Source organism: Lacinutrix sp. MedPE-SW (assembly GCF_001874145.1).
Taxonomy (GTDB): Bacteria; Bacteroidota; Bacteroidia; order Flavobacteriales; family Flavobacteriaceae; genus Lacinutrix.
The window spans coordinates 230,686-288,356 of record NZ_MPCX01000003.1; the positions used below are offsets into that span (position 1 = coordinate 230,686).

At 30.9% G+C, this 57,671-nt stretch carries 49 protein-coding genes (1 of these 49 running past the window's edge); 26 read left to right on the top strand and 23 right to left on the bottom strand.

The window, feature by feature from the left end; translation table 11 throughout:
- Positions 1 to 51 precede the first annotated feature (51 nt).
- The 11 genes from serS (at position 52) to BM549_RS04630 (ending at position 9,546) form a co-directional block, all read left to right on the top strand.
- Complete coding sequence (serS, locus tag BM549_RS04580) at positions 52 to 1,323, top strand: serine--tRNA ligase (protein ID WP_290469188.1); 1,272 nt, start codon at positions 52 to 54, stop codon at positions 1,321 to 1,323.
- A gap of 425 nt (positions 1,324 to 1,748) precedes the next feature.
- Positions 1,749 to 3,524 (top strand): tetratricopeptide repeat protein, encoded by a 1,776-nt coding sequence (locus BM549_RS04585; protein WP_290469189.1) that lies wholly within the window; start codon positions 1,749 to 1,751, stop codon positions 3,522 to 3,524.
- An 88-nt stretch (positions 3,525 to 3,612) separates the two neighbouring features.
- Positions 3,613 to 3,936 (top strand): DUF4286 family protein, encoded by a 324-nt coding sequence (locus tag BM549_RS04590; RefSeq protein WP_290469190.1) that lies wholly within the window; start codon positions 3,613 to 3,615, stop codon positions 3,934 to 3,936.
- A 54-nt stretch (positions 3,937 to 3,990) separates the two neighbouring features.
- Entirely contained in the window at positions 3,991 to 4,803 is an 813-nt protein-coding gene (gene rsmA, locus BM549_RS04595) for a 16S rRNA (adenine(1518)-N(6)/adenine(1519)-N(6))-dimethyltransferase RsmA (RefSeq protein WP_290469191.1), read from the top strand.
- On the top strand, positions 4,803 to 6,176 hold the full coding sequence (gene mgtE / locus BM549_RS04600) for a magnesium transporter (RefSeq protein WP_013869400.1): 1,374 nt from the start codon (positions 4,803 to 4,805) through the stop codon (positions 6,174 to 6,176). Before rsmA ends, mgtE begins: the two co-directional genes overlap by 1 nt.
- Before the next feature lie 161 nt (positions 6,177 to 6,337).
- Complete coding sequence (locus BM549_RS04605) at positions 6,338 to 6,703, top strand: cupin domain-containing protein (protein WP_290469192.1); 366 nt, start codon at positions 6,338 to 6,340, stop codon at positions 6,701 to 6,703.
- Between the two features lie 22 nt (positions 6,704 to 6,725).
- Positions 6,726 to 7,664 (top strand): 2-hydroxyacid dehydrogenase, encoded by a 939-nt coding sequence (locus tag BM549_RS04610; protein WP_290469193.1) that lies wholly within the window; start codon positions 6,726 to 6,728, stop codon positions 7,662 to 7,664.
- 27 nt (positions 7,665 to 7,691) lie between these two features.
- Positions 7,692 to 8,147, top strand: a complete 456-nt coding sequence (locus BM549_RS04615) for a DUF1801 domain-containing protein (RefSeq protein WP_290469194.1) — start codon at positions 7,692 to 7,694, stop codon at positions 8,145 to 8,147.
- Positions 8,148 to 8,177: 30 nt separating this feature from the next.
- A complete protein-coding gene (locus BM549_RS04620) occupies positions 8,178 to 8,564 on the top strand; it encodes a VOC family protein (RefSeq protein WP_290469195.1) in 387 nt (128 codons plus the stop codon).
- Positions 8,565 to 8,612: 48 nt separating this feature from the next.
- Positions 8,613 to 9,131: a hypothetical protein gene (locus tag BM549_RS04625; protein ID WP_290469196.1), complete on the top strand. Its 519-nt coding sequence runs from the start codon at positions 8,613 to 8,615 to the stop codon at positions 9,129 to 9,131.
- An 88-nt stretch (positions 9,132 to 9,219) separates the two neighbouring features.
- The gene (locus tag BM549_RS04630) at positions 9,220 to 9,546 is read left to right on the top strand and encodes a helix-turn-helix transcriptional regulator (RefSeq protein WP_290469197.1); all 327 of its coding nucleotides are present in this window, start codon (positions 9,220 to 9,222) and stop codon (positions 9,544 to 9,546) included.
- An 8-nt stretch (positions 9,547 to 9,554) separates the two neighbouring features.
- On the opposite strand, the gene BM549_RS04635 is transcribed toward BM549_RS04630, so the two are convergent.
- The 4 genes from BM549_RS04635 to BM549_RS04650 are packed head-to-tail and all read right to left on the bottom strand — an operon-like array spanning position 9,555 to position 14,175.
- Complete coding sequence (locus BM549_RS04635; protein ID WP_290469198.1) at positions 9,555 to 10,571, bottom strand: carboxypeptidase-like regulatory domain-containing protein; 1,017 nt, start codon at positions 10,569 to 10,571, stop codon at positions 9,555 to 9,557.
- 10 nt (positions 10,572 to 10,581) lie between these two features.
- A complete protein-coding gene (locus tag BM549_RS04640; RefSeq protein WP_290469199.1) occupies positions 10,582 to 12,405 on the bottom strand; it encodes a lysophospholipid acyltransferase family protein in 1,824 nt (607 codons plus the stop codon).
- A gap of 40 nt (positions 12,406 to 12,445) precedes the next feature.
- On the bottom strand, positions 12,446 to 13,696 hold the full coding sequence (locus BM549_RS04645) for an aspartate kinase (RefSeq protein WP_290469200.1): 1,251 nt from the start codon (positions 13,694 to 13,696) through the stop codon (positions 12,446 to 12,448).
- A complete protein-coding gene (locus BM549_RS04650; protein ID WP_290469201.1) occupies positions 13,696 to 14,175 on the bottom strand; it encodes a GNAT family N-acetyltransferase in 480 nt (159 codons plus the stop codon). The genes BM549_RS04645 and BM549_RS04650 overlap by 1 nt, the downstream gene beginning before the upstream one ends.
- A gap of 122 nt (positions 14,176 to 14,297) precedes the next feature.
- Between BM549_RS04650 and fbp the strand changes: the two genes are divergently transcribed.
- From fbp to BM549_RS04680, 6 genes are all read left to right on the top strand, one after another.
- Positions 14,298 to 15,305 (top strand): class 1 fructose-bisphosphatase, encoded by a 1,008-nt coding sequence (gene fbp, locus BM549_RS04655; RefSeq protein ID WP_290469202.1) that lies wholly within the window; start codon positions 14,298 to 14,300, stop codon positions 15,303 to 15,305.
- A gap of 56 nt (positions 15,306 to 15,361) precedes the next feature.
- The gene (locus BM549_RS04660) at positions 15,362 to 15,715 is read left to right on the top strand and encodes a fructose 1,6-bisphosphatase (RefSeq protein ID WP_290469203.1); all 354 of its coding nucleotides are present in this window, start codon (positions 15,362 to 15,364) and stop codon (positions 15,713 to 15,715) included.
- A 15-nt stretch (positions 15,716 to 15,730) separates the two neighbouring features.
- Positions 15,731 to 16,549, top strand: coding sequence for a cell envelope biogenesis protein OmpA (locus tag BM549_RS04665; RefSeq protein WP_290469204.1), 819 nt, complete (start codon positions 15,731 to 15,733; stop codon positions 16,547 to 16,549).
- On the top strand, positions 16,536 to 17,027 hold the full coding sequence (locus BM549_RS04670; RefSeq protein WP_290469205.1) for a Rab family GTPase: 492 nt from the start codon (positions 16,536 to 16,538) through the stop codon (positions 17,025 to 17,027). Before BM549_RS04665 ends, BM549_RS04670 begins: the two co-directional genes overlap by 14 nt.
- A gap of 23 nt (positions 17,028 to 17,050) precedes the next feature.
- The gene (locus tag BM549_RS04675) at positions 17,051 to 18,574 is read left to right on the top strand and encodes an ATP-binding protein (RefSeq protein ID WP_290469206.1); all 1,524 of its coding nucleotides are present in this window, start codon (positions 17,051 to 17,053) and stop codon (positions 18,572 to 18,574) included.
- Between the two features lie 96 nt (positions 18,575 to 18,670).
- On the top strand, positions 18,671 to 20,197 hold the full coding sequence (locus BM549_RS04680) for an ATP-binding protein (RefSeq protein ID WP_290469207.1): 1,527 nt from the start codon (positions 18,671 to 18,673) through the stop codon (positions 20,195 to 20,197).
- Positions 20,198 to 20,230: 33 nt separating this feature from the next.
- On the opposite strand, the gene BM549_RS04685 is transcribed toward BM549_RS04680, so the two are convergent.
- Entirely contained in the window at positions 20,231 to 20,662 is a 432-nt protein-coding gene (locus BM549_RS04685; protein ID WP_013869417.1) for a TerB family tellurite resistance protein, read from the bottom strand.
- Between the two features lie 294 nt (positions 20,663 to 20,956).
- On the opposite strand from BM549_RS04685, the gene mfd reads away from it, so the two are divergent.
- Both mfd and BM549_RS04695 read left to right on the top strand, forming a co-directional pair.
- A complete protein-coding gene (gene mfd, locus BM549_RS04690) occupies positions 20,957 to 24,319 on the top strand; it encodes a transcription-repair coupling factor (RefSeq protein WP_290469208.1) in 3,363 nt (1,120 codons plus the stop codon).
- A gap of 29 nt (positions 24,320 to 24,348) precedes the next feature.
- Positions 24,349 to 25,695: a TlpA disulfide reductase family protein gene (locus BM549_RS04695; RefSeq protein ID WP_290469209.1), complete on the top strand. Its 1,347-nt coding sequence runs from the start codon at positions 24,349 to 24,351 to the stop codon at positions 25,693 to 25,695.
- Positions 25,696 to 25,756: 61 nt separating this feature from the next.
- Here the strand turns inward: BM549_RS04695 and BM549_RS04700 are convergent, their stop codons facing one another.
- Together BM549_RS04700 and BM549_RS04705 are read right to left on the bottom strand one after the other, a co-directional pair.
- Entirely contained in the window at positions 25,757 to 26,116 is a 360-nt protein-coding gene (locus tag BM549_RS04700; protein ID WP_290469210.1) for a YraN family protein, read from the bottom strand.
- Between the two features lie 54 nt (positions 26,117 to 26,170).
- Positions 26,171 to 27,178: an LD-carboxypeptidase gene (locus tag BM549_RS04705; protein WP_290469211.1), complete on the bottom strand. Its 1,008-nt coding sequence runs from the start codon at positions 27,176 to 27,178 to the stop codon at positions 26,171 to 26,173.
- 38 nt (positions 27,179 to 27,216) lie between these two features.
- Between BM549_RS04705 and metG the strand changes: the two genes are divergently transcribed.
- From metG to BM549_RS04725, 4 genes are all read left to right on the top strand, one after another.
- Positions 27,217 to 29,310, top strand: a complete 2,094-nt coding sequence (metG, locus tag BM549_RS04710) for a methionine--tRNA ligase (RefSeq protein WP_290469212.1) — start codon at positions 27,217 to 27,219, stop codon at positions 29,308 to 29,310.
- 97 nt (positions 29,311 to 29,407) lie between these two features.
- Positions 29,408 to 29,881: a lipocalin family protein gene (locus tag BM549_RS04715; protein ID WP_013869425.1), complete on the top strand. Its 474-nt coding sequence runs from the start codon at positions 29,408 to 29,410 to the stop codon at positions 29,879 to 29,881.
- Positions 29,882 to 29,886: 5 nt separating this feature from the next.
- On the top strand, positions 29,887 to 30,594 hold the full coding sequence (locus BM549_RS04720; protein WP_290469213.1) for an OmpA family protein: 708 nt from the start codon (positions 29,887 to 29,889) through the stop codon (positions 30,592 to 30,594).
- Between the two features lie 83 nt (positions 30,595 to 30,677).
- A complete protein-coding gene (locus BM549_RS04725; protein ID WP_290469214.1) occupies positions 30,678 to 32,798 on the top strand; it encodes a Tex family protein in 2,121 nt (706 codons plus the stop codon).
- 51 nt (positions 32,799 to 32,849) lie between these two features.
- On the opposite strand, the gene BM549_RS04730 is transcribed toward BM549_RS04725, so the two are convergent.
- The 5 genes from BM549_RS04730 to BM549_RS04750 all read right to left on the bottom strand — a co-directional run bounded on the left by BM549_RS04730 (position 32,850) and on the right by BM549_RS04750 (position 38,616).
- Complete coding sequence (locus BM549_RS04730) at positions 32,850 to 33,350, bottom strand: hypothetical protein (protein ID WP_290469215.1); 501 nt, start codon at positions 33,348 to 33,350, stop codon at positions 32,850 to 32,852.
- 91 nt (positions 33,351 to 33,441) lie between these two features.
- A complete protein-coding gene (locus BM549_RS04735) occupies positions 33,442 to 33,810 on the bottom strand; it encodes a hypothetical protein (protein WP_290469216.1) in 369 nt (122 codons plus the stop codon).
- 70 nt (positions 33,811 to 33,880) lie between these two features.
- Complete coding sequence (locus BM549_RS04740; RefSeq protein ID WP_290469217.1) at positions 33,881 to 34,258, bottom strand: hypothetical protein; 378 nt, start codon at positions 34,256 to 34,258, stop codon at positions 33,881 to 33,883.
- A 63-nt stretch (positions 34,259 to 34,321) separates the two neighbouring features.
- Positions 34,322 to 35,743 (bottom strand): DUF5689 domain-containing protein, encoded by a 1,422-nt coding sequence (locus BM549_RS04745; protein WP_290469218.1) that lies wholly within the window; start codon positions 35,741 to 35,743, stop codon positions 34,322 to 34,324.
- Positions 35,744 to 35,784: 41 nt separating this feature from the next.
- A complete protein-coding gene (locus BM549_RS04750; RefSeq protein ID WP_290469219.1) occupies positions 35,785 to 38,616 on the bottom strand; it encodes a carboxypeptidase regulatory-like domain-containing protein in 2,832 nt (943 codons plus the stop codon).
- A gap of 133 nt (positions 38,617 to 38,749) precedes the next feature.
- Here BM549_RS04750 and BM549_RS04755 point away from each other — a divergent pair, with 133 nt between their 5' ends.
- Positions 38,750 to 39,805: an endonuclease/exonuclease/phosphatase family protein gene (locus BM549_RS04755; protein ID WP_290469220.1), complete on the top strand. Its 1,056-nt coding sequence runs from the start codon at positions 38,750 to 38,752 to the stop codon at positions 39,803 to 39,805.
- A 66-nt stretch (positions 39,806 to 39,871) separates the two neighbouring features.
- Here the strand turns inward: BM549_RS04755 and BM549_RS04760 are convergent, their stop codons facing one another.
- The 11 genes from BM549_RS04760 to uvrC form a co-directional block, all read right to left on the bottom strand.
- The gene (locus BM549_RS04760) at positions 39,872 to 40,303 is read right to left on the bottom strand and encodes a hypothetical protein (protein ID WP_290469221.1); all 432 of its coding nucleotides are present in this window, start codon (positions 40,301 to 40,303) and stop codon (positions 39,872 to 39,874) included.
- Between the two features lie 106 nt (positions 40,304 to 40,409).
- The gene (locus BM549_RS04765; RefSeq protein WP_290469222.1) at positions 40,410 to 42,098 is read right to left on the bottom strand and encodes a choice-of-anchor J domain-containing protein; all 1,689 of its coding nucleotides are present in this window, start codon (positions 42,096 to 42,098) and stop codon (positions 40,410 to 40,412) included.
- Positions 42,099 to 42,109: 11 nt separating this feature from the next.
- Positions 42,110 to 44,650 carry a TonB-dependent receptor gene (locus BM549_RS04770; RefSeq protein ID WP_290469223.1) on the bottom strand — a complete coding sequence of 847 codons (2,541 nt, stop codon included), beginning with the start codon at positions 44,648 to 44,650 and terminating at the stop codon, positions 42,110 to 42,112.
- A 148-nt stretch (positions 44,651 to 44,798) separates the two neighbouring features.
- Complete coding sequence (pgi, locus tag BM549_RS04775; RefSeq protein WP_290469224.1) at positions 44,799 to 46,442, bottom strand: glucose-6-phosphate isomerase; 1,644 nt, start codon at positions 46,440 to 46,442, stop codon at positions 44,799 to 44,801.
- On the bottom strand, positions 46,442 to 47,770 hold the full coding sequence (locus BM549_RS04780; RefSeq protein WP_290469225.1) for a peptidoglycan DD-metalloendopeptidase family protein: 1,329 nt from the start codon (positions 47,768 to 47,770) through the stop codon (positions 46,442 to 46,444). Before BM549_RS04780 ends, pgi begins: the two co-directional genes overlap by 1 nt.
- Positions 47,728 to 48,651, bottom strand: a complete 924-nt coding sequence (locus BM549_RS04785; RefSeq protein WP_290469226.1) for a tryptophan 2,3-dioxygenase family protein — start codon at positions 48,649 to 48,651, stop codon at positions 47,728 to 47,730. The genes BM549_RS04780 and BM549_RS04785 overlap by 43 nt, the downstream gene beginning before the upstream one ends.
- Positions 48,651 to 49,433 carry a DUF3108 domain-containing protein gene (locus BM549_RS04790; protein WP_290469227.1) on the bottom strand — a complete coding sequence of 261 codons (783 nt, stop codon included), beginning with the start codon at positions 49,431 to 49,433 and terminating at the stop codon, positions 48,651 to 48,653. Before BM549_RS04790 ends, BM549_RS04785 begins: the two co-directional genes overlap by 1 nt.
- A 144-nt stretch (positions 49,434 to 49,577) precedes the next feature.
- Complete coding sequence (gene hppD / locus BM549_RS04795; RefSeq protein ID WP_290469228.1) at positions 49,578 to 50,741, bottom strand: 4-hydroxyphenylpyruvate dioxygenase; 1,164 nt, start codon at positions 50,739 to 50,741, stop codon at positions 49,578 to 49,580.
- 175 nt (positions 50,742 to 50,916) lie between these two features.
- Positions 50,917 to 52,077 (bottom strand): homogentisate 1,2-dioxygenase, encoded by a 1,161-nt coding sequence (locus BM549_RS04800; protein ID WP_121050434.1) that lies wholly within the window; start codon positions 52,075 to 52,077, stop codon positions 50,917 to 50,919.
- A gap of 211 nt (positions 52,078 to 52,288) precedes the next feature.
- Positions 52,289 to 54,532 carry a patatin-like phospholipase family protein gene (locus BM549_RS04805; protein WP_290469229.1) on the bottom strand — a complete coding sequence of 748 codons (2,244 nt, stop codon included), beginning with the start codon at positions 54,530 to 54,532 and terminating at the stop codon, positions 52,289 to 52,291.
- On the bottom strand, positions 54,533 to 56,335 hold the full coding sequence (gene uvrC / locus BM549_RS04810; protein WP_290469230.1) for an excinuclease ABC subunit UvrC: 1,803 nt from the start codon (positions 56,333 to 56,335) through the stop codon (positions 54,533 to 54,535).
- A gap of 120 nt (positions 56,336 to 56,455) precedes the next feature.
- Here uvrC and BM549_RS04815 point away from each other — a divergent pair, with 120 nt between their 5' ends.
- Positions 56,456 to 56,878, top strand: a complete 423-nt coding sequence (locus tag BM549_RS04815; RefSeq protein ID WP_290469231.1) for a RimK/LysX family protein — start codon at positions 56,456 to 56,458, stop codon at positions 56,876 to 56,878.
- Positions 56,878 to 57,671: the 5' portion of a 30S ribosomal protein S6--L-glutamate ligase gene (gene rimK, locus BM549_RS04820; protein WP_290469232.1), read on the top strand. The gene runs 82 nt beyond the window's last position; 794 of the gene's 876 nt are visible here — the first part of the coding sequence; the start codon lies at positions 56,878 to 56,880; the stop codon falls past the right edge of the window. The genes BM549_RS04815 and rimK overlap by 1 nt, the downstream gene beginning before the upstream one ends.

Genomic DNA, 57,671 nt, shown 5'->3' on the forward strand with positions numbered 1-57,671 from the left:
CAAAAACAATGCTTTTTTAGCTTGTTTTTGGTAACGCCCAAAATAAAATTTATGTTACAAGTACCATTTATTAGAGATAACAAAGAGGCTGTAATTGCTGGTTTAGCAAAACGCCACTTTGATGCTAAAGATTTAGTTGAACAAGTTATTGTTTTAGACGAAGAACGCCGTACGTTACAATCGAAATTAGACAATACTTTAGCTGAATCTAATGTTATTTCTAAAGAAATTGGGATTTTATACAAGTCTGGTCAAGGCGAAAAAGCTAACGCATTAAAAGAAAAAACGAGTGCTTTAAAAGAAAGTTCTAAAACACTTACCGAAGACTTAAACACAACCGCAGAAAAATTACAAAATTTATTATACCAACTGCCTAATGTACCACATGAGTCGGTACCTGCAGGAAAATCTGAAGAGGAAAACGAAGAAATTTTTAATGAAGGAGAAGTACCTAAGTTATTTGATGGCGCACAACCACATTGGGAATTAGCCAAAAAATACGATATTATAGATTTTGAGTTAGGTAATAAAATTTCGGGTGCTGGTTTTCCTGTTTATAAAGGTAAAGGTGCTAGATTACAACGTGCTTTAATTTCTTATTTTCTAGATAAAAATACTGCTGCTGGTTATACAGAGTATCAATTACCGCATCTAGTAAACGAGGCATCTTGTTATGGTACTGGACAGTTACCAGATAAAGAAGGACAAATGTACCACGACTCTCGTGACGATTTATATTTAATACCAACTGCAGAAGTTCCTGGAACTAATGTATTTAGAGATGTTTTATTAAACGAAAGCGACTTACCTATTGGCATTACAGGTTATACACCTTGTTTTAGGCGTGAAGCTGGTAGTTACGGCGCACACGTGCGTGGTTTAAATAGACTGCACCAGTTTGATAAAGTAGAAATTATACGTGTTGAGCACCCAGAAAACTCTTACAATGCCTTTTTTGGTATGGTAGAACATATTAAAAGTATTTTACGTGAGCTTAAATTACCTTATAGAATTTTAAGATTGTGTGGTGGAGACACAGGTTTTCCATCTGCTATGACTTACGATTTTGAAGTATTTTCTACAGCTCAAGATCGTTGGTTAGAGATTTCTAGTGTATCTAATTTTGAAACTTACCAGGCTAATCGTTTAAAATTACGTTTTAAAAATAGTGATGGTAAAAATGAATTGGCGCACACTTTAAATGGAAGTGCGCTTGCATTACCTAGAGTTTTAGCTGGAATTTTAGAAAACTATCAAACTGAAAATGGTATCACTATTCCAGATGCTTTAGTTCCTTACACAGGATTTAAAACTATTGAATAAACTTTCAATTTTGCTGTTTTTATCGATTAAATGTTAAAAAAACACGTTGTTTAACGAAAATACTCGATAAACTTTGTGTTTTTTAATTATAATTCTCAAATTTATCTCGTTATAAAATAGTAATAAAATGAAAAACATTAAGCGTTTGTTCCTACTTGCAACCTTAGTAATAGTTGCAACAGTTGTTTTTTCTGCTGAATATGATAAATTAAAATCAAAAATAAGCACTACAGCAATTGTATCTAACAATTAAAATAATAATACAAAGATCCCCAATCGAGTATTTGAATCATTTTTAAATATATGATTAATAGCACATTTATTTAGATTGGCATGCCTGATTAATTTCAGGCATTTTTTTTACCTAAATTTTTATTATAACTACTAAAGGCATAACATTTGTTATATTTACACAAACAATTGCTATGAGACTTTTATTTATTTTCACCTTTCTTTTAAGTTTTAGTGCCTTTGCCCAAGATGACATTTTAGCCAGAGAATATTTTAAAAATGGAGATTTTGAAAAAGCTGCTACTACCTACAAAAAACTATATAAGAAAAATACTAGAAATAAAATTTACCTTTTACAACTAATAAAAGCATACCAACAATTAGAAAAATTTAAAGAAGCAGAAACACTATTAAAAAACGAATTAGCTCGTTATGAAAACCCACAATTATTAGTTGAATTGGGTAGAAATTACGCTTTGCAAAACGACACAATTAACAGTAAGTTAAATTACGATAAAGCAATACAAACTTTAGAAAAAAACCCAAATAATGCTTATGCAGTTGGTAGAAGTTTTGAGAATTTTTCGCTTTTAGAGCAAGCCATAACTACTTACAAAAAAGGCATGCAACTAAAACCTCAGCTAAACTTTAACTTAAACTTAGCACGAATTTATGGAGAGCAAGGCGATGTAGAAAAAATGTTTAATAGTTATATTAATTTTTCTGAAATTAACAAAACATATATTAATACCGCAAAACGAGAATTTAGCTCTTTTATTAGCGAAAATAAAGAGAATGAAAACAATATAATACTAAAAAAAATATTATTAAAAAAAATACAAACAGCTCCTAACCTTTTATGGAATGATATGTTAAGCTGGTTGTTTATACAGCAAAAAGAATACAATAAAGCCTTTATTCAAGAAAAAGCTATTTACAAACGAGAGCTAGAAAGTTTAGACCGTGTTGAACAATTAGCAAATATTGCCTACAACCAAAAACAGCCCGAAACTGCAAAAAATATATTTAAATTTATTATTGAAAACACACAAGAGATAGACATACAAATAAATGCACATTATAATCTTTTAAAAATAGAAACAGAATACGCTGAAAAAAAAGACTATAAATTAATAAAACAAAAATATTTAAACCTCTTAGATGTATACGGTAAAACACCAAGAACCGTAAACTTGCAAATTGCATATGCTCATTTTTTAGCTTTTTATCTAGACCAACCTAAAGATGCTATCACTTTTTTAAAAGATAGTTTAAACATAAACTTTAGTAATTACCAATTAGCGCAAATAAAATTAGAACTTGGAGACATACTTGTATTAGAAGAAAAGTTTAATGAAGCATTAATCTATTACACACAAATTCAACGTGCTTTAAAAAACACCAAAATCTCACAATTAGCAAGATTTAAAGTAGCAAAAACAAGTTATTATAAAGGTGATTTTAAATGGGCAGAATCTCAGCTTAAAATTTTAAAAAAATCTACATCTCAACTAACAGCTAATGACGCATTAGACTTAAAACTGCTTATAAGTGATAATAAACAAGGAGACTCTTTACAAACTGCATTAAAAAAATATGCTAAGGCAGATTTACTAGCTTTTCAAAACAAAAAAGAACAAGCTATTACAATATTATCAAATATTATACAAGAGCATAAAACCGAAACCATTATACCTCAAGCCTTACTTAAACAGGCACAATTATTTGAAGACAAAGCAGACTTTGAAAAAGCAAAGTCTAATTACCTTCAAATTATTTCAAATTATACAGATGGTATTTTAATAGACGATGCCATCTTTGCTCTTGCAGAGATCTATAATAACCAATTACAACTACCAGAAAAAGCTAAAGAACTTTACGAACGCATAATATTTAACCATGCAGATAGTATTTACTTTGTAGATTCACGTAAAAAATACAGAGCATTAAGAGGTGACGCTATAAATTAAGAAAAGCTTAAACATTGTAGTTTTTCTTCAATTCCTTTTTAAAATCCTACCTTTGCAAAAACTCTTTTTTCAATACAATTTTTAAGGAATGATTATATACAACGTCACAGTTAATATAGATAATAGTGTGCACGAGCAATGGTTAACTTGGATTAAAGAACATATTCCACAAGTACTTGCAACAGGTAAATTTTTAGAAGCAAAACTTACCAAGGTTTTAGTAGAAGAAGAAATGGGTGGTGAAACCTACTCTATACAATATAGAGCACATTCTCGCGAATCTCTAAACGCTTACTATAAAGAAGACGCAGATCGCTTAAGAAACGAAGGTTTAAAACTATTTGCCGACAAGATGCTTGCTTTTAGAACAGAGCTAGAAGTTATAGATGAATATGCTGTAAACTTTAAATAAAATACAGCAAACCACAACTTAGTATTTAAACTAAAAAATTTAAAACAGCTACCAATGACCAAAAAAAAACACAATCCACACCAAGTAAAAGCAAAAAAGTTTTTGGGTCAGCACTTTTTAGAAGACGAAAGTATAGCAGAACAAATAGCAGACGCTTTATCACTTGAAGGCTATAAAAAAGTATTAGAAATTGGTCCTGGAATGGGTGTTTTAACCAAGTATTTATTAAAAAAACCTGTAACAACCTATGTTATAGAAATAGATACCGAAAGTGTAGAATATCTAAAAAATAATTATCTAAACCTTGCACCAAGAATTTTAGAAAAAGATTTTTTAAAATACGATGTTAGCGAAACCTTTGGAGACGAACCTTTTGCAATTAGTGGTAACTTTCCATATAACATATCTACACAAATTGTATTTAAAACCTTAGAGCTAAGAGACCAAATACCAGAGTTTTCTGGAATGTTTCAAAAAGAAGTTGCCCAGCGCATTTGCTCTAAAGAAGGCAGCAAAGTATACGGTATACTCTCTGTATTAACACAAGCATTTTATAATGCAGAATATTTATTTACCGTACCACCAACAGTATTTAATCCACCACCAAAAGTAGACTCAGGAGTATTAAAACTTACACGTAAAAAAAACTATAGCTTACCATGCAACGAAAAACTATTTTTTAGAGTGGTAAAACAAGCATTTCAGCAACGTAGAAAAACATTACGTAACAGTTTAAAAACATTCGAATTGAGTGATAATTTAAAAGCAAATGTTATATTTGGCAAGCGACCAGAACAACTCGATGTTCAAGCCTTTATTGAGCTTACAACATTAATTGAAAACGACACCAAAAACGAGTCTATTTAGTGGAAGAGCAAGAAGAAAATATCCAATTTAAAATAAGCGATGCGCTTATAACTAGTGTAGAACAATTAGTAGATGCTAAAAATGATAACGCCATTTTAGAATTATTAAATGAATATCACCATGCGGATATAGCCGAAATTCTTGAAGACCTAAATACAGAGCAATCCAGCTACATTATTAAATTATTAGATAGTGAAAAAACATCCGAAATCCTTATGGAAATGGATGAAGATGATCGAGAGAAAATCTTAGCAACACTATCTACAAAAGAAATTGCAGAAGAAATCGAAGAGCTCGATACCGATGATGCTGCAGATATGATTGCCGAGCTTCCCGAAGAACGACAAGAACAAGTAATTGCACAAATTGAAGACCAAGAGCACAAAGCTGAAATTCAAGAACTATTAACTTACGACGAAGATACAGCTGGTGGTTTAATGGCAAAAGAATTAGTTCGAGTAAACGAAAACTGGACCGTTACAGAATGTGTACGCGAAATGCGCGCACAAGCCGAAAACGTAACAAGAGTTCACTCTATTTATGTAGTAGATGGTAATGAGAAGTTAATAGGACGTCTCTCACTAAAGGACTTACTTATGGCATCGCCAAGAGCCCACATTTCTACAGTATACATACCAAAAGTAGATTATGTAGACGTTAACGAAGAAGCCGAAGAAGTAGCTAGAATAATGCAAAAATACGATCTAGAAGCCATTCCTGTAGTAGACGAAAACAAAGTATTAATGGGTAGAATTACCATTGATGATATTGTAGACGTTATACGAGAAGAAGCAGATAAAGATTACCAACTAGCAGCAGGTATAACACACGATGTAGAGGCAGACGATAGTATTTTACAACTAACCCGAGCAAGACTACCATGGTTATTTCTAGGTTTAATAGGAGGAATTGGAGCATTTGTAATCATGTACTTTTTTGAAGGCAGACTACCAGAACAAGCCGTAATACTATTTTTATTCACACCATTAATAGCCGCAATGGCAGGAAATGTAGGAGTACAATCAAGCGCCATAATAGTGCAAGGTTTAGCAAACGACGATGTAAAAGGCAGTATAAATAATAGATTAGTAAAAGAAATGCTTCTAGCCGCGCTAAACGGTGTAGTATTATCTATATTTCTATTTCTATTTGTGTTCGCATGGGAACAAAACTTTAAGCTCGCATTAGCCATATCAGTATCACTAGTAGTAGTAATAATAATCGCCGGATTAATAGGCACATTTATACCGCTATTTCTAGACAAAAGAGGCGTAGATCCAGCCATAGCAACAGGACCATTTATCACCACAAGTAACGATATTTTTGGTATAGTAATCTATCTATTAATATCAAAATCAATATTAGGCTTTTAGTATTAAAAGTAAAATATTTGGGCGTTTCCTTTTTTCTCTTCGTACCTCAGGTAAAAACGTCAGGCTCTCGCAAGTCGCTCTCTGCGAGGAGCTCCAACAATTGCTCAATCCTTAACGCAAAACTTTGTAACTTTAAACACAATTAACTGCATTTAAAGATTATGAAACCAATAAACATAAACCAAAAACACACCCTATTTACAAAACAATGGCATCCACACCGCATTGCAACAGTAGATAATATGCAAGTACTACTAGCAAAACTAAAAGGAGAATTTGTTTGGCATAGCCATGATAATGAAGATGAGCTTTTTCAAGTAATAAAAGGCACATTATACATGCAATTTAGAGACAGAACCGAGGTTGTAAATCAAGGAGAAATAATTGTAGTACCAAAAGGAGTAGAACATAATCCTACAACAAAAAATAATGAAGAAGTACACGTGTTACTATTCGAAAAACTATGTACATCACATACCGGAAAAGTAAAACACGACAAAACACAAACCAACTACCCAGAAATTTAAAATAAAGAGCATCACTAGTAAAATGAAAATATTACATATAGATAGCAATCACCCATTATTAATAAACCAACTCAATACCTTAGGCTTTACAAATCATGAGAATTATGTAGATTCAAAAGAAAACATTCAAAAAAGCATTCATGAGTACGATGGTTTTATAATAAGAAGTAGATTTAGTATAGATAAAGCCTTTATAGATTCAGCAACAAATCTAAAATTTATAGGTCGTGTAGGTGCAGGATTAGAAAATATAGATTGTAATTATGCAGAGCAAAAAGGCATAACACTTATTGCAGCACCAGAAGGAAATAGAAATGCTGTTGGAGAACACAGTTTAGCAATGCTATTATCTTTATTTAATAAGCTAAACAAAGCAGATCGAGAAGTAAGAAACGGGCAATGGCTGCGTGAAAACAACCGAGGATTAGAGTTAGATGGTAAAACCGTAGGTATAATAGGTTATGGCAATATGGGTAAAGCCTTTGCAAGAAAGCTACGCGGTTTTGATGTTAACGTTTTATGCTACGATTTAAAAACAAACATTGGAGACAGTAACGCAACGCAAGTAAACTTAGCACAACTTCAAGAACAGGTAGATGTATTAAGCTTACACACACCAGAAAACCCATCAACCATAAACATGGTAAATACAAATTTTATAAATGCCTTTAAAAAACCGTTTTGGTTAATAAATACAGCACGCGGTAAAAGTGTAGTTACAAAAGATTTGGTAACCGCATTACAATCTGGAAAAATATTAGGTGCAGGATTAGATGTTTTAGAATACGAAAAATCATCATTCGAAAATTTATTTACTAGCAATAATATGCCAGAGCCATTTAAGTATTTAATTAAGTCTCAAAATGTTATTTTATCGCCACACGTTGCAGGCTGGACAATAGAAAGTAAAGAAAAACTTGCGCAAACAATAGTTAACAAAATTCAAGAAAAATTTTGCTAACTTTAAAGAGATTAAACATAAACTATAATGACCTCGAAAGCTAAAACACCAGAAGAGTATATAGCCCAACTACCAGAAGATAGAAAAGCACCTGTTACAAAATTACATAATCTTATAAAAAAGCATATGCCAAAAGGTCTAGAGTCTGGAATAGGCTATGGCATGTTAGCATATTATGTACCAAAAACTATTTATCCAAACGGTTATCATTGCAAACCATTTCCACCTTTACCATTTATAAATCTAGCATCACAAAAAAACTACATAGCACTTTACCACTCTGGAATTTATGCTAAAAAAGAATTGCACGATTGGTTTGTAAGCGAATACCCAAAACACAGTAAACAAAAGTTAGACATGGGAAAAAGCTGTATTAGGTTTAAAAAACCAGATGCTATACCTTACGATTTAATAGAAGAATTGTTAGGTAAAATGACTGTAAAAGAGTGGATTGAGATTTATGAGAAAACTATAAAAAAATAGATATTAATTAATAATATTTAAAAAAAGGAAATGAAAAAAAGAGTAACAGGAATTGGTGGATTATTTTTTAAAACAAAAGATCCAAAAGCCTCAAAAGATTGGTATAAAAAACACCTAGGTTTTAATACAGACGATTACGGTAGTACATTCTGGTGGAAAGACAAAGATGGTAATGACTGTTCAACACAATGGTCACCATTTAGTGAAGACACTAAATATTATGAGCCTTCTAAAAAAGACTTTATGTTTAATTACCGTGTGGAAAATTTAGTAGAGTTATTAGCGACTTTAAAAGAAGAAGGTGTCACTATTGTTGGTGAAATGGAAGAATATGAATACGGAAAATTTGGTTGGATTTTAGATAACGACGGTAATAAAATAGAATTATGGGAACCTATAGACCAAGCATTTAAATAAAAAATGTAACTTGTTTACCACAAAACTAACCCTATAACAACTAAATTAATGGCAGAAGAAAACAAAAACTTCGAAGACGAGATTAAAGAAAAAATTGAAAACGCCGAAGAAAAAACAGAAACACTCGCCGAAGAAACTAAAGACTCTTTAAAAGATTTTAAAGACAAAGCATCAACTATAGCAGACGATGCCAAAGAACAATTAAACAACTTAAAAGATAAAGCATCGCACTTTATAAACGAAGATGGTAAAGATGTTTTAGACAAAGCAAAAACGAAAGCCTCTGAAATAGCAAATGAAGCCGAAGAGAAACTTGAAGAGTTAAAAGAAGACGCTAAAGAAACCTTTGAAAAAGCAAAACAAAAAACTACCGAATTTATAAACGAAGACGGTAAAGAATTGTTAGATGATGCTAAAGAAGCTTTCGACAATGTAAAAGAAAAAGCTACAGAAATAGCTACTGAGGCAGAAGATAAACTTGAAGATTTTGCAGATGATGCTAAAGAAGTAATTGAAGAAACTACCAAAAAAACAAAAAACTTTTTTCAAAGGCTATTTGGTAAATAAAATATATAAAACCTAAGAATGATATCTTAGGTTTTATTTTTAAATTTTTTATTGTAATATTGCAATATCACGTTAAAATATTTAAACTATGGGATTTACCAAAAAACATATTTTCGATAAACAACAAAATGATATTGCTACATTTACTAAAATGATTGGGCATCCTGCAAGAGTATCTATTATACAATATATTAGTCAAAACAAAGATTGTAACTGTAATGCATTAGTTAAAGCAATTGGTTTAGCACAACCAACTATATCTCAGCACTTAGGCGAGATTAGAAAAACAGGTTTATTAAACCAAACAGTAAAAGGTAAAAGTCTATTTTATAGTATTAATCAAGATAAACTTAATGAGTGTAGAAGAGTTGTAAACGACTTTTTTGTAAAAACACAGGTTAACTGTAGTAAATAAACACGTAATTATAAACCATAGTTTACTGGTAAGAAATCTCCAATACGTTGTCTGGCCATAAAGCCTCCAAAAAGTACTTTATCTATTGGAGAATGGTTTCCGTAAGCATCAATATAAAATCGTTTTACTTCACTTTTTATAGCAGACTGTCTTCCTTTACATAATATGTTAAGTTTCATTAAAAGCTCAACTTCTGTGACATTTAAACTGTCGTTTTTAAATGTTTTAATGTATAACGATGGGTCTGTTTGGTATTGACCTTTAAACACTTTAAACTTTTCTTTTTTAATTCTATTATTTGCTATTGCGCGCATAAAATGTAAAGTAGAACCTATATATGCTTTTTCTCTATTTCTCAAAGCGCGTTTGTGCTTTTTAGATTTTATGTTTTCGAAAAAAGTTGTACCAGAATACACAACAGATGCTACTGTTTTAAAAGCTTTTTCTAAATCTAAATTAGATTCTAAATTAATATTATAGGTAATGGCAAAATCTTTAATATCATATTTAATTATATAGTCTAAAGCTTCGTTTTTTATAATAATAGGAGAATTTGCTGATGCTATAAGTTGCTTTGTTTCACGTTCAAAATTTAGTATTAGAGCGTCTTCATTTAAAATTTTACATTGCTTTGCAAATTCAGATTGACCAAGAAATTCTCTTCTAAATTGTTTGAGTTTATATTGGCGAGACCATTCGTCTTTACTATTTAAAACAACTTCTTCTAATGCATTTATATCTTCTTTTAACTTAAATTGTTTTATTGTATTAAAGTTTTTTATAGTATGGATTTGTGTTTCAAAACCAATAAACGATACTACTAAAGGCGAATTAATAGGTTGCTTTAAATTTATACTAAATTCACCATTAAAGTTTGTTATTGTTCCTATTGAAGTATTATCAAAATAAACTGACGCTCCAACAATAGGTTCGTTGTTTTTAATGTTTAATACGGTACCTTTTAATTCTTGAGCTTTGCCAATTATACCAAATAATAAAACAAATACAAGAGTTAAAATTTTCATTTATTAAATATTATTTATCTGTTTCTGTTGTAGGTGTATTTGGAAACTTACTTTCTAGTTCTGCTTGAAATTCTTCCATTACAGGCCTAACAGTACTATCTGGAAGGTCTGATATTTTAATATACATTAAACCATCTACAGCATTATTAAATAATGGATCTACATTAAAGGCTACAAGTTTTGCGTTTTGTTTAATGTACTTTTTTAATAATACTGGTAACCTTAAAGCTCCTGGTTCTATTTCGTCTATTATTTTATCAAATTTATTTAAATCTGCTTCAGTTTCTTCAAAAACAAAATCTTTATCTGCATCTTTTAACTTTACCTTAAATTCCTTTTTTGGATGCACATATTGTGCTACATAAGGATCATAATAATGAGATTTCATAAACTCAATCATTAAAGACTTTGAAAACTCAGAAAACTGATTACTAATACTTACGCCACCAATTAAGTAATTGTGCTCTGGATGACGTAATGTTGTATGTACAATACCTTTCCATAGTAAAAATAAAGGCATTGGTTTTTGTTGGTAATCTTTAATTATAAATGCGCGTCCCATTTCTATAGATTCGCTCATCATTTTATGCAATTCTGGTTCAAAACGAAATAGGTCTTGAAGATAAAAACCGTCTATACCATGAGCTTTAAATATTTGAGAACCTAGGCCCATTCTATAAGCTCCTGCAATTAATTTAGCTTCATTATCCCATAAGAACATGTGGCAATAGTAGCTATCAAATTTATCTAAATCTATAGCTTCATTTGTACCTTCTCCAACAGCTCTAAAAGTTATTTCACGAAGCCTACCTATTTCTGTTATTATATTAGGTATATCGCTTGCTGGCGTTAAGAACACTTCGTAGTTTTTACTTTCTAACAAGCGTTTATCGTTTTTTCTAAGTGCTTCTACTTCTGCTATCATTAACTCCTTACTAATTGGAGTTACAATAGTTTTTGGTGTTTTTAGCACTTTTAAACTTGACGAAATTGAACTTATAATTTTTTCTTTAGGTTCAAAAGTATTAGATAACATATATGTTTTACGACGAATAAAGGCTGTAAAACTTTCTAATGTTTTATGTTCATTTTGATCTTTAACAGAAATTGGTTTTCCTACTCTAACTTTTATTGTTCTCTTTTTTTGAGTAAGTAACTCTGATGGTAGTTTTGCTGTTCTAAAGGTATCGCTAATTTTAGATAGTTTATAAAACAATCTACTATTTTTAGCATGAAAATATATAGGTACAATAGGTACATTTGCTTTTTGAGCTAATTTCATCGCTGCTTCTTCCCAAGGTTTATCTACCATTAACTTACCGTCTTTATAGGTAGATACTTCTCCAGCAGGAAATAAACCTAATGGATGCCCTTCACGTAAATGCATAATTGCATTTTTAAAACCGGCTATACTAGACTTTACATCCTTTCTGTCTTCAAAAGGATTTACAGGCATAATATATGGCTTCATTGGCTCAATACGATGCAATAAAAAGTTTGCTATTATTTTAAAATCGTCTCGCTTTTCAAGCATTAATTTTAATAGTAAAATACCATCTATTCCTCCTAATGGATGGTTTGATACCGTTATATATGCGCCATCTTTAGGTAAACGTTTTAAGTCTTCTTCTGGAATTTCAAACTTTATTTGAAACTCGTTTAAAATAGCATCTAGAAATTCTATTTCTTTTAAATCCTTATTTCGATTATAAATTTTGTTTAAAGTAGAAATTTTTAATGCTTTCATTAATAGCCAACCAGCAAACGTGCCAAACACACCATACTTATTTAAATGGATTGCTTTTGAAACTTCTTTTGCTGTTACTAACGACATTTTTATACTTTATTAACGCCTACAAATGTAAGCAAAAAGATTATTGAGTTACTATCTGTACTGTTTGTTGAAACAACTGCTTAAGTAACACGGTTTTACCTTGCTCTAAACTAGTAATTGAAGCATTATCATAATGCCTAATTGTATAAAGTGATACATTTTCGTGACAAGTTACTTTAAATTTTGCCTTTAAATGCAATAATAATTTTTCAAGATTATTATAATTGTTGTCTATACATACTGAAAAACTAATAGCAGAATTTTGTATAACACCAACCTTCATTTTATATTGTGATAATAAGTTAAATATTTCACTAATATTCTCTTCAACTATATATGAAAAATCTAAAGTTGAAAGTGATAATAAAACTTGATTTTGTTTTAATATAAAACATGGTAATTGCGGCTCAATCCCAATAGATTTATTTACCGTAGTACCATTATTTTTAGGGTTTAAAAATGATTTTACATGTAATGGTATTTCTTTTCTTTGTAAAGGTTGAAGCGTTTTTGGGTGAATTACAGAAGCTCCATAAAAAGCAAGCTCTATAGCTTCGGTATACGATATTGTATTTAGTAGCTTTGTGTTTTTAAAATGCCTTGGATCTCCATTTAGTACACCTGGTACATCTTTCCAGACTGTAACACTTTCTGCATTTAAACAGTAAGCAAATATCGCTGCTGTATAATCACTTCCTTCTCTACCTAAGGTTGTTGTAAAATTATTAGCATCACTACCTAAAAATCCTTGAGTTATATATAATGTATCTGCGTTTACTGCTTTAGATATTATATCTTGAGTTAAATCCCAATTTACATTTGCATTACGGTAATAATCGTCGGTTTTTATGCATTGTCTTACATCTAACCAAGTATTATTATAATGCCTTTTGTTTAAATAATTACTAATTATTGTGCTAGAAACAAGCTCTCCATAACCAATAACTTGATCGTATATAAAATTATAATTTGGAGATTTATTACTGTTTAAAAACTGTAATAATTCCTTAAAAAGCTCATTAACTTCTGTAAAAACTTTGTGTTGTTCATTTTCAAACAAATCACCCATGATTTTTTCATGGTATGCTTTTACTAATTGTATTTCAGATTTAAAATGGTCTTTATTATTTAAATATTTATCGATTACAACCTCTAAAGCATTAGTTGTTTTTCCCATTGCAGAAACTACAATTAATGTGTTTTTATGACCTAATGTTTCTAAAACTTGAATAACATTTTTTACTCCATTAGCGTCTTTTACAGATGCGCCACCAAACTTAAATACTCGCACTATATATTGTTTAAATAGTTTTTAATTCCATTTTCGTTTAAATGTACAACATCCCAATCTCGTTTTACATTAGCTCCTTTCTTTTCATAAAAAGTTATCGCAGGATCATTCCAGTCTAATACCTCCCAACATATACGTTTTACACCTAATGTATTGCCGTATTTTACAACTTCGTTTAATAATATTGTACCCAATCCATGACCTCTCATTTTTTCGCTAACAATTAAATCTTCAAGGTGTAAAACTTCTCCTTTCCATGTAGAGTAGCGCATATAAACTAATGCAGCACCAACAATTTTAGAGTCTATTTCTATAACAAAACACGTGAATTTTGGTTTTGCACCAAACCCATCAATTTCTAAATCACTAACAGAAATTTCGACCTCATTAGGTTCTTTTTCAAAAACGGCAAGTTCTACAATTAAATCGTGAACTTGCTTCATGTCGCTTTTTGTTGCTAAACGCGCTATATAATTCATAATAAAAATATATTGAAAATCAAATATAACTTAAAGTTGAATATCGTACTACATTTACATTATGGAAATCGATATAGTTTGTTAAAAAAAACGATATTTGCAAAAAGCATCACAAATACAACATGTCTAGAAAAAATCAAACCTTAGGTGAATTTATTATTGAAAACCAGGCCTCTTTTAAATATACATCTGGTGAATTATCAAGACTTATTAACTCTATAAGGCTTGCTGCTAAAGTAGTAAACCATGAAGTAAATAAAGCTGGTTTAGTAGATATTACTGGAGCTGCTGGTGATGTAAATATTCAAGGTGAAGATCAACAAAAACTAGATGTTTATGCAAACGAAAAGTTTATACAAACACTAACAAATAGAAATATTGTTTGTGGTATTGCTAGTGAAGAAGAGGATGATTTTATTACTATAAACAGTCAAGATGAAAATAACCAAAATAAATATGTTGTCTTAATAGACCCATTAGATGGTTCATCTAACATAGATGTAAATGTATCTGTAGGTACAATTTTTTCGGTATATAGGCGAGTTACTCCTATAGGATCACCTGTTACAATAGAAGATTTTTTACAAAAAGGAAATCAACAAGTTGCTGCTGGATATGTTGTTTATGGTACATCTACAATGCTAGTTTATACAACTGGACATGGTGTAAATGGTTTTACATTAAACCCAGCCATAGGGACTTTGTATTTATCACATCCAAATATGCAGTTTCCTGAAAACGGAAATATATATTCTGTAAACGAAGGGAATTATAATCATTTCCCTCAAGGCGTAAAAGATTATATAAAATATTGCCAAAAAGAAGAAGATGACAGACCGTATACTGCAAGGTATATTGGCTCTTTAGTTTCAGATTTTCATAGAAATATGATAAAAGGAGGTATTTATATATATCCTAAAAGCTCAAAAAACTCAGACGGAAAATTACGTTTATTATATGAATGTAATCCTATGGCGTTTATAGCCGAACAAGCAAATGGTAAAGCTAGTGATGGTTTTACAAGAATTTTAGACATAGAACCCAAAGAGTTACACCAACGTGTACCATTTTTTTGCGGTAGCAAGAATATGGTAGAAAAGGCCGAAGAATTTATGAGCAAAAATTTGTAATACAACTTTGTTAAAATTTTGCTACATTTGTTAGAACTCAAACTATTAACAGCATAATGGCTAAAGACGCTAAAACAAATCCTGAAATAACTAACGCTCAAGACCCAACATCTAAAATTGATGCAATTAAGCAATTAATTTTTGGTGAAAATATGGTTGAATATAACCATGAATTTGAAGCTGTCAAGCAAGACATTCTAAATAAGAAAAAAGAGCTTGAGAATTTAGTAGATGAAGTAAAAGCAGAACTACTTCAAAATATAGATAATTTAAGTACAGATATTAACATTAGAATTACTGAACTTGAAAATAATCTCGAGGATAAAGCTAATAGCTTAGACGAAAAAAAATTAGACCGTAAAATCTTTGGCGATTTACTTATTAAACTTGGCGAGAAAATAAGTAACTAATTCGATTCTCACGCCATGAATCAAGAAGAAAGACTTAGTATTTTAAAAGACATCTTATTAACAGATGAGCGTGAGTATGCCAAAAAAGTTGAAGAAAAACTTCGTGTTGTCGAAGATATTGTAAACAGGCAAAACAAACTTTCTGAAAGAGTAAACCCAATAATCGATGATAAACTACACGAATTTGTTGTAGAAATCCCAAAAACATTAGGTCCAACAATAACAGAAGCTTTAAAAACTGAAATTAAAAACTCTCAAGACGCTGTAGTTGAAGCATTATTTCCAATAATTGGAAAAATGATAAAAAAATACGTGCAGCACGAAATGCAAATACTTTCTGAGCAAATTAATGCCAAAATGAATAGTGCATTTTCTTTTGAAGGCTTAAAACGCAGATTTATGTCTAAGAAAACAGGCGTGAGCGAAGGCGATTTAATTTTACAAAGCATAGCACAACCTACTGTAGAACAAATCATGGTTATAGAAAAAGGATCTGGTATAATAATATCAGAGTATTCTAAAACACAATCTATAGACGAAGATATGGTTTCAGGAATGCTAACCGCTATAAAAAGTTTTGCAGAAGATGCCTTTGAAAAAAGTGATCAAGAATTGCAATATATAGAGTATGACAGCTTTCACCTACACCTTCAAAATTTTTCTTCTTACTATATTGCAGTAGTAATATCTGGAGCTTATAATATATTATTTAAAGACAAATTAGAAGATAAGCTTTTAGACTTTGCTCAAAATTACATTAACAAAGAAGATTTAGAAGACAATGATTCATTTTCTAAGAAATTAAAAGTATATTTCGGCAATGAAAATCTCTAAAAAAATAGTTTTATTAGGCCACTTTGGAGTAGGTAAATCGTCTTTAATTAGGCGTTTTGTAGAAAATACATTTACCGAAGATTACAAAGTAACAATAGGCGTACATATATTTAAGAAAAACGTTACTGTACCAGAAAAAAACACAGATGTATCATTAATTATCTGGGATTTAGAAGGTAATGACGACATTACAAACACAAGGCTATCTTATTTATTAGGCACAAATGCCTTTATTTATGTGTACGATTTAACTAGACCTGCAACTTACCAGAATATAAAATCTGAAATAGAATTTTTGCAATCTAAGCAACCAAAAACACCTATAACAATAGTAGGAAATAAAGAAGATTTAGTTACAAAGACATTTATAAAGCAGAACAACGATAATTTTGGCGCTTTAACGGATTTGTACGTTAGTGCAAAAACCGGAAATAAAGTTGATGAACTTTTTTCTAATTTAGCTGAATCACTTATTTAATTAAGAAAATTCCAGCTAATTCTATGTTAGAAGAGTACAAAAAAAAACATACAAAACCGCTAGTACAACACCTAATACTAGAATTAAATGGTGATATATTAGAAACCGACGAAGCATTGTTTTCTATTTCAAAAAATGAAAATATTGCTAATATCCATCCATTTTTCGAAACCTTATCTACATTATTAAATACAAATAATGAAGATTTTAATTTTTCATGTATTCATTTAAACATTGGAAACTATACTGCAATTTGTGATATAATTATAAAAACATTTTCTAGCGACAAAAAACCTTTATTAATTATTCATGATTTAACAGAGCACTACAAAACATACCAAACTACTGCTCAAGTAAGAAACGAATCTGTTATAAACTCTCAAATATTAGAGCTTAAAAATAATTATCTAAAAGAAAAAGAAGCTTTTAAAAACACATTTATTGCAAACTTTAGTCATGAACTTAGAGACCCATTAACTGGGATATTAACCTTTTCAGACATTTTAAGTAAAACAAGTTTAACAGCACAACAAAAAGATTATATCCAAATCTTAAACTCATCATCAAGCTTCTTAAAACAAATGATTGATGATATTTTAGATATTTCTAAAATAGAAGCAGGAAAGTTAGAACTTACAATAGAACCTTTTAGTTTAAGTGACTTGTTAGAAGAATTAAAATTAAACTACACCTTAAAAGCAAAACAAAAAGGTATTGAGTTTAACTATAATTTTGACACTAATTTACCACAAATTGTAGGTGGAGATAGCAAAAGATTAAGACAAGTAATTACAAACTTGTTAGATAACGCAATAAAATTTACACCAGAAGGAAGTGTAACCTTAAATGTATCGCTAAATCAAATTAGAGCTCAAAAAGCAAGTATTCATTTCGAAATTATAGACACAGGAATTGGTATTAAAAAAGAGCACTATAAAGACATCTTTTCTAGTTTCACCCAAGTTAGTGAAAATGACAATTATAAAGGTACAGGTTTAGGTTTAGCAATAGTAAAATACTTGGTAGAACTAACTAATAGTAAAGTTAATGTAGAATCTGAATTAGGAAAAGGCACAACTTTCTCTACAAGTATTAATTTTTTAGCGCATTCTGGGTTAAAATTAACACAACAGAAAAAACAAACAGATATAGAATTCAACCCTAATAAAAAATATAATATTTTACTAGTTGAAGACTCAGAAATAACACAACTTTCTGTACTTAAAATCTTAGCTACAAAAGGTCAATTTTTTCTTGATATCGCATCAAATCCAGACGATGTAATTTCAAGAATTTCAACTTTTGAAAATGAAGTAGACTTAATATTAATGGATATTAAGTTAAAAGAACATAATGGAGAAGATATTGCTAAACAAATTAGAAGTTTACCAGAACGTCAACATAGAAAAATACCAATTATAGCAATGACTGCTAAAGTGTTTAAAGAAGATTTTAAACGCTATAAAAAAGCAGGAATTAACGATGTATTAAAAAAGCCTTTTAACGAAAGGCAATTTTTAAAAAAATTATCAGAACACCTAAATTAAATTAATATTAAATAAACCATCCCTCGATTTGATTATAGTATACCTTGTTTAAAAAAATTGTATCTTTAGTAATACTAAAGGTTTATACCTAAATGCATGTTAGAAAACTACGACATTACCTACAAAGACTCTGCAAATCAAATTCTTATAATAGATAAAAATGGTCTTGTAATAGAGTCTGAATCACAATTATATAAAAATGCAAAAGGTAAAACTATAGAGTCTTTACATCCGTTTTTTTTAAGTATAACAAACCTTTTAAAAATAGAAAACGAAACATTTAATTTTAAATGTGTAAACCTTATTGTAGACAATAAAAACTACACTGTAGACATTGAGCTATATACAAATAAAAAGGAAGAGTTCGCAGTACTCGTAATACAAGACTTAACAAACCAATACATTAAATATCAAAAAGTTGCACAAAATCGTAATGAGTCTGAGATAAAATCTCAAGTCTTAGATTTTAACAATAAATTATTACTAGAAAAAGAAGCTTTTAAAGATAATTTTATCGCAAATTTTAGCCATCAAGTTCGTCTTCCTATTAATAGTATAGATGGTTTTGTTGCACAACTAGAAGAAAGTAACTTAGAGCAAAGTCAACGCTACAATTTAAATATTATAAAAAACACCAATGGTAGACTAAAAGCCATGGTAAACGATATAATAGACATATCTAAAATTGAAGCAAACCATTTTAAAGCCTACAACATAAGCTATAATTTAACTGAAGAATTAAACATACTATCAAATATTTATAAAAAAAAATGCGAAGAAAAAGGACTGCAATTTAACATCGCTATAGATAGCTCATGTCCAAAATACGTAATTGCAGATAAATTTAGAATAGCTCAAATACTTAGTAATATTTTAGGTAATGCCATAAAGTTTACAAATACAGGAAGCGTAAATTTAAAAGTTAATAACATAAGTAAAAGCGATAAACAAGCTAAACTCCAATTTACAGTTAAAGACACTGGAGTTGGTATAGAGCAAACACAATTAAAAAATATTTTCCAAAGCTTTTATCAAATTAGTAATAACACCCATAATGATGGTTTTGGTTTAGGCCTAGCTATAACAAAAAACCTAGTTAAAGCCTTAAAAGGAGACATAAGTATTTCAAGCAAGCTAGATTTAGGTACAACTATAGATGTTATTTTAAACTTTAAATTAGATAATAAACAAAAAGAACAAAAACCAATAGTACCTAAAAAAACCACACTTCCTAATGCACCAACACTATTAATAGCAGAGCCATTAATTAAAGACCAAAACTATTTATTAGAAACGCTCTTACAAAAGCAAAAATACAATGTAGACTTAGTAGAAACAGGAGATCAAGTTGTAGAAGCATTGCACAAAAAACCTTACGATATCTTAATAATGAATCTAAAATTACCAACTATGGATGGTTTAGATACAGCAAGATATATTAGGCATTCAGATTTCAATCATTTCAATAAAATTCCAATTATCGTACTTTCTACAAAACCTTCTAAAGAAGAAGAACAATATTGTAAAAACCGAAAAATTAATAGCTACGTTGGTAAACCATACGACAAAGCAGAATTAATTAGAAAAATAAATTACAACATAAAAAAAAAGCAAGCTCAATAGAACTTGCTTAACTTTTATACTATAGCTGTAATATTATCTATTCATCAACTTTATTTCTTCAATAAAAGTATCTAAATCAACACCATTACTCACTAAAGTTAAAGCCTTATCAACAACATATTTTGTGTTTTCAGGATTAAAACCTAAACCAACAGCAATTTTTCTTAATAAAATTTCTTCGTGATCACCTTTAATATGGTCAACATATACCATACGCGATAAATCGTATAAACGCTCCAATCTACTATCGTAAGAATGTGGCGGATTAATTGGGTGAGACTGGTAATCTTCTAAAATCTTAGCATAATCACCTTCACCAATATCTAAATTACGTGCCAAACGGTCTAAAAACTTTTTTTCATCCTCTGTAATAACACCATCATCCATTGCTACTCTAACTATAGAAGCAAAATGGTCCTCGTTGCGCTTTTTAAAACCGCTATCAAATAAATCTGCAAATGACATATATTTCTTTTAATATTTTAAGTGCCTCAAAGATAGACAAACTAAAAATGTTTTAAAATTAAAATTTTCTTTTTTTGGGCATTCATTTTACTTCTTTTAAAGAGAAGCAAAATACCGCGCTTTCACTACTCGCTTCTGCCTAAAGGCAAGAGAGCTCAAACAAACCGTTCAATCACTAATGCAGTAACCAAATGCACTCTATATTTATAAATTTAAGTTAAAACCAGCAATTAAAAAGCCTCAATTACCAAATAATAATTCTAACACTTATATTTGTAGTATAACACAAAATAAGTGAGCAAAACATTAATCTCGCAAACCTATTTAAAGTCTTTGCAACTGCAAAAACTACAGGATTCTATTACCCAAAACGAAAATTTCGATAAAAACCAAGACAATACAAAATCTCATTTAAAAGGTTTAGTAGGTTCATCGCTATCGTTTGTAGTAAGCGAAAGTTTTAAAAACGCACAAAAACCTTTTTTATTAATATTTAACGATAAAGAAGAAGCCGCTTTTTATCTTAACGATTTCGAACAACTACTAAACTCTAAAGACGTTTTATTTTATCCTGGAAGCTACCGCAGGCCGTACCAAATTGAAGAAACAGATAATGCAAACGTATTACTTCGGGCAGAAGTTTTAAACCGCATAAACTCACAAAAAAAACCAGCGATAATAGTAACATATCCAGATGCTTTATTCGAAAAAGTAGTAACACGTAAAGAACTAGAACGCAACACACTAAAAATAAATGTTGGAGACGATTTAAACATAGACTTTGTAAACGAAGTATTATTTGAGTATAAATTTAAACGTGTAGATTTTGTTACAGAACCAGGCGAATTTTCTGTACGTGGTGGTATTGTAGATGTATTCTCATTCTCTCATGATGAGCCATACCGTATAGAATTTTTTGGAGACGAAGTAGACAGTATTAGAACCTTCGATGTAGAAACACAACTCTCTAACGAGCAAATAAAAAAAATAGGAATAATCCCTAATGTAGAAAACAAGTTTTTAGAAGAGTCACGCGCAAGTTTCTTTAAATACATTGCTCAAAAAACAGTGGTGCACACTAAAAATGTAGACTTATTATTTTCAAGAATAGACAGCTTATTTAATAAAGCCGAAGAAGCCTTTAAAAACTTATCTTCAGATTTAAAACATGCAGAACCACAAGAACTATTTTGCAACTCTACCCTATTAAAAAAACAACTATTAGAGTTTAATGTTGTAGAATTTGGTAGCGATGCTTGGTTAAACCCATCGCAAAACATAAGCTTTAATACCACACCACAACCTGCATTTAATAAACAGTTTAACTTATTAATAGAAAACCTAAATAGTAACCACAATAACGGTTACAAAAACTATATCGCTTGTATTAGCGAACAACAAGCCAAACGCTTCCATGATATTTTTGATGATGTTGAAGGCCAAGTACATTACGAGACTATAATAATTTCCTTATACCAAGGTTTTATAGATCATGAAAATAAAATAGTTTGCTATACAGACCATCAAATTTTCGAACGCTACCATAAGTTTCATCTTAAAAATGGCTATGCAAAAAAGCAAGCCATTACCTTAAAAGAACTTACAAACCTAGATATTGGCGATTATGTTACACATATAGATCATGGTATAGGAAAATTTGGCGGACTTAAAAAAATAGATGTAGAAGGCAAAAAACAAGAAGCCATAAAGCTTGTGTATGGAGAGCGAGATATTTTATATTTAAGCATTCACTCTCTACATAAAATCACCAAATTTAACGGTAAAGATGGCAAACCACCTAAAGTTTATAAACTAGGAAGCAAAGCCTGGAAAACTTTAAAACAAAAAACAAAAGCACGTGTAAAGCATATAGCTTTCAACTTAATAAAACTTTATGCAAAACGTAAGTTAGAAAAAGGCTATCAATATAATACAGATAGTTATTTGCAACATGAGCTAGAAGCCTCTTTTATATACGAAGACACGCCAGACCAAATGAAAGCCACGGCAGATATTAAAGCCGATATGGAGAGCGAACGCCCAATGGACCGTTTAATTTGTGGCGATGTAGGTTTTGGTAAAACCGAAGTTGCCATTCGTGCCGCCTTTAAAGCTGTAGATAATGGTAAACAAGTTGCTGTTTTAGTACCAACTACAATTTTAGCTTTTCAGCATCATAAAACCTTTAGCGAACGTTTAAAAGAATTTCCTGTAACTGTAGATTACCTTAACCGTTTTCGTACAGCAAAAGAGAAAAGAGAAACAATAGAAAAGCTTGAAAAAGGACATGTAGATATTATTATTGGTACACACCAACTAGTAAATAAAAAAGTAAAATTTAAAGACTTAGGCTTATTAATAGTAGACGAAGAACAAAAGTTTGGAGTTGCTGTAAAAGAAAAACTAAAAACACTAAAAGATAATGTTGATGTTTTAACTCTAACTGCTACACCTATACCAAGAACGCTTCAGTTTAGCTTAATGGCAGCAAGAGATTTATCGGTTATAACAACACCACCACCAAACCGTTTTCCTATAGAAAGTAATGTTATTCGTTTTAACGAAGAAACCATTCGCGATGCTGTAAGTTATGAGATACAACGTGGCGGACAAATATTTTTTATTCATAACCGTATAGAAAACATTAAAGAAGTTGCTGGTATGTTACAGCGTTTAGTACCAGATGCTAAAATTGGAATTGGTCATGGCCAACTAGATGGCAAAAAACTAGAAGAGCTTATGCTTGCTTTTATTAATGGTGATTTTGATGTTTTAGTAAGTACTACAATAATAGAAAGTGGTTTAGATGTACCTAATGCAAACACCATATTTATAAATAATGCCAATAATTTTGGGTTAAGTGATTTGCACCAAATGCGTGGTCGTGTTGGTAGAAGTAATAAAAAAGCCTTTTGTTACTTTATAACGCCAGGTTACGATGCTATGACTCCAGATGCCAGAAAACGTATTCAAGCATTAGAGCAATTTACAGCCTTAGGTAGTGGCTTTAATATAGCAATGAAAGATCTAGAAATTCGAGGTGCTGGAGATTTATTAGGCGGCGAACAAAGTGGTTTTATTAACGAAATTGGTTTTGATACTTACCAAAAAATATTAAACGAAGCTATAGAAGAACTTAAAGAAACAGAATTTAAAGACCTTTATAACGAAGATATAAACGATAAAGAATACGTAAAAGATATTACCATAGATACAGATTTCGAACTACTGTTTCCAGACGATTATATTAATAATATTAGTGAAAGATTAAACCTCTATACTCAATTAAACAATTTTAAAACCGAAGAAGAATTAGAAAAATTCGAAATAGATTTAATAGACCGTTTTGGAGAATTACCAACACAAGTTGTAGACTTACTAAATAGTGTAAGGCTAAAATGGTTAGCAACAAAATTAGGTTTAGAAAAAGTTATCATGAAAAAAGGAAAATTAGTTGGCTATTTTATTAACGACCAACAAAGTAGCTTCTACCAAAGTGGTAATTTTACTAAACTTTTAAAATACGTGCAACAAAATCCAATGGCAGGTAAAATGAAAGAAAAACAAACCAGAAATGGTTTACGATTATTACTTACCTTTGATAATATTAAAACTGTAGATCAAGCCCTAAAGGCTTTAAAACCAATTTTGGCTTAGTTTTTGTCTTAATAAAATAAACTAAAAAAATGACTAAAAAAATTCTTTTTGTACTCGCTTTTTTACCTGTTATGTTGTTTGCACAACATAGTGTAAAAGGAACCTTTTCTCCTGCAGAACAGTTTAAATTTGCCTTTTTATATCGTGTTACCGCACAAACTTCTCTATTTGTAGGCAATGCAGATGTTGATGAAAAAGGAAACTTTGAAATTAAATTAGACTCTACAGCTGTACCAGGAACCTATAGGTTGGTTTACGCACAACCACAAGAAGAATACAACTTCGATTTTATTGTTAACAATAAAGAAGATGTTGTTTTAACTTTCGATTTAGAGCAAGGTGTGAGTTTTATAGAATCTGCCGAAAATAAAATGTATACTTCATACAATAAAAGTATGGCTTTAGTAAACCAAAGTATACGAAAGTATTATGGCTCTGGAAAAAAAGATGAAAAAGGATATATGGAAATTTTTAAAATCCTTGAGCGTACACAAAATGAATTTGAAACAGCATCAAAAGGTATGATTGCTAATACTTTTATTAAAGCTTGCCACCCATACATTCCAACACAAGTGGAAGACGTTGCTACCTTTTCTAAAGGAGTAAAAAACAACTACTTTAAACATATAGATTTTAGTAATAAGTCACTTCAAAATTCTGGTTTTTTAATAGACAATACTATTAATTACGTTTTAGGGTTTGTAGATAGAAATAATCCTGATAAATCTTACATAGAGAATGTAGATACAGTAGTAAATGCTATTGGCAATAATCCAGAAATAAAGAAAATTTTATTAGAAATACTTTGGAGTCAATTTGCTAGTGAAAACAATGAAGTTGTTGCAAATAAAATATCAGACAAGTATTTAATGCCTATAGCAAAAGCAAGTAAAGACTACGAGTTAACACAAACACTTACCTATTTTAAAAACGCTTCAATAGGCAACATTGCACCAGATTTTAATTTAAAAATTAAAGACAAATCTAATAAAACCATTAACTCTAAATTAAGTGCTTTAAATTCTTCAAACAACTATTTAATATTCTTTTGGAGTACAACATGCTCTCATTGTCTTGATGAAATTCCTAAGTTAAAAGAATACATAACTAAACAAAATAAAGAAGATATTAAAGTAATTGCTATCGCATTAGATAATGATGAGTACCGCTGGAAAGAAATGACTTTTGAATATCCAGATTTTATTCACGTATTTGGAGAAGGTAAATGGGATAATGAAATAGGGAACCAGTATAATGTAACAAGCACGCCTTCATATTATATATTAGATAAAGACAAAAAAATAGTTTCTAAACCAGAAGATATAGATGGGTTTAAAACAAATTTTAATACCATTAAGTCTAAAACAAAAAAATAAACATTTTAATTAAAATGTTAGTAATACAAAAAGCGAAGTACATACTTCGCTTTTTGTGTTTTTAAAAGTGATAAAAAGCATTTTCAAGATGCTCAATAACAAAACGCTTATTTTCCTTAACAATAGCTATAATATCAAAACGAACCTCTACATCCAATGCGTTTTCAATAACATATTCATTAACTGCTTTTACTAAACGTTGTATTTGTTTTGGTTTTACAAAATCTTGTGGATTTCCAAAATTTGTAGTCGACCGTGTTTTAACCTCTATAATTGCTAAAGTATCTTCTATTCTGGCAATAATATCAACCTCGGCTTTATCAAAACGGTAATTGCGTTCTACAATTTCATAGTTCTTTTTTAATAAAAAATCTACGGCTAATTGCTCTCCTTTTTTGCCAAGCTCGTTATGTTTTGCCATCGATAAGTAATCTGTTTTAGTATGCTGTTAGCAGTTATTTTTCATTACTAAAAATTATTTTTCAAAAGTAATTGTAGATTGAGAACTATTAACGTCTAGTTGTATTGTTCTGCCTAAAATCATAGCTCTGTTATCATCTTCATGACCAGCAGGCATGTTAAACGCAATTGGAAAATTATAATCTTGTAAGGCATCAATAATTAATTGCTCTACACTACTTCCCCAAAGCGTTGTGTTTTTTCTCAATTTAGTCATATCTCCAACAACAACACCTTTGCAATTATCAAAATAACCAGCACGTTTCATACTTTGTAACATACGGTCTATATGGTATTTGTACTCACCTATTTCTTCAATAAATAATATTTTTCCATCCACATTAATACTCGTGTTAGAACCTAACATAGTATGCAAAATAGTTAAATTCCCACCAACAAGTTGTCCTTTAGCACTACCTGTTCTATTATATTTTGATCCTGTTAAAGTATAAGCTAAAGGTTGTCCAAAAATTACAGATTTAAAAGTTTCGATACTTTTTTCAATTTCATTTAAATCTTTTGGTAAACTCACACACATTATAGCATGAATTGTCTCTACTCCTATGGTATGTAATTGACTGTGTAAAGCTGTAATATCACTATATCCAATAATCCATTTTGGTTGTTTCAAAAATTTAGAATAATCTAGTTTATCTAAAATTCTAACCGTACCATAACCGCCACGTGCACTCCAAATCGCTTTTATACTTTTATCGTCTAATGCTTTCTGGAAATCTTCACAACGTTCTGCATCTGTTCCTGCAAAATGATTGTCTTTTTTAAAAACATTATCACCAATAACAACATTTAAATTCCAGCTTTCCAGTAATTTTTTAGCGCGGGCAACTTCATCATTTCTATTTTTTAAAATTCCTGAAGGCGCAACAATAGCAACAGTATCGCCAGCTTTTAAATAAGGTGGTTGTATCAATTTATTTTCATTTTTACTTTGTGCAGTTAAACTGGTATTTCCAAATAGAAAAATAGCACTACACAAAATCAATATTATTCTAATTTTCGACATATTGTAAATGTACATTTTTTTTCTAAATGGCTATCAAAATGTGTACTTTTACGGCTTCAAAAGAAAAGATGATGTCAAAAAGATATACAATTACCGCAGCATTACCATATACTAATGGTCCAATACATATTGGACATTTAGCAGGTGTTTATGTACCGGCAGATATTTATGCAAGATATAAGCGTTTAACGGGTAACGATGTTGCTTTTATTTGCGGAAGTGATGAACATGGTGTGCCAATTACTATTAAAGCTAAAAAAGAAGGCGTTACACCACAGCAAATTGTAGATAGATATCATAAAATAATTAAAGATTCTTTTGAAGATTTTGGTATTACTTTCGATAATTATTCTAGAACGTCTGCCAAAATTCATCACGATACAGCTTCAGAGTTTTTTAAAACATTGTACGATAAAAATGAATTTGTTGAAGAGGTATCTGAACAATTATACGATGCAGAAGCTAACCAGTTTTTAGCCGATAGGTTTGTTATTGGTACTTGCCCAAAATGTGGCAATGAAGAAAGTTATGGTGATCAATGTGAAAAGTGTGGAACCAGCCATAATGCTACAGATTTAATAAATCCTAAATCTGCAATTACAGGAAATGTTCCTACTTTAAAAGAAACAAAACACTGGTTTTTACCATTAAACAAACATGAGCAATTTTTAAAAGACTGGATTCTTGAAGGTCATAAAAAAGATTGGAAACCTAATGTATACGGTCAAGTTAAATCTTGGATAGACGATGGTTTAAGACCAAGAGCAGTAACACGTGACCTTGATTGGGGAATTCCTGTACCTGTTCCTGGTGGCGAAGGCAAAGTACTTTATGTTTGGTTTGATGCGCCAATTGGTTATATATCTGCAACTAAAGAATGGGCTGCAAGAGAAGGCAAAGATTGGGAACCGTACTGGAAAGATGAAGACACTAAATTAGTACACTTTATTGGTAAAGATAATATTGTATTTCATTGTATAATTTTTCCTGCTATGCTAAAAGCAGAAGGATCTTATATTTTACCAGATAATGTACCTGCTAATGAGTTTTTAAATTTAGAAGGCAATAAATTATCAACATCTAAAAATTGGGCTGTTTGGTTACCAGAATATTTACAAGATTTCCCAAACAAACAAGATGTTTTACGTTATGCTTTAACAGCAAATGCACCAGAAACAAAAGATAACGATTTTACCTGGAAAGATTTTCAAGCAAGAAACAACAACGAGTTAGTTGCCATATTTGGTAACTTTATAAATCGTGTAGTTGTTTTAACTAATAAATACTATAACGGCATAGTACCAAAACCAGGAGAATATTCTAGTGTTGACGAAGAAACTCTAGCTGCAATAAACGCATACCCAAGTGTAATAGAGAGTTCTTTAGAACGCTACCGTTTTAGAGAAGCATCTCAAGAGTTAATGAATTTAGCAAGACTTGGAAATAAATATTTAGCAGACGAAGAACCTTGGAAATTAGTAAAAACAGATGAAGAAAGAACAAAAACAATAATGTTTGTAGCGCTACAAATAGCATCTGCTTTAGCAATATTAAGCGAACCGTTTTTACCATTTACCTCTGCAAAATTAAAATCTATTTTAGCATTTAATAACCTTGCCGAAGCACAAAACTGGACTGATGTTTCATCAAATGAAATTTTACTTCCAATAGATCATCAAATAGGAAAAGGAGAACTTTTATTTTCTAAAATTGAAGACAAAGAAATACAAGCACAATTAGATAAATTAGAAGCTAGTAAAAAAGCTAATGAGGCTGCAAATAAAGTTGTAGAACCACAAAAGGACACCATTACTTATGATGATTTTACAAAATTAGACATGCGTGTTGGTACTATTTTAGAAGCAGAAAAAATGCCAAAAGCAAAAAAACTACTTGTTTTAAAAGTAGATACTGGTATTGATGTAAGAACAATTGTTTCTGGTATTGCAGAGAGTTTTACTGCCGAAGAAGTAGTTGGTAAAAAAGTAACAGTATTAGTAAATCTTGCACCAAGAAAATTACGAGGTGTAGAAAGCGAAGGCATGATTTTAATGACAGAAACTCCCGAAGGAAAACTAGTGTTTGTGAATCCAGACCAAGCAGGAGCTACAAATGGCTTAACTATTAGTTAGGCCTAAACACACTTAGTTAAACATTTGCTAATTGAGTTTTTTTTAATAATGTTTCATAATTGTGATTGTATTTTTATATAAATCAAAATTAGAAACCATGAAAAAACTACTATTACTACTTTTAACCACAGGATTTCTTGCCTCATGCGGAACTCCAAAAGTTGTAAGACAATCTGAAAAAACTATTAAAGGTCAATGGGTTCTTAATTCTATAAATTATAGCGAACCTGGGACATACAATGTAAAATTGTTAAACGATACATCTAAAGAATGTTTCGAGCAAAGTACTTGGCAATTTATACCTAACAACAACACAGGTATATATAGTATTGTAAATAGTACTTGCGATACAGGAGATCGTAATTTTATTTTTACTATTCAAGAAACCGACGAAACTACTGGCCTTTATCACTTTCTATTAAAACCAACCAACGCAAAAGGTAAAAGTGAATTCAATCAAGGATTTAGATTAAAGTTGTCTCAACTATCAGACCTAGCCATGCAATGGCAACAAACCGTAAATGTAGATGGCAAACCATTTACAATTAATATGAACTTTTCAAAACTATAAAAACTATGAAATCAACAATATATAAAATATCTACAGCTATACTAACCGTTATGGTAGTGCTATCTATGTCAAGCTGTAGCTCAGTAAAAAATGCAAATAACAAACAAAAAGGTGGCGTAATTGGAGCTACTGGTGGAGCCATTTTAGGAGCCATAATAGGTAATAACGTTGGTAAAGGAGGTAACGGCGAATTAGGTGCCGTTATTGGTGGCGTTGTTGGCGGTGGCGCTGGAGTACTTATTGGTAGCAAAATGGATAAACAAGCACAAAAAATTGAAGAAGAAATTCCTGGAGCGGAAGTTGAACGTGTAGACGATGGAATTGTTGTAACGTTTGATGAAAACAGTGGTGTGTATTTTGATACCGCTAAGTATAATATTAATGCTGCTTCACAAGCAACCTTAAGCAAATTAATAGGCGTATTTCGCGAATATCCAGATACTAATATTTTAGTAGTTGGTCATACAGATAGTGTTGGTAGCGAAGACAGCAACATGACACTTTCTAAAAATAGAGCTTACGCTGTTACAAACTACCTTACTAATCAAGGAATTAGTAATAGTAGAGTAACTACAAATTGGTTTGGAGAAGGACAACCTACAAATGATAATAGTACAAAAGAAGGAAGAGCAAAAAACAGACGTGTAAATATTGCCATTGTACCAAACCAAAAAATGATTGAAGACGCAAAAACTCAGTCTGGAGAAAACTAAAAACTTTTACATTTTCTTATTGAAAATTAAAAAGAGATAAATATATTACAAGACCTTATTAATAAATAATAAGGTCTTTTTTTATGCTTTTAAAATACATTACTTCTAAAACAAAAATTAACGAGAAATCTGTTAAAAACACTATAGAATTATTAAATCAAGATGCTACAATTCCTTTTATATCAAGATATAGAAAAGAAGCTACTGGAAATCTAGATGAAGTACAAATTGGCGACATTGTTAAATATAAAGAAGCATTTGAAACTTTAGAAAAACGAAAAATTGCCATATTAAAAGCAATTGAAGAACAAAATCTTTTAACCGAAGCATTAAAAGCAAAAATTCAAGCTTGTATAGATTTAACTACACTTGAAGATTTATATCTACCCTACAAAAAAAGCCGAAAAACCAAAGCTGAAAAAGCGCGTAAAAGCGGTTTAGAGCCTTTGGCAAAAATTATTATGAGTCAAAATGCAAACGACATAGAGTCTATTGCGTTTAAGTATATAAAAAACGACGTTAAAACGGCAGACCAAGCGCTTGAAGGAGCACGACATATTATTGCAGAGTGGATTAATGAACGTACCGATATTAGAAATAATTTAAGAAACCAATTGCAACGCTATGCAATGATTTCTACAAAAGTGGTAAAAGCAAAAAAAGAAGATGATAATGCGCAAAAGTTTAGAGATTATTTTGATTGGGAAGAAGCTTTAAACCGTATTCCTTCTCATAGATTATTAGCCATTTTAAGAGCTGAAAAAGAAGGTTTTATTAGAGTAAAAATTGACATTGACAAAATAAAAGCTTTAGAGAATATAGACAGAAAACTTATAAAAAGTAATAATGCCTGTGCAGACCAAATAGAATTAGCCATTAGTGATGCATACAAACGTTTACTATTTCCATCTTTAAGTAATGAAGCGCTACAAAATGCAAAAGAAAAAGCAGATGCTTCTGCAATTTCTGTGTTTGCAAAAAACTTAAAACAACTGTTACTAGGTTCTCCACTAGGCGAAAAACGCGTTCTTGCAATAGATCCAGGATTTAGAACCGGCTGCAAACTTGTATGTTTAGATGCACAAGGTACTTTATTACATAACGAAACAATATATCCACATCCACCAAAAAGTGACACCACAGGAGCAATAAAAAAAATAGCCTCTTTAACCGAGGCTTATAAAATTGAAGCTATAGCAATAGGTAATGGCACCGCATCAAGAGAAACAGAAGCTTTAGTAAAAAAAGTACATTTTAAAAATGATGTTCAAGTATTTGTGGTTAGCGAAGCTGGAGCAAGTATTTATTCTGCATCAAAAATTGCACGAGACGAGTTTCCTAATTTCGATGTAACAGTACGTGGCTCTGTTTCTATTGGGCGACGTTTACAAGATCCATTAGCAGAACTTGTAAAGATTGATGCCAAATCTATTGGTGTTGGCCAATACCAACATGATGTAGATCAAACCAAATTACAAAAACAACTTGACCTTGTTGTTGAAAATTGTGTAAACAGTGTAGGTGTTAATATTAATACTGCTAGTACTTCTTTATTAAGTTATGTCTCTGGTATTGGACCTAAATTAGCCGAAAATATTTTTAATTATCGCAATCAAAATGGTGCTTTTAAAACTAGAAACGATATAAAAAAAGTACCACGGTTAGGCGGTAAAGCTTTTGAGCAAGGCGCCGCATTTTTAAGAATTAAGAAAGGTACTAATGCATTAGATGACTCTGCAGTACATCCAGAAAGTTATAAAATTGTTGAAAAAATGGCTAAAGATTTAAAAGTTTCAATTAATGATTTAATTGGCAATAAATCACTACTTCAAAAAATAGATTTAAAAAAATATTGTACAGATACTGTTGGATTATTAACCTTAGAAGATATTATAAAAGAACTAGAAAAACCAGGACTAGATATAAGAGAGACAGCTAAAGTTTTTTCATTTAATCAAAATATTAAAACTATAAACGATTTGGTTAGTGGACAATTATTACCAGGCATTGTAAACAACATTACAAATTTTGGTTGCTTTGTAGATGTTGGTATAAAAGAAAGTGGTTTAATACACGTGTCTAACTTATCTGATAGTTTTGTTAAAGATGTAAATGAACACGTACATTTACATCAACAAGTAATTGTAAAAGTCTTAGAAGTTGATGTTTCTAGAAAACGAATACAATTAAAATTACATAAATAGAATAAAAAAAGCATCAATTTTTTAATTTGATGCTTTTTTATTTCACTACTATTATGATGCTTTTTTTACAGTATCTGTTTTATTTATTTCGGTTGTTAGCATTGTCTCCCAGTTGTCTATTCTTTGAGATTCATAATCTTCAATAAAACCTTCATTGGTGTCATAGAAACAAAGTAATAATGGCGCTTTATTATTAGATTTAAATACAATTTTTAAGTCTAAATTTTTAAGTCTTGTTACTTTATCTCTATCTGTTTTATAGTTTGATATGGACTCGCAAGATTGTATTTCTGAAACATTTATGTTTTTATATATTGTATTTTCATCTTTAAAATGAATATATGTAAACACTGTTTTATCTTTGGTTATTCCTATAAATTTGTTGTTCCAAACCTCGGTTTTTTCATATTTATAATTACTAGACTTTATAAGGTTTTCGGCTTTTTGTTTTGTTTTAGATATGCTGTTTAGTCCTTTAAAAACAAATATTAAAAAAGGAATTACCACACTTAATACTACTAGTATTGCTAGTAGTGTAAATGAAATTTTCATTGTTTTATTTTTTAGATTTAATGTATAGAAAATCAATACAAAACCTTAAAACAAGCTTTTGTATTGCAATAATTTGAGATAAATTATTGCTTTATGTAAACCAATGAAAAGGATAAATTATTTGTGTTTTAGACAAGCCAACGTTAATGTATTGACTTATGCTTTGATACACTAAATAATGCGCTTGCTGTTCTTTAAATTCAACATTTAATAAACCTAATTTTTTAAAAAAAGAGTTGTTAGTTTCTGGCTGCGAATTAATAACAATTTCAAGGTTTGAGTTTACAATTATACCTTGATATTGAGAAGCTGTGTTTGCTTGGACAGTTTGTTGCGGAAATGATTTTTTTATAGCATTGATAGGGTCACTTTCTGTAGATAAGAAAGCGAATACACTAAAAAAAAGTGCTGTTATCACATACTTAAACCTTGCCATTATAAATGCTCTAATAATGTACAAAGGTATACTATAACTTGTTAAGAAGATGCTAAAGTTTTTACAAAAAAAATTAAGCTATATCACTAATGCATTAAAGTGCCTGTAGAAAAACTATTGCTAAAACAAAACATATAAACGGAAGCGCTATTAGCAAACCAAAATTATGATTAGGAGCTTTCTTTTTTGTGAATTTTGCATTCATAATTTTTCTTGTTTTCCCATTATATTTCAACCAATTTTTTACATGTATAATTATAGCTGCTATAATAAATAATACCCAAGCTTTATCACTAGACATAGCATTATAATTCATTTGATTAAAAAATGCAGCAAAAAAACAGCCTAGTAAAAAGACTATTGCTATTTGTAATACCGAAGTGTATAGTAATGCTATAGTATTAGCCTTACGTTTATAACGTAGCTTAAAACGCATAAAAATGGTATAGAAAATTTGATCGAAAACTGTCATGCTCTAAAAGTAAAAAACCTGCTAATAACTTAGCAGGTTTTTTTATATAATAATTAACAAATATTAGTTTTGTCCTGTAACTTTAATATCGTCAATATGGTATCTAGTTTCTGCGCCACCATCTGCACCTAAATATTTAAAGGCTACGTGAACGTCTCCATTTAAACAAGAGATGTTAATGTTTGAAGCAACAAAATCTCCAAATCCACCATCACCAACTGGAATGTTAGCTTCTAACTCAATCCACTCTGTAGTTGTTGGGTCACCTGTAAAGTTTTCTGATATGAAAGCGGTTAAAATTGTACCTGTTTCAAAGTTTGCAGAAACCTCAAAAGATAATTCTTCGTTAGTTGTTGCATCTAAATTAATTGCTGGAGTCACTAACCAAGCTTCTAATGGGTTTTCACCTGTTCCAAAAGCAGAAATCTTTAAGTAAGTATCACCACTAAAAGAATCTTCTTCGTAACGTTCGCTACCACCAGAAACGTTTACGTTTGTCCAACCTAAACCATCTAATTGAGCTTCATTTGTAATGGTTTGGAAATCTTGATTAAATACTGTAAAAGCATCAGATACAGGATCTGTACACTCTAATACAATTGGATCACATCTTTCTGGATTTGAAAAATCGATATCTGCAACTTTGTTTACTACTAATACATTAGCATCATCACCAAAGTCTCTTGTAAAGATTCCTTTTATAGTACCTCTTCCTTGTGGTAATTGTGCGTTTTTAAAATCTGCAAATGTACTTGTTTGTAAAGTTATAGTTGCATTAGTCTCACAATTAGTAATTGTTCTAAAACCATCAAATTGATCTGAGTCTTCACCTGCAAAAGTTAAATCTTTTTGAGTTTTAACAATTTGTGAATCTGATAATTCTATAAATGTATTTTCATCTAATTCTGTTAAATCTCCAACTGCAACAGCCTTTGGTTCTATTGTTGCAACTTCTGTATCTCTAAGAATAAAGTCTAAGTATTCTGGATCTTCAAGCTGAGCTAAACTACTACCATTAGCTTTACCTAAAGTATACACTCCATTTTCTAAACCAATAGCTAAACCATTAAGTTTAATAAATACTTTTCTACCAAAGTTATAGTAACCTCCAAGATCTCCTTGGTTGATTTCTACTTTTAAACCACGTCTTACATCTGATGCAGGATCTGTTGCATCTGGTGTATTTTGAATAATTATTTCTTCGAAAAAGTTACCTGCACTATCGTCTGATACTACATAACCAATTGTGTAAATTGGAGCATCATTCTCTACAGAAAACACACCAACATTTTCACCATTTGCGGCAGCAGTTTCATAAGCTGCAACAATGTTAGAAAATGATGTAAATAAACCTAAAGAACTTTCGTCTACAGGTACAACTGTTAAGTCTGGAGTTGAAAAATCGTCGTCTTCAACACATGAGTTTATAAATAGCACAGAAACTAAACCTAAAGCTAGTGCTACAATTTTATTTATTTTATTCATAATAATCGTTTTTATTAAATATAAATTTTTCTTTTTAATTTTTAAAATCTTACGTAGAAGTTAACAAAATAGTTAATTCCTCTTCCGTACCAATATTTAGAGCCAAATACTCTTTCTTCGTTTGCATTATCTTCTTGTAATGCTCTATAATCTGCAGTACGACCTTGCTCGTAACCACCAGTTCTATACTCTTTATCTAGTAAGTTTCCTATACTTGCAAAGAACCCAACAAACTTATCACCAATTTTCCAAGATTTACCACCTACTAAGTTTACAACCATGTAGTCTTCAAATTCTTCTTGGCGTAATAATTCTCTGGCTTCTTCTTCGTTATAATCTGTATACGTATTACCATCGATATCTTGAGTAAAATATGTTGAACGCGCTAATGGACTTATATCTACGTAAGTATTAGAGAAAAAGTTTGCTGTTGCACCAAACCACCAATAATCTGGGTCTCTATACTCAAAACCAATAGATGCTGCACGTTGTGGTCCACCTGCTACTTTATAATCTTTTAAAGCTGTTTTATAAATTTCTCCAGAACGGTTAACTTCGTTTCCTTGATCGTCTGTATCTCTAAATTCTTCAGATGTAGAAGTTATGTATACAAATGGGTTGTTATCGTAAGTGTATTGACCTACAGAAGCAGCACCTTTTAATTTAATTGTTGGTGTTACTTGTGCTTCTATTCCTAATTCACCTCCTATGTGTCTTTTATCTGCATTAGCAACAGTTTCCTGAATAAATCCTGGTCTATTACCTTGAGTAAAGTAAAATGATACTTCGTTTGCATCTTCAATTTTAGTATAAAAACCTGTTAAACGAGCTTTAACTATTGGAGATCTAAATATATAGCTTGCATCTATAGACTTTATTTTCTCTTCTGTTAATTCTACGTTTTCTACGTTTTCTCCTAAAAACACACCTACATAGTCTTGACTTTCTCTTGAGTTAGTGTATGTATTTCTTAATGTTGGTGCTTTTGTTATATAACCACCATTAACATCAATTAAATGTTTACCTGTAATTTTATAAGTAAAACCAGCTTTACCACTAATACCTGTAAAGTCTAATTTATCTCCTTTTCCAGAAGAGTTATCTAAACGCTCTGTACCATCTGCATTTCTATAGACTTGGTTTTCGTTTTTATATAAACCTTCACGTTGGTAGTCTGTTTTAGTAAGACCTCCAGATAAATAAAAGTCTACTTTATTATATTTAAATTGTGCTTGAGCGAAACCACCAATTTCGTTAGCATATAAGTTATAGTTATATCTAAACTTGTCGCCTTCTCTAGCAATTATACCAGGATTTAATAAGTTGTAATCTGCTTGACTAAAAGCATCGATATTAGATATACCTACTGTGCTTCCTAAAAGATCTATAACTTGTGCAAAGTTTTCAGATTTTAATCTTCTATAATTAACACCTGCATTTAATAAAATGTTTTCGTTAATTTCTGTATTTAAAATTGTATTTGCAGTAAATAATTTGTCGTCTGTTCTGTCTTCATATAAAACATATGCAGCAGTATCACCAGATAAATTATTGGCTTGGTTATCTATAAATATTCTTGTCCAATCTATTTGACCATCGTTTATAAATTCCTGTTCTGCACCATATGCTGCACCATAGTTTGGTCCGTCATCATCAATTTGAGATAAGTGGTAACTTGGTAAATCTTGGTAATACGCTGGACTTGGGTTAGTACCTCCTGGGTAATCTAAACGACTATTACTAACTTTTCCAAATTGGTAACCAATATTTGTATTTAATTGCGTTCTTGGTGTAATATCCCAAGTATGATTTAACATTAAAATTGGCTCTTCAACTTCTTTAATTCGAGAATTCTTTTTCTCTCCATTCAACCAACCCCAAAATTCATTGTACTTAATTCCTTTTAAATCGTAAACTTCTTGAGTATTAGCAGAAGACTTACCTCTTCTGTTTGGCGCATAAATTGATGTAAAGTTTAAACTGTGTTTATCGTTAAACTTTTTCTCTATAGAAGCAAAAAATGAATTAGAATCGTATAATGTTGCATCTTGGAAACCTTCATTTCCCCAACGGCGACCTGCCATAATTGTATATGCCCAACCATCTTCCATTAAACCTGAAGCGTAACTTGCCATTAAACGGTTTGTGTAACTTCTATTTGAAGATGAATATGTTATACGGCCACCTTCTCTATAAGAAGAAGCTTTTGTATTGATATTCGTAGTTCCTAAAATACCTCCAAAATTATAAGCAGAAGGTTTTAAACCAGGCGTTAATTCTTGGTTACGAACAACATCGTTTAATCCACCCCAATTACTCCATTGTGGTCTACCAGTATCGAATTTATTCATTTTGATACCGTTAATTAAAACCGAGCCATTATCTGAATCTAAACCTCTTACTCTAAAGAAAGAAGAGCTAAACTCAAATGCAGCAGTTCTTTGAAAAATGTCTTGTGAAGATGATAATAAACCAGATATATTATCTGATCCACTTGTGTCATCATTTAATTCATCATCTGATAATGTAATGGTGAATAAATCTGCTTGGCTACCACGATCTACTTCAAGTGTCATATCTTGAATATCTACCGTTTTTCCTTCATTTACGATAATAGGATATCGCTTTGGTAAAAAACCTGGTTTTGAAATTTTAAGCATTTGCTCACCAAATGGAACTGGAGTAGCGAACTTAAACTGGCCAAGACCATCGGTTTTTTCTGTTTGTCCTGTTTCTTCAACAGTAATCGTTACATCTGGAATAGGTTCGTTTGTAACAGCGTCTTTAACACTTCCTTGTACAATAGTCTCTTGTGCTACTAGTGTAAAAGTTGAAAACATTCCAAATAAAAAAATAAATAAACTTTTTTTCATACTAGAAATAATAATTGTTTAAGGTTAAATTATAGTTATTTAACAGCTTGCAAACTTACATTATTTATTAGAAACATTTACCTTTGGCAAGCATTTTGTATAAATGTATAACATAAACATAACATTACACCAAATGAATAATTTAAGATTACTATTTTTAATCGCACTTTTAACTCCTTTTTTAAATGTTAATGCACAAGAGGAAAAAACGTATAAAATTCACACTGTTGCTTTTTATAATTTAGAAAACTTATTTGACACAGAAAATGACCCTGAGAAAAATGATGAGGCTAGCCCGATGATGGAAATAAAAGCTGATAGAGAAAATATTTACAAAAGAAAAGTACACAATATGGCAAGAGTAATTGCCGATATTGGTAAAGAAACAACTGGAAATGCGCCTGCTCTTTTAGGTATTTGCGAAGTTGAAAACATTAAAGTTATTGAAGATGTTGCTAATGACCCGTTACTTTTAGATAAAGATTATGGTATTGTACACTTTGAATCTCCAGATAGACGTGGTATTGATGTTGGTTTAATGTACCAAAAAGATTTATTTCAACCTATATCTAAAAGCTCTCACACTTTAAAAATTTATGATGATCAATCTAGAAAACGTGTTTATACAAGAGATCAATTATTGGTTAGTGGAGAATTAGAAGGTGACTTAGTACATATAATTGTTAATCACTGGCCTTCTAGAAGTGGTGGTGAAGCAAGAAGTAGAAGTAAAAGAATTGGTGCTGCTAAACTAAATAAACGTATTATAGATTCTTTACAATCTATAGATCCTTACGCTAAAATTATTACTATGGGAGATTTAAATGATGACCCAACTAATGCGAGTGTAAAAGATGTTTTAAAAGCTAAAAGAAAAAAGAAAGATGTTAAAGTAAAGGGTATTTACAATCCATACATTAATATGTTTAAAAAACAAGGTTTAGGCACTACAGCTTATAGAGATGCTTGGAGTTTATTTGATCAAATTATGGTTACAAAGCCTTTAATAGAAGACGATTTTTCTTCTTTTAGGTATTATAAAGCAGGTATTTATAATAAAAATTATTTAACTAATAAAAGAGGTCGTTATAAAGGATATCCTTTAAGAAGTTTTGCCGATGGCGGATTTACCGATGGATTTAGTGACCACTTTCCTGTGTATATTTACTTAGTAAAGGAAGTTAAGTAAACAAAAGAATTTATAAAAAAAGAGCGATTTCTAATTAAGAAATCGCTCTTTTTTTATACTTAAAGTTTAACTAAACCACTGTTGCCAAGGTAGTTTTACTATGACTAAAATTAGTGCTATTGTATAAAATATAGCTAAAGGCTTTAGTTTTCCAGCAGAAGTTAGTTTCTTTTTATGTTTAGAATAACCTATTGTAATTAATGCTACAGCAATTAACATAGTTAATGGATGCTCAACTGCATTAGAACGTAATGCAGAGTTACCCATAACTTCTTTCACAGTATTCTCTCCAAAATAATCTGATACAAACCAAAGTACAATACCAATTAATAATTGAATATGTGATACTATTAGAGTAAATAAAGCAATTCTAAAATCTTTAGCTTCGTACTCTTTTTTTCCAAAATGTTTTATTAAGGCATTGGCTGTTGCTATAATCATCATTACAAAGACTAAGTAAGCCCAATAGGAGTGTAAGAATTTTACTGTTGAAAGCATATTTATAATTTTTATGGTTGTTTGGCAAATGTAATAATTATTGAGCATAAAAAAACCGCTTCTAAGTAAGAAGCGGTTTTTAATTTTTATAATTTTAGATTTCTAATTACTCTTCAGTATTAAGAATCCATTCTCCATCTGTTTTAATAAGAGACATTTCTTCTTCTCCACTACCACCATCGTAAATAGCATACTTTAATACGTATTTTTGACCTTCGTCTGCACCTGGTGCTAATTGGTTTTCAAGTAAAGCTGCAAAAACAGTTAATAACATATCGTCACTCCAGTAAGCTGGATCTGTTGGTCTTCTATCAAAGTTTGAGTATTGAACCATACTAGCTACAGCACTTTCGAAATCTGGATTTTCTCCAAACTCATCTGCAATGTAACCAAACTCATCTGCTCCTAATGTAACTCTAATTGTGTTATCTGGAACCCATACTCCATTATCATAACCAAACTGTAAAGAGGTTTCAATAGTAGATTCATGAGCATTCCACATACCAGAAGTAAAAGTATAAAGGTTTCCTCTTATTTGAGCTCCAGTTGAACTAGAATAGTAATCGTAGATTACAAATAACTCTTGATCTTCTTGACCATAAGGGAAGTTTAGCTCTAAAAATGTTGGTAAATAGTTATTAGGTGAAACAGAACTACTAAAGTTGTTGTATTGACCTGGTTGTCCAGAACCTGTACCCATAGAGTCGAAATCTGCAGAACTTAAGTAATAAACATCTTCTACTAACTCCCAGTTTCCAGCTGTATATACAAAGTATTCGCCTTTAGAGTTTGTATCTCCTGTTGCTCCTAATGTTTTTATTGCTAAGTTAGAAATTCTCCAACGCGCAGCATCACCTTCATCAACTGGTGTAGCAGGATCATCACCTATAGAAGTATATTTAAATGCAATATTAATTTCTTGCCCATCGTAAGCAGAAAAATCATAATCTTCAGATGGAGCCATATCTCCTGTAGCAGGATTAGCTAATGTAATTTCATCCCAAGTAGCTGTTGCTACATCACCTGTATAATCTGTAGATACTAAAATCTTAACTAAAGAAGTATCTCCAGCAAAATCAAGCTCTTGTGTGATTTGAAATTTTAAATTTTCTTCACCGTCTAAATCAACAGTTGGTGATACTAACCACTCTACATTAGAAAATTGGTCACCAAAATATCCATTTCCTTGAACATAACCTGTTTCTGAAGTCCAAACCATATCTGCTCCAGATTCTTCAACAGATGTCCAACCTTCAAGGCTTCCTGCAAAGTTATACTCAACTATACTAGCTAAACCTACTTCTGGAGTTTCTGTATATTGCTTGTACTTTGCTAAAACAATTTGTCCTTCTGTTGGAGAAGAAATTTGAGCTGCTAATACACTTGGTATTTCAGCTGAAGCATTTACATCTGGATAAAAGCCAAATGCATCACTTCCTGTTGTAGCATAATCTGAATTAGTAAAGTTATAAATATCTGCTCCAGTTAAATCACTTACTCCTTCTGCATTTCCAATATATAGGTTATAGTTAACTAAAACTGATGATCCTTGACCGTAAAATGGATATAACTCTGCTAATAAATTTGGAATAGAATCTTTAGCTTGATCTTCAGAATCGAAACTTCCAAAACCTAAATCGAAAGCATCATAATCATCTTCTGTTAAAGTGTATTCAAAAGCGCCAACGTTAGGCTCTTCTGGTAATGCATCAATTTCTTCATTGATGTCTTCAAGCGGATTACAACCTGTAAAGATTGCGGCCGCAACTACTAATAAATAAATTACTTTTTTCATTTTCTTTTTTTTTAAAAGTTAAGTTTCATACCAACACTAAATGTTCTTCCGAAACCGTAATATACTCTTGCTGTTCTAAAAGTAGAGTCATCTCCATCTTGAGCATCAGCAATATATTCTGTATTAAATACATTGTTTATTCTACCTGTTAAAGTAGCATCAAAACCACCAAAACTAAATCCATGTCTTAAGGCTGTATCAAAGATACCGTACGCAGGAACTTTCCATGCGTCTGGTCCAGCAGTACCTCTTTCACTTGGATCGAATTGTGCGTATAAGTTATCAAAATAATTGTAATCTATAGTAAATGTAGTTTTAGGTGTTAATTTATAATTAGTACCTAAAGCTAATGTTGTTTGTGCTGCATCACCTACGTGTAAATCTTCAATTATTATATCTACAGTTCGAACTAGTGTATTTGTCTCATCGAAAATCTCAACTCCTTCAATATTGTTTTGCCATCTCCAGTCTCCAAGAGAAGCCATACCTGTTATTGTTAAATCATCAGTAGCTTTATATTTTAAATCTACTTCAATACCTTGGTGTAATGCGTTTACTCCTAAAATATTAGCAAAAGCTCTTGAACCATCTTGTAATTGGAAACTTGCAACTTCTGTTCTATCATTCCATGTTGTATGGTATAAGTTAACATTTGCAGATAATTTTTCTCCTCTATAACCATATCCAACTTCAAAACTAGTAATTTTTTGGTTTTCTGCATCTTCGTTAACATCAACGTTGTTTCTGTTAGCGAATACAGAGTTGAAATATGGTGCTTTTTCAAAGTATCCTAAGTTAGCGAATACATTATGATTTCCATCAATATTGTAGTTTGCTCCACCTTTTGCTCCATAACCAAAAAAGTTATAGAAATCTGTTTCTCTTAATGGATCGCTTTCTAAATATAAGAAACGATCAACTCTTTTATAAGCAGTATTAGATGCTGATAAAGATACAAATGCAGATAATTGATCTTTAGAATATTCTGCTTGAGCAAATGCTCCAAACCAGTTTACTATACCATCATTATCATAAAAAATCTTATCTCCAACTTGCGCTTGAAAATTTGGATTGTTAACATCGCTATTATCTAATGCGTATTGACCACCTAATAAATCTGTAACTTCTGTAAAGTGAATACCTTTATAATTTCTATAATCTAAACCACCTAATAAAACGATTTCATCTGTTAAGTCTGTTTTTAATGTAGATAATACACCATACCAGTTGTGATCGTTTCTTGAAGCTCTTAAAAAAGATTCTGAACCGTTAACTCCTGCAGCTTCATTTTCTGCAACAATTCTATCGAAATCAATTGTACCTAATTCTCCAATTCTATATTCTGAGTTAGAAAGAGCGAATTTAGTTCCGTCTCCTCCGGTTCCACCTCCACCACCAGAACCAAACGATACGTAGGCTGCTGTTGATAACGATGTTTTATCTGAAATATCCCAATAGTGATTTAAAGAGATTTGAGGTTTATGGTAGAAGTTATCTTCTGCGTGAGTTACTTGTCCATTTTTATATCCCCAATCTGAATTGAATTTTATACCACGTTCGCTATCTCTATAAACAGACATGTTGTGGTTTGTTTGTCTTTGACCGTGACGTTGTTTAGCTCCAAAAGCTGTAAACGATAACTTATGTTCGTCATTAAGTTGTTTAGATAAGTTAACGAAGTAAGAAATTGCGTTAAATTCTGTACCATCTACATAACCGTTACCGTCTGTTTTTGAAGCAGAAACTGTGGCAGCAAAATCGTTATCCATTAAACCCGTTGAGTAAGTTACTCCATATTTTTCGTAACCATCGTTTCCTAAAGTAGCGTATACATTACCACCTTCTTCTACATCTGTAGTTTTAGAGATAATATTAATTGTACCACCAACAGAAGGTACTGCAACTTTAGAAGCACCAAGACCTCTTTGTACTTGCATAGAGCTTGTTACATCTCCTAAACCAGCCCAGTTAGACCAGTAAACTCTACCGTTTTCCATATCGTTAACCGGCACACCGTTAATCATTACGGCAACATTTTCTGAATCGAAACCACGTAAATTAATACGACCGTCTCCATAACCTCCACCAGCTTTTGTAGCGTATACACCTGGTGTAGATTTTAATACTTCAGGAAATTCTTGAGTTCCTAATTTTAGAGAAATTTCATTTGCTCTAATAGTAGATACAGCAACTGGAGTTTTTCTATCTACAGCAACTGATGCAATAATATTTACCTCTTGTAAACCAAATTCACTAGGCGCTAAAGTAATTTCACCAAGATTAGTATCTCCTGTGATATCAAACTCTTGAGTTAAATATCCAACAAAAGAGATTGCTATTTTACTATTACTGCTTTTAGTAGTTAAACTAAAGTTACCATCAAAATCTGAAGAAATACCATTACTAGTACCTACTTCAATGATATTTACACCTGGCATTGGTGAGTTAGTTTCTGGATCTAGCACAGTACCTGTTACTACACTTTGAGCCAATGTAATTGCTGAACATAAGAATGTTACTGCAAGAAACAAAATTTTAAAATTGTTCTTCATTTTGTTAGATTAATTTGTTTGTTTAATTTTTGTCAAAATTACGCATATCTGCGCCGGTAATATTAACTCAATGTTAACATTTCGTAAATTATTTTTAACAACTATTTAACTTGAGGATGGTTTAAATAAAGAAAAATCTTAAGATTGTTTATTTAAAGTCGTTGTAAAATTGAAGAATATTTTTTGTAGACCTATCGTGGCTATCAAAATTACCTGAAGACATGTCTTTTAAAATGTTATTTGCTAACTGCTTACCAAGCTCAACACCAAATTGATCGTAACTAAATATATTCCATATAATACCTTGAACAAATATTTTATGTTCATAAAGCGCAATTAACTTCCCTAAGCTTTCTGGTGTAAGCTTTTTTATAAAAATTGAATTTGTAGGTTTATTACCTTCGAATACTTTATATGGTAAAAGTTTTTCTATTTCTGAAGTAGATAGTTTTGTTTTTTCTAACTCTGCTTTAACCTGTGCTTTTGTTTTTCCATTTAATAGTGCTTCGGTTTGCGCTATGTAATTTGAAATTAATTTATCTTGATGCTCTTGATTTCCATGTAGAGATTGTGCAAAACCTATAAAATCTGCTGGGATTAATTTAGTACCTTGATGGATTAATTGAAAAAAAGCATGTTGAGAGTTTGTTCCTGGTTCTCCCCAAATTAATGTTCCTGTTTGATAATTTACTCTTTCTCCATTACGGTCTATACTTTTCCCATTACTTTCCATAATACCTTGCTGTAAATATGTAGCAAATTGATTAAGGTATTGCGAGTAACCTATTACAGCTTCACTTTCGGCATTAAAAAAGTTGTTATACCATATAGTTAATAAAGAAAGAATTACTGGAATATTATTCTCGAACGCTTCATTTTTAAAATGTAAGTCCATTTTGTTAGCGCCTTCCAATAATTTATCAAAATTCTTAAAGCCTACAGCTAAACTAATACTTAAACCTACAGCGCTCCAAAGAGAAAAACGACCACCAACCCAATTCCACATTGGAAATATGTTGTTTTCGTCTATGCCAAAACCTTTAACCTTTTCAATATTTGTAGAAACTGCAACAAAGTGTTTTGCTACATCACTTTTATTTGCGTGATTTAAAAACCAATTTTTAATCGTAGTAGCGTTAGAGAGTGTTTCTTGTGTTGTAAATGTTTTAGATACAATTACAAACAGTGTTGTTTCTGGGTCTAATTTTTTTAGTACTTCGTTTACATGATCTCCATCTACATTACTTACAAAGTGTGTTGTTAAATGGTTTTTATAGAACTGCAACGTATCTACTACCATTGCAGGCCCTAAATCACTACCACCAATACCAATGTTTACAATGGTTTTAAATTCTTTGCCTGTGTACCCTTTTAATTCACCGTTAATAATTTGATTACTAAATTTTTCAATTTTAGATTTTACTTCAAATATTTCTGGCATTACATTTTTCCCATCTACTATAACATTATCTGTTATTTTTCCGCGAAGCGCTGTGTGTAAAACAGCTCTATTTTCGGTTTGATTTATTATTTCACCATCAAAATATGCTGATATTGCTTCTTTTAGATTTACTTGTTTTGCTAAATCTAATAATAAGCTTAGCGTTTCTTCTGTAATTCTATTTTTAGAAAAATCTACAAAAAAATCCTCCCATTTTAAAGAAAGGTTGTTTGCTCTTTCTTTATTTTTTTCAAATAAGTTTTTCATTTCTAAATCTTTTACAGATTCGAAATGATTTTGCAAAGCTTTCCAAGCTTGTGTAGTGGTTGGGTTTATAGATGGTAATACCATTATTGTAATTGGGTTATCAGGTTATCTTGTGAAATTAATAAACTATCCATCTCTATTTCTTCTATAGGTTCTACTGGATATTCAATATTATCTAATTGAATTTTTAAGGGTTTTATAAATTCTAAAAACTCAGTTTTTAAGCTGTCTGAAATTGGTTTTGCTTCTGGTAATTTTTGTTTAAATGGGTCTACTTGTTTTCCGTTTTTCCAGAAACGATAACATACGTGTGGTCCTGAAGTATTTCCTGTCATGCCCACATAACCTATTACTTCGCCTTGTTTTACAAAGTCTCCAACTTTAGCTTTACGCTTAGACATATGTAAATATTGGGTTGTATAAGTACTATTATGTTTAACTTTTACATAATTACCATTACCACCACGCCTTGCAGATTCTATTACAGTACCATTTGCTGTAGACATAATTGGAGTTCCAACTTTGGCTGCAAAATCTGTACCTTTATGTGGCCTTATTCTATTTCCATACAAGGCTATACGTCTTCTTAAATTGTAACGAGATGAAATACGACTGAAACTTACTGGAGATTTTAAAAATGCTCGACGCAAATTTTTTGCTTCTTCATTAAAATAATCTCTAATACCTAAAACGGTATCTGTTTCAAATTCGAAAGCATAAAAAGGTTCTTTATTATGTTCAAAGTATGCTGCTTTAATTTCGTGTATTCCTGCATATATTGAATCGTCGATATACTTTTCTGTATACACAACTTTAAATTTATCGTTTTTTTGAAGTCTTGAAAAATCTATTGTCCAGGCATAAATATCACTCATTCTCAAGGCTAACATAAATGGTTTTCCTTGATCATCTAACGCGTTTGAAATATTTGATTCTATAACTCCAGAAACTGTTTTTTCTACGTATTTAATTGGTTTTGTACTTGTATAAGCTTTAATAGAATCTTGAAAATCTACTACAGCATAACGTTCTTTTGTAGGTTGATAAATAAAGCATTTTGGTGTTTGCAAAGAATCGTTAGCACAGAGTATGGTGTATGGTTTGCCTACTTGAAGTTTTCTAACATCAAAACTGTCTTTTGATGCTTCTGCGATTTCGAAAATTTTTGGGTAACTTATATTATTACGTTCTAAAATTACGCCAAAGGTATCTCCACTTTTAATGGTATCTCTTTTTACAATAAAGTCTTTTAAATTAAACCCAAACTCATACAACTCTTCAGGTTCAATTACAGAAACCGTTTCTAAATCTTGTTTATTTTCTTTTTCTTCTTTGCAGCTATTTAGGGTTAAGAAAAAAACTAAAAGTATTACAAGTTTTTTCCCCAATCTTCTAATTCTTTCGTACTCCATAAATCTGGAAAAAATATTCGTCTTTGATATTTTGGATGCATGTATTTTACCCATTCGCTTCCTCCTGTTGCTTCTGCTGTTTTACCACCAATGTTTAAATAGTGGTTTGCGGTGTTATAATGTGCCATTACCCATGTTATATTTACTGTATAATCATAATGGCGCATGGCTTTAATTAAATCTTTATCTTCTTTAACCTCTTGTGGTAAACCTTTAAAGATTGTCCACAAATTATGAGTGTTATAGAACTCTGCAAATCTAATAAATTCGTCTTTGTATTTCTCTTCGAAAACTGTTAATGTATAAGATTTTTTTCCGGTTTTATAATCTTTTCCTGCTGCTTGCCAATATAAATGTTCGAAAGCATGTTCAAATGAAGTATTACGATCTATTGTCTCTCTAAAGCGATTATCTATCAAGTTTATTAACTCTGTAGATGCGAATTCTATTTTACGATATTGCGCACTTTGAAAACCACTTGCTGGAGTTAATGTATTTCTAAATTTATTATACTGTTCTATATCCATACCATCTTTCATTACTGTAAAAGATGATGTTAAAACATCAAAATAGCGACTTATTCGCATTATTTTTGTTTCGAAAAATGCTGCGGTAATATTTTCTTTTTTTGCAACTTGGTCTATTTCCCAAAGAATCATTTTAAATAACAACTCGTTGACTTGATGATACATTAAAAACACCATTTCATCTGGTAATGTTGTACGTTGTACTTGAAGATTTAAAAGTGCATCGGTTTGTATATAATCCCAATAATCTATTGGTTTACTATGTAACAAACCATCTAGGTGTGTGTTTACATTTTGACCTAAGTTTTTATATTTATCTATTAATTGATCTGTTGTATTTTGGTCTATACTCATTAGTTTTCTACAATAATTTTGAATGGATGTTTTAATCCTTTCCAAGCAACCAAGTCTGCTCTTAAAGAACCTACCGCTAAATCTGCTTTTATACGTAAAGGTACTTTATTTTTATCTTTAGTTACCCAAAGTGTTAAACTTTCTTCTTCTTTAAACACGCGACCTGCCATTACATAAGGCCTAAAAACTAAAGATTCTACTTTATTACCATTATTCATTTTTATGGTTTCTTCTCCTAAATATTTAAGTTTGAAGCCATAAGTTTCTTCATCGAAAAACATATCTAATTTCACCTCATCGCCAATTTTTAAACTTGAGGTATCAATATTATTTCGTAAATAATAAAATGTTGAAACCATATCTTGCACATTTGCATTGGTTTCTACCGTTTTTTTAGTTTTATATTTTTTATTGTGTATTAAGGCTTTGTTTTCTGCTTGATTAAATTTAATCTCGATATCTTTAGTGTGACCACCTTCGTCTATTTTTCTAATAAATTTATAAGGTAAAATTGTATTTGCATCAAAGTAACTTTCGTATCTGTCTTCAACTTTAAAAAACCATTTAATTGCTCCTGTTGTCCAACCTTTACCAACTACATGATATACTGGTTTTCCATCTAGCGTTTTTTCTTTTACAGAGAGTGTTGCATTACCTGCTTTTAAAAAGCCACTATAGCTCATTTTAAACTTAAACCACTCACCACTTTTAAATGAACTTTCTTGAGAGAAACCCAAATTAAATGTGAGTATTGCTATTATTATAAATGTAAATTTTTTCATAGTTTTTGTCTTATTATAAACAACTTAGAAGCTATTTATTTATTGCTCTATAAAGTTAGATTACAATTACTATTCCAAAAATATAAATAAAAAAACACCACTATAGTATTAGTGATGTTTTTTATTTGTTATTTATTTTAGCTTTTATAGGGTTCCTCTTTTTGCTTGTTCTCTCTCTATAGACTCAAACAAAGCTTTAAAGTTTCCTGCTCCAAAACCTTTTGCTCCCATACGTTGAATGATTTCGAAAAAGAGTGTTGGTCTATCTTCTACTGGTTTTGTGAAAATTTGAAGTAAGTATCCTTCTTCATCGGCATCTATCATGATACCTAAGGCTTTTAGTTTTTCGATATCTTCTTTTAGCTCATGGCTAAATTCTTCTAAACGGCCAGGTACAGATTTATAATATTCGTCTGGTGGTGTTGATAAAAATTCCACACCATTAGCGCGTAATTGTGATACTGTTTTTAAAATATCGTCTGTAGCTACTGCTATGTGTTGTACTCCTGCACCTTCGTAGAAATCTAAATACTCTTCTATTTGTGAGCGTTTTTTTCCTTCGGCTGGTTCGTTTATTGGGAATTTAATTCTTCCGTTACCATTAGACATTACTTTACTCATTAATGCTGAGTATTCTGTATGTATTTGCTTATCATCGAAAGACAAAAAGTTTTCAAAACCCATAACGTCTTCATACCATTTTACCCATACATCCATTTGGTTCCAGCCTACATTACCAACCATGTGATCTATGTATTTTAAGCCTGCTGTTGGTGGATTATAATCTGACTCCCATTTTTGGAATCCTGGTAAAAATGCGCCGTTATAATTTTTACGTTCTACAAACATGTGTACTGTTTCGCCATAGGTGTAAATTCCTGCTCTTACTACTTCGCCGTGCTCGTCTTTTTCTACTGTTGGCTCCATATAAGATTTTGCTCCTCTAGAGGTGGTTTCTTGGTAAGCTTTTCTAGCATCTTCAACCCATAATGCTACTATTTTAACACCATCGCCATGTTTTACAATATGGTCGTTTATTGGCGATTTACTGTTTAATGGTGTTGTTAGCATTAACTTAATTTTGTCTTGTGTTAAGACATAACTTACAGAATCTGTTGAGCCTGTTTCTAAGCCTTTGTATGCGTGCGATTGAAAACCGAATGCTGTTTTGTAAAAGTGCGCTGCTTGTTTAGCATTACCCACGTAAAACTCTACGTAGTCTGTTCCTAAAAGTGGAAGGAAATCTTGTGCGCCTTCGAATATTTTTTCTAAACCGTAGTTTACTGATTCTATTTCTTTTTTACTCATGATGTTTATATTTTTTCTTCTTGTTTTAAGAAGTACTCAATTTAATTGATTGAGCGTGTACTTTTTGATTTTACTATTACTTAGCTAATATTTTAGCCCTGATTGATGCGGCATCCTTTTTTTATTTTTCTTAAAAAAAGATATAGCGGAAAGCAGGAAATAGCTTCTAATTATTTTAATGTTCTAACCAGGATTTGTAATAATCTTCGTCTGCTATTTTCATAGCTTCTTCTGTTACCATTAATGGTTTAAAGGTGTCTACCATTACTGCGAGTTCTTCGGTTTTGGTTTTACCTATACTTTTTTCGGTTGTTCCTGGATGTGGACCATGTGGTATTCCTGCTGGATGCAGCGAAATGTGACCTTGGTCTATATCGTTACGGCTCATAAAATCGCCATCTACGTAATACAACACTTCGTCACTGTCTATGTTACTGTGGTTGTATGGTGCTGGTATGCTTTGCGGATGATAGTCGTACAAACGTGGTACGAAACTACAAATAACGAAGGCGTCTGTCTCGAAGGTTTGATGTACTGGTGGCGGTTGGTGTACGCGACCTGTAATTGGCTCGAAATCGTGTATTGAAAATGCGTATGGATAGTTATAACCGTCGTAACCAACAACATCGAATGGATGTGATGCGTAAACCATATCGAAAATCTCGTCTTGTTTTTTAACTTTCATTAAAAAGTCTCCAGACTCGTTATTGGTTTCTAATTCGTAAGGTCTGCGTAAATCGCGCTCGCAATATGGCGAATGTTCTAATAACTGCCCAAACCAATTACGGTAACGTTTTGGTGTGTAAATTGGCCTGCGAGACTCGACTATAAACAGTCTATTATCTTCTGTATCGAAGTCTATTTTGTAAATTATACCTCTTGGTATTATTAAATAGTCGCCGTATTTAAAGTCTAGATTACCTAGATGTGTACGTAATTTTCCTGAGCCTTTATGAATGAAAATCATCTCGTCTGCATCTGAGTTTTTATAAAAATAATCTGTTGTAGATTGTTTTGGTGCAGATAGTATAATTGTACAATCGCTATTTGTTAAAACGGCTTTGCGACTTTTTAAATAATCGTTTTCTGGTTTTACTTGAAACCCTCTAAAACGATAGGATTGTATGTGGTTTTTTTTAGCAATTTTTGGTGCAACACTGTATTGTCCTTTTATTTCTTTTACTTGTGTTGGTCTTTGTTCGTGGTAGGAGTTTGTACTCATACCATCGAAACCTATGGTACCAAAAAGTTGCTCGTAATATAAAGACCCATCTTTTTTTCTAAATTGTGTGTGTCTTTTGTGTGGGATGTTTCCTAATTTATGATAGAATGGCATTTTTTTAGTTTTTATGAATTAAAAATTAAAGTAGAAAGTAACACTTTTACTTTACTAAATGCGAAATAGGGAACAGGCAAATCACTCAGGATTTCTTTTTATAAGAAACTTTAAGAAGGTTAGTAAGTCTTGCCAATTTGATTCCATACAAAACAAATATCGTGAATATTATGCAGTTAATAAAATGTATGTTTTCTAAATTTAAAAAAGACTAAAACCAGAAGCCTAAATTAAAAAACCAAAAACTTTCACGAGACTCTGGTGAGTAAGAAAATTTCGCCTCTATTGGGCCTAAAAATGTTTCTATACCATAACCTAATGCATAGCCAGAATAATCTGGGAGCGAAAACCAATCTACAGTACTGAATAAATTATTTTTAGCATTTGCAAAGTTAGCAGATGCTAAAATGTGCTGCCTTTTAAAAAGCTCATAATCTAAATTAACAGTAGCTTTTAACATACTATTTGATTGTATTGATAAATAATCGTAACCATAAAAAGATTTAAAATTATTTATAAAATTATTAGCATAACCACCTAAAATAAAATTTAAAAATGAATTATTTTTTGCATTAATTTTTGCTCCAGCTTCTGCCAAAATATTTGCTGAAAACTTTGAAGAAAAACTATGCGCATACCCTAAATCTGCTTTTATAATTGAAAACTCTGAAAAACTATTATTAAAATCTGATGAGTAAAAATAAAAATTAAAATCTCCATTAAAATACAAGCCTTCGTTTGGGTAGTATTTATTATCGTAAGAATCGTACCTAATGTTTGAATATGCACTAAAATAATCGCTATTATCGAATGCTGTTTCTCTTTGATTGTTTGACGATAAAACGGTTTCTGTAGTAATTTTATAATGCTTATGTTCTAAACCTAACGTAAGTGCCAAATCGTTTTTGTATTGGGTTTGTAAAAAAACTTTATTTGTTAAGTCTGTTACTTTAACTCCTAGTTTATTTACTCCTGCCATAGTTAACTCTTCTGGCGTTAAAAATGCAGATGCTGCTACACTTTTATTAAATTCATTATACCTAGACTTTACACCGTAACTCCAATATATTCCTTTATCAACATAATATTCAAAATTGTATCTCACGTTATCTCCTGCAATTAAATCTAGTGACAAAACATCACTTTTAAATAACAACTGTTTTTTTGTAATGTTAGCTAGTAATGCACTTTTATATAAACCATCGTAATGCAAAGCAAATTTTAATGATGTTGTTTTATCTGTTTCTTTTAATTCTGTATTTAAATTATAACCTTTAACTCCATTTTTTTCTGCTCTTTTTAAACTATAGGTAAAACTATCGAAGTTATTTGTTGCTACTAAATTATTAGTCCCACTTATAAAATCATCATAACTTATGGTTTGATCTGGCCTCATTTTTAATTTACCTATAACATAAGACCTCGTATAGTTTTCTAATCCTTTTATATTAATATCTAAAATATGTAAACTATCTGGTGTTTTTTTGCTTTTTACATCAACGGTTTTTTTTATTTGTTTATTTGCTAATTCTTTAAGTTCGTCAATTTTTAAATTAGCTGCAATTATTCCGTTATTTATAATTTCTGGTCCATCATCAAAAGAGACTACTGTAAACTTTGTAATATCTGGTTTAATATAAATATCTGTTTTAGGGGCTTTAACTTTCATATCGTTTATAGTACGAAAGTTATTTATTTGAAATAATATTTCTGGAGCTGATGACAAATCGGTTCTATTTGCTAAACCATCTTGAACATCGACACCAATAATAACGTCCATGCCTTTTGCTCTTAACTCGTCTATTGGATAATTATTTGTAACTCCTCCATCTATTAAAAGTTGATCGTCTATTAATACTGGCTGAAATAAAGATGGAAATGCTCCACTAGCTTTAATTGCTTGCGGTAGGTTACCACTATCTAAAAGTATTGGTTGGCCATTTTCTATATTGGTTGCTATACAGAAAAAAGGAATTGGCAGTTTACTAAAATCTTCAATATGATTAACGTGCATTGTTAATTTAGACAGTAAATTAAATGTATTTTGACCTCGTGATAATGCTGAAGGTAATTTAATTTCAAAATCGTTAAATGGAAGAATTACGGCGTATTTTTCATAATTTTCTCTTTCATAAAACGTTTTAGCTGCTCGTGGTATGTTATCGTTTATAATTTTATCAAAATCTACAGATTTAAATATAGAATCTAATTGTTTACCAGAATAACCAGATGCATATAGTGAGCCAACAATCGCTCCCATACTGGTTCCTGCTACATAATCTATTCTAATACCTAAACTATCTATAACTTTTAATGCTCCTATATGTGCTAAACCTTTTGCGCCACCACCGCTTAAAACCAAACCTACTTTTGGCTCTTTACTTTCACTGTTTTGAGCTAACAATTTAGCGTTAACAGAAAATAATAGTAATATTACGATGATGTAATTTTTCATTTAATCTTTTTCGTTTTTATGAAAATAACTATAAATTTTATCTGCTCTAGAGACTCCTACTACATTTTCAAGTTCATCAAGTTTTGCGTTTGCAATTCGTTTTGCAGATTTAAAAACTTTTAATAAATCTACAATTGTTTTTTCACCTATTCCTGGAATATTTTGCATTTCTGTATTTAATGCTTGTTTGCTACGTTTGTTTCTATGGTGTTCTATACCAAAACGGTGCGCTTCATTTCTTAATTGCTGTATGATTTTTAAAGTTTCACTTTTTTTATCTAAATATAATGGAATAGGATCGTTTGGATAAAACAATTCTTCTAATCTTTTTGCAATACCTATTATTGCTATTTTTCCTCTTAAGCCTAATACATCTAAACTTTTTAAGGCTGATGACAACTGCCCTTTTCCGCCATCAATAATAATTAACTGTGGTAAAGGCTCTTGCTCTTCTAATAGACGTTTATATCTTCTATAAACAACTTCTTCCATTGAGGCAAAATCATCTGGACCTACTACCGTTTTTATATTAAAATGTCTGTAATCTTTTTTACTAGGTTTTCCGTTTTTAAAAACAACACAAGCTGCAACTGGATTTGTACCTTGAATATTTGAATTATCAAAACATTCAATATGTCGAGGCTCTTGGTTTAAACGCAAATCTTTTTTCATTTGCGCCATTATTCGCTTTACGTGACGATCTGGATCTGTAATTTTAACCTGTTTAAAACGCTCCATTCTGTAATATTTTGCATTTCTAATAGAGAGATCTAAAATGCGTCTTTTATCGCCTAATTGAGGTAGTGAAACTTTAATATTATCACCAACATTTACTTTAAACGGAACATAAATTTCTTTAGATTTAGAGTTAAAACGTTCTCTAATTTCAATAATAGCAAGTTCTAATAATTCTTTATCTGTTTCATCAAGTTTCTTTTTTATCTCTAAGGTATGTGAGCGAATTATTGAGCCATAAGATATTTGAAGAAAGTTTATATAACCGTAACTCTCGTCGCTTACTATAGAAAAAACATCTACATTACTAATTTTAGGGTTTATTATTGTAGACTTCGCTTGGTAATTTTCTAAAATTTCAATTTTTTCTTTTATTTTTTGAGCATCTTCAAATTGCATATTTTCTGCGAAAATTTGCATTTGCTCTCTAAATTGCTCTAAAGAATCTTTAAAATTTCCTTTTATTATTTCTCTTATTGCTGCAATATTTTCATGATAACTAGCTTCTGTTTCAAGTCCTTCACAAGGTCCTTTACAGTTGCCTAAATGATATTCTAAACAGACTTTAAATTTACCAGAACTAATATTTTCTTGAGATAATTTATAATTACATGTTCTTAACTTATATAAACCTTTAATTAAATCTAGTAAAGTCTTTACGGTTTTCATACTAGTGTACGGTCCAAAATACTCACTACCATCTTTAATAACACGTCGTGTTGGAAATACTCTAGGAAAACGTTCTTTTTTAATGCAAATCCAAGGATAAGATTTATCGTCTTTTAAAAGCACATTGTATCTTGGCTTATGCTTTTTTATTAAATTATTTTCTAGGAGCAAAGCATCTGTTTCTGTCTTTACAACAATATGCTTTATATCTGCAATCTTTTTAACTAGAACTCTTGTTTTACCACTATCATGGTTTTTTGTAAAGTAAGAGCTTACTCTTTTTTTTAAATTTTTTGCTTTACCCACATAAATAATATTACCTTCAGCATCGTAATATTGATACACTCCTGGAGAAGTAGGTAATGTTTTTAATAAAATATCTAACGGTGAATTTTGCATTAAACCAAAGGTAATTATTTTAATGGTTTAGTAACAATTAAGAAAGTGCTTAAATCGTTAAAGTTTTTAAAAAATATGGGATATTTATTTCTTAATTTCGATATTAATTAAAAACATAAAATGAATAAAAAAATAATTGGTAGGGTTGATAAAATAGACTTTCCAAATTTAAATCTATTTGGTGTAGATGCCAAAATAGATACAGGTGCATATACATCTGCCATACATTGCTCTAAAATAGTTGAAGAAAACAATATATTAAGATGTACTTTTTACAGTAAAGGCCACCCTAATTTTAGTGGTAAACAAGTAGATTTTGAAAACTACTCTCTTACAGATGTAAAAAGCAGTAATGGTTTTGTTGAAAACAGATACAAAATTAAATCTGAGGTTGTTTTTTTTGGTAAAACATATAAGATTAACTTAACTTTAAGCACTAGAGAAGAAATGCGATTTCCAGTACTTATTGGCAGGCAGTTTTTAAATAAAAAATTTCTTGTTGATGTCGATTTACAAAACCTTTCATTTAATCAAAAAAAATAATGAACATAGTTATATTATCAAGAAATGCCAACCTTTATTCAACAGATAGATTAGTTGAAGAAGGCGAAAAACGCGGTCATAAAATTGAAGTTATAGATCCCTTAAAATGTGATATAATTATTGAAAAGGAAAAACCATCTATTTACTACAAAGACAGATATTTAGACTATGTTGACGCTGTAATTCCTAGAATTGGTGCCTCTGTAACTTTTTACGGTTGCGCAGTAGTTAGACAATTTGAAATGATGAATGTATTTACAACCGTAACAAGTGATGCCATTTTACGCTCCCGTGACAAATTAAAAAGTTTACAACGCTTAAGTAAAGCTGGTATTGGTATGCCTAAAACAGTTTTCACAAATTACTCGCGTGATGCTAGAGAAGTTATAGCTCATGTTGGTGGCGCGCCAGTTATTATTAAACTATTAGAAGGGACCCAAGGACTTGGTGTTGTTTTAGCCGAAACAAAAAGTGCAGCAGAGTCTGTATTAGAGGCATTTAATGGTTTACAAGCAAGAGTTATTGTTCAAGAGTTTATAAAAGAAGCTAAAGGTGCAGATTTAAGAGCATTGATAGTAGATGGGCAAGTTGTTGGCGCTATGAAACGCCAAGGTAACGAAGGTGAATTTAGATCTAATTTACACCGTGGTGGTACCGCACAAATTATAAAATTAAGTCACGAAGAATTAAAGGTTGCGCTCAATGCATCTAAGGCATTAAAACTACCCGTTTGTGGCGTTGATATGTTACAATCTGCTCGTGGACCACTATTACTAGAAGTAAACTCTACTCC

Coding starts and splice junctions, on each gene's coding strand:
- serS (WP_290469188.1), top strand. CDS start 52: ATGTTACAAGTACCATTTATTAGAGATAACAAAGAGGCTGTAATTGCT.
- BM549_RS04585 (WP_290469189.1), top strand. CDS start 1,749: ATGAGACTTTTATTTATTTTCACCTTTCTTTTAAGTTTTAGTGCCTTT.
- BM549_RS04590 (WP_290469190.1), top strand. CDS start 3,613: ATGATTATATACAACGTCACAGTTAATATAGATAATAGTGTGCACGAG.
- rsmA (WP_290469191.1), top strand. CDS start 3,991: ATGACCAAAAAAAAACACAATCCACACCAAGTAAAAGCAAAAAAGTTT.
- BM549_RS04605 (WP_290469192.1), top strand. CDS start 6,338: ATGAAACCAATAAACATAAACCAAAAACACACCCTATTTACAAAACAA.
- BM549_RS04610 (WP_290469193.1), top strand. CDS start 6,726: ATGAAAATATTACATATAGATAGCAATCACCCATTATTAATAAACCAA.
- BM549_RS04615 (WP_290469194.1), top strand. CDS start 7,692: ATGACCTCGAAAGCTAAAACACCAGAAGAGTATATAGCCCAACTACCA.
- BM549_RS04620 (WP_290469195.1), top strand. CDS start 8,178: ATGAAAAAAAGAGTAACAGGAATTGGTGGATTATTTTTTAAAACAAAA.
- BM549_RS04625 (WP_290469196.1), top strand. CDS start 8,613: ATGGCAGAAGAAAACAAAAACTTCGAAGACGAGATTAAAGAAAAAATT.
- BM549_RS04630 (WP_290469197.1), top strand. CDS start 9,220: ATGGGATTTACCAAAAAACATATTTTCGATAAACAACAAAATGATATT.
- BM549_RS04635 (WP_290469198.1), bottom strand. CDS start 10,571: ATGAAAATTTTAACTCTTGTATTTGTTTTATTATTTGGTATAATTGGC.
- BM549_RS04640 (WP_290469199.1), bottom strand. CDS start 12,405: ATGTCGTTAGTAACAGCAAAAGAAGTTTCAAAAGCAATCCATTTAAAT.
- BM549_RS04650 (WP_290469201.1), bottom strand. CDS start 14,175: ATGAATTATATAGCGCGTTTAGCAACAAAAAGCGACATGAAGCAAGTT.
- fbp (WP_290469202.1), top strand. CDS start 14,298: ATGTCTAGAAAAAATCAAACCTTAGGTGAATTTATTATTGAAAACCAG.
- BM549_RS04660 (WP_290469203.1), top strand. CDS start 15,362: ATGGCTAAAGACGCTAAAACAAATCCTGAAATAACTAACGCTCAAGAC.
- BM549_RS04665 (WP_290469204.1), top strand. CDS start 15,731: ATGAATCAAGAAGAAAGACTTAGTATTTTAAAAGACATCTTATTAACA.
- BM549_RS04670 (WP_290469205.1), top strand. CDS start 16,536: ATGAAAATCTCTAAAAAAATAGTTTTATTAGGCCACTTTGGAGTAGGT.
- BM549_RS04675 (WP_290469206.1), top strand. CDS start 17,051: ATGTTAGAAGAGTACAAAAAAAAACATACAAAACCGCTAGTACAACAC.
- BM549_RS04680 (WP_290469207.1), top strand. CDS start 18,671: ATGTTAGAAAACTACGACATTACCTACAAAGACTCTGCAAATCAAATT.
- BM549_RS04685 (WP_013869417.1), bottom strand. CDS start 20,662: ATGTCATTTGCAGATTTATTTGATAGCGGTTTTAAAAAGCGCAACGAG.
- BM549_RS04695 (WP_290469209.1), top strand. CDS start 24,349: ATGACTAAAAAAATTCTTTTTGTACTCGCTTTTTTACCTGTTATGTTG.
- BM549_RS04700 (WP_290469210.1), bottom strand. CDS start 26,116: ATGGCAAAACATAACGAGCTTGGCAAAAAAGGAGAGCAATTAGCCGTA.
- BM549_RS04705 (WP_290469211.1), bottom strand. CDS start 27,178: ATGTCGAAAATTAGAATAATATTGATTTTGTGTAGTGCTATTTTTCTA.
- metG (WP_290469212.1), top strand. CDS start 27,217: ATGTGTACTTTTACGGCTTCAAAAGAAAAGATGATGTCAAAAAGATAT.
- BM549_RS04715 (WP_013869425.1), top strand. CDS start 29,408: ATGAAAAAACTACTATTACTACTTTTAACCACAGGATTTCTTGCCTCA.
- BM549_RS04720 (WP_290469213.1), top strand. CDS start 29,887: ATGAAATCAACAATATATAAAATATCTACAGCTATACTAACCGTTATG.
- BM549_RS04725 (WP_290469214.1), top strand. CDS start 30,678: ATGCTTTTAAAATACATTACTTCTAAAACAAAAATTAACGAGAAATCT.
- BM549_RS04730 (WP_290469215.1), bottom strand. CDS start 33,350: ATGAAAATTTCATTTACACTACTAGCAATACTAGTAGTATTAAGTGTG.
- BM549_RS04740 (WP_290469217.1), bottom strand. CDS start 34,258: ATGACAGTTTTCGATCAAATTTTCTATACCATTTTTATGCGTTTTAAG.
- BM549_RS04745 (WP_290469218.1), bottom strand. CDS start 35,743: ATGAATAAAATAAATAAAATTGTAGCACTAGCTTTAGGTTTAGTTTCT.
- BM549_RS04750 (WP_290469219.1), bottom strand. CDS start 38,616: ATGAAAAAAAGTTTATTTATTTTTTTATTTGGAATGTTTTCAACTTTT.
- BM549_RS04755 (WP_290469220.1), top strand. CDS start 38,750: ATGAATAATTTAAGATTACTATTTTTAATCGCACTTTTAACTCCTTTT.
- BM549_RS04760 (WP_290469221.1), bottom strand. CDS start 40,303: ATGCTTTCAACAGTAAAATTCTTACACTCCTATTGGGCTTACTTAGTC.
- BM549_RS04765 (WP_290469222.1), bottom strand. CDS start 42,098: ATGAAAAAAGTAATTTATTTATTAGTAGTTGCGGCCGCAATCTTTACA.
- BM549_RS04770 (WP_290469223.1), bottom strand. CDS start 44,650: ATGAAGAACAATTTTAAAATTTTGTTTCTTGCAGTAACATTCTTATGT.
- pgi (WP_290469224.1), bottom strand. CDS start 46,442: ATGGTATTACCATCTATAAACCCAACCACTACACAAGCTTGGAAAGCT.
- BM549_RS04780 (WP_290469225.1), bottom strand. CDS start 47,770: ATGGAGTACGAAAGAATTAGAAGATTGGGGAAAAAACTTGTAATACTT.
- BM549_RS04785 (WP_290469226.1), bottom strand. CDS start 48,651: ATGAGTATAGACCAAAATACAACAGATCAATTAATAGATAAATATAAA.
- BM549_RS04790 (WP_290469227.1), bottom strand. CDS start 49,433: ATGAAAAAATTTACATTTATAATAATAGCAATACTCACATTTAATTTG.
- hppD (WP_290469228.1), bottom strand. CDS start 50,741: ATGAGTAAAAAAGAAATAGAATCAGTAAACTACGGTTTAGAAAAAATA.
- BM549_RS04800 (WP_121050434.1), bottom strand. CDS start 52,077: ATGCCATTCTATCATAAATTAGGAAACATCCCACACAAAAGACACACA.
- BM549_RS04805 (WP_290469229.1), bottom strand. CDS start 54,532: ATGAAAAATTACATCATCGTAATATTACTATTATTTTCTGTTAACGCT.
- uvrC (WP_290469230.1), bottom strand. CDS start 56,335: ATGCAAAATTCACCGTTAGATATTTTATTAAAAACATTACCTACTTCT.
- BM549_RS04815 (WP_290469231.1), top strand. CDS start 56,456: ATGAATAAAAAAATAATTGGTAGGGTTGATAAAATAGACTTTCCAAAT.